This window comes from Mobilibacterium timonense (assembly GCF_900155555.1).
In the GTDB taxonomy this organism is placed as follows: domain Bacteria; phylum Bacillota; class Clostridia; order Peptostreptococcales; family Anaerovoracaceae; genus Allobaileyella; species Allobaileyella timonense.
On record NZ_FUHN01000007.1, the window covers coordinates 133,096 to 181,356 of the forward strand.

The following is a 48,261-nucleotide window of genomic DNA, read 5'->3' on the forward strand; positions in this document are numbered from 1 at the left end:
GGGCGCCGCAAAGATCAGGATCCGTTCCCTCAAGGCGGCCATGATGGAGAGAAAGAAAAACGGCACCCACGCCAAGGGGATCAACGAGCCGTACAAGAGGGTCGAGTTCACAAAGGAGATGAAGAAGGAGGGATACACGCTCCTGATACCTCAGATGTCTCCGATCCACTTCCAGTACTTCGCACCGATCCTCCAGGCGGCCGGATACAACGCTGTACTGCTGCCACCTGTTACTAAGTCTTCGGACGAGGAGGGCCTGAGGTACATCAACAACGATGCGTGCTACCCGACGATCGTCACGCTCGGGCAGATCATCTCCGCGCTGAAGTCGGGAGAGTACGACCTCGACCGCACCGGGGTTTTCATGTCTCAGACCGGAGGCGGATGCAGAGCCAGCAATTACGTTGCCCTGCTGAGAAAAGCTCTTAAGGACCTTGGAATGGAGCAGGTGCCGGTCATTTCGTTCAACATGGCCGGACTGGAGAAGAACTCCGGGTTCAAGATAACCATCAACATGGCACTCAGCCTTGTATACGCCGTGGTCTACGGCGACCTGATCATGAAGTGCCTCTACAGGACGAGGCCTTATGAAAAGGTGAAAGGCAGTGCCAACGCCATCATGGACTCGTGGTACGACAGGATCATCGAGAACGTACTTGATCACAATCTGAGGCGGTTCAAGAGGAACATCAACGACATCGTGGATGCCTACGATAACCTGCCGATATACGAGGACATAAAGAAGCCTAAGATCGGTGTTGTGGGAGAGATACTGGTCAAGTATCATCCGAACGCCAACAACAACCTGGTGGACGTCATCGAGGAAGAGGGAGGCGAGGCAGTCGTTCCGGCCTTCATTGACTTCTTCGAGTATTCAATGCTCAACAAGATCTACGACTACCAGCACCTCTCCGGTACCAGGAGCGAGATGCGGAAGAACCGCTTTTCCCTCAGGTTCGTGGAGCATTTCCGCGAATTCGCCAGGGAGGCCTGCAGGAGGAGCAAGCGGTTCTACACCGACGAGTATATTGAAAACACAGCGGAGAACGCATCCAAGATAATCTCCATCGGCAACCAGTGCGGCGAGGGGTGGCTCCTCACAGGAGAAATGGTGGACCTCATCGATAATGGGGTAAAGAACATCCTCTGCCTTCAGCCATTCGCATGCCTTCCTAACCATGTGGTAGGAAAGGGCATGATCAAGGCTCTCAGGACATACGACGAGGATGCCAACATAGTGGCCATCGACTACGATCCGGGCGCCAGCAACGTCAACCAGATGAACAGGATAAAGATGATGATGGCCACGGCCTTCAAAAATCTGGAAAAGGAGGAGAATTCCTCTGATGTCGATCCCGACGCCGGCCGGGAAAAGAAGATGGCGTAGCTCGAATCACTGCGGCATCGAGGCAAATTACGCAGAGCCGCAGGCTTGTGAGCCGCGACTACTTGCCATATGCGCCTGAGAGGTGTATAATTCATTGGATTTTTGAGGAAAAATAAATTTTTGCTATATAAGGAGGTACCCGGTGGGTAGACACGGCACGATCGCAGGGAGGAAATCTGCACAGGACGCAAAGCGTTCCGCAATGTTCACAAAGTATACGAGACAGATCATAGTTGCGGCAAAGGACGGAGGAGATCCTGAATTCAACTTCACTCTCAGAGCCGCGATCGACAAGGCCAAGTCCATTGGAATGCCGGGAGCCAACATCGAAAGAGCCATCAAGAAGGGAACTGGAGAGCTGGAGGGCGAGTCCTACGAAGAGCTGACATTCGAGGGCTACGGTCCGTCCGGCGTGGCCATCATCGTGGAGGCGCTCACAGACAACAAGAACAGGACGGCTTCCTTTATCAGATCCACCTTTGACAAGAACGGAGGAAACCTTGGAACACCTGGATGCGTTTCCTACATGTTCTCCAGAAAGGGCGTCATTCTGGTGGAAAAGACAGATGATATCGACGAGGACGAGATCATGATGGCTGCTCTGGATGCAGGAGCCGAGGACATGAAGGTCGAGGATGACGCCTTCGAGATCCTCTGTGATCCGGGAGACCTCAAGGCCGTGACCGATGGAGTCAAAGAGGCGGGTTATGAGGTAGCTCAGTCCGAGGTGGAGTTCGTCGCATCAATCGATGCATCTGTCGCTCCTGACGACATGAAGTCACTGAGGAAGCTCATCGACACTCTGGAAGATAATGATGACGTTCAGAAGGTGGCATTCAATTGTGACCTTCCTGAGGAGGAATAAAATCAGATCTGCGACGTTGAAATCCTCGTGGAATGAAACTATAATGAATCAAGGGGTTTCCTGGGGTATGCGTTGGAGGCTTTTAATTGAACCTACACTTCTTCATCGGGATTCTTAGGACTGACTGCCAATGACCTGCCGCCTGCGAGCGGACTTCAGCGGCTGAGGAGAGAAGTACCCACCCTTATCTATTGATAGGGCGTCAATTAATACTCTGACGGTACTTTGGGGCCAACATAAAAATCAGCGCTTTTCGGTTTATCCGAAGGGCGCTTTTTTTCGTGTATCGATATCATGTCCCGAATTTGTCTCATATGGATTTCTATAATGTGATCAGAAACTAAGAAATGAAATGTGAGATGCGGTCCGATCGCCGCAGGTGTGAAGGAGACCAGTATGGAAAAACAGAAAACATCAGTTGGTGAAAGCATTACGGAATGCGATGTTATCTGCGGGCCGTCATGCGGAATTGGGAGCAGGGTCGCATATGGTGTTTACGGCGTGAGGGACAGAAAAGCCGGGCGCATACGCATCCCTCAGGAATACAACGGGCATTTAGTAATAAACATCCGACCTGGAGCGTTCAGGAGCAACAACAGGTTAAAGGAGGTGATCCTGAACAAATACATCAGCGAGATCCCGGAGGATTGCTTCGCGGGATGCACTCACCTGGAGAGGGTCATCATTCCCAGAAAGCTCTATAGTATAGAGGATGGGGCCTTCAGGGGATGCATATCTCTTAAAGAGATATATTTTGGCGGCACATACGACGAATGGAAGGCGATAAAGATAAAGGAGTTCATCCGCTGCGTGGAGACCAGCGGCAGATGCCAGCCTGGCAGACCGGTGGAGGATGTCACGAAGGACGTGCTGATACCAGTCACGGGCAACGAGGCCTTGAGGAGGGCGACGATATACTTCAGGTACAGCATGGAACAGCAGGAATAATTGAAATAACTGAAATACCTGAATTACAGGTGATGAGTAAACCAGGTGAAAGGATGAATGACATGGATATAAGCGGAGCATTGGAGCTGCTCAGGAGAGATGTGAAAGACGTGAACTCCGACATTCACGAATTCGTGATGGACGGAACGAACATGAGTGAAGAGGAATTCTTGTCGACAATGGAAAAGAACATCGAATGGGCGTCGAGGGTCCGGCTGAACGAGTGCGACGGCGAACTGTACGCCGCATATACTTTCGTGGATGGCCGCCAGGTGTATTTCAAGTTTATGGCCTGCGATGATGAGATGGAGGATGCACTGGGGAATTTTACTATCTTCCTGGACCTTTACAGAGGGGGCATCTCGCTCTCTGACCTCGGTGCCGCCGTTCTGGCGGACAGAGCACTGCCTTTTTACTACCTGGAGTTCGGCGTCTTTTCAAAAGAACTCTCGGAGGAACCGTCGGTCAGGAAGTGGGGCGGGTTCAGCGTCTCGAGAGATTGATGAGTACGGGCGCAGAGCGACAGAACTGATAATGAGATCTATAGAGAGGAGAGCCAGATGAGTGCATTTGACAAGGTGATAGGTTACGAGCCCATCAAAGAAGAACTTATACAGATATGCGACATGATACATAACAGGGAGGCATACGAGAGGCTGGGCGCAAGAATGCCTCAGGGTATCCTTCTCCACGGGGCACCGGGCGTAGGAAAAACACTGATGGCAAGATGCTTTGTGGAGGAGGCGGGACTTACTAGCTTCGTGATACGCCGTGACAAAGGGAGCGACGACTTTATTAAACATATTGTGGAGACCTTTGAGGAGGCCGGAAAAAACCAGCCGTGTATCGTGTTCCTGGACGATATGGACAAGTTTGCAAACGAGGACAGGACACACCAGGATGCAGAGGAATATGTCGCCGTCCAGGCATGTATAGACGGGGCCAGAGATTCCGGGGTCACGGTCATCGCCACGGCGAACGACATCGACAAGCTGCCGGGTTCCCTGATACGCACAGGAAGGTTCGACAGGAGAATAATGGTCCATCGCCCCGCAGAGGACGAGGCTGAGGCCATAATCAGTCACTACCTGTCTGATAAACCGGTGGACAGTTCAGTGAACATGGAGGATCTTACAAAAATGATCAGATACAGGTCGTGTGCGGAACTTGAGACGATCCTGAACGAGGCGGCCATCAGCGCAGCTTCGGCGAGAAAGGAACTGATAGAAATGGATGATTTTCTCAAGGCGGTACTCAGGCTGCAGTACGGGACCACCGAGACGGTCAGAGACAGGTCAGAAGAAAAGATGAGAAAAGTGGCTCTTCACGAGGCCGGACACCTTGTGGCGGCAGAGGTGCTCTACAAGGGGAGCATCGGGCTCGCTTCGATAAGACCAGTCGGATATGGAGACGGCTGCGGGTTCGTTAACAGGTGCAGCGTCATATACAGGAGACCGCACATGGTCATGGTGTATCTGGCAGGAAAAGCCGCGGTGGAGATGTACTACTCCGAGGCCGTGGCCAGCGGCTGTGGCGAGGACCTTTCAAATGCCGCAGAAGTCATTGAGGAGGGTATCATTGAAAGCGGTACTCTGGGGCTCCATATGATATCGAGTGGCAGAAGCTCGAGTATGCCCGATGGATACAGGGCTCAAATCAGGGCGGGGGTCGCATCTGAGATGGAAAGACTGATGCTCCAGACGAGGGAGCTCCTGCTGAACAACAGGAAATTCCTGGAAAAGGCGGCAGAGCAGCTGCTAAAAAAAGAGACGCTCCTCTACTCTGAGATAAGGGCGATAAGAGAGAGCTGTGTCACCGGGGACGTTTCTCACTGACACGCATACGCATGGAACAATTGAAAAAGCCGGGGGAACAACATCCTCCGGCTTTTTGTATCAGCGTCTACAGAGCTTGAAGCGCCAGCACTATCGATATGATGACTCCTATTATCGCCTCGCCGCCAAGGCAGCCTGAAGCGATAAGAGTCCCTTTTTCCACGGCCTTGCTCTCCGGAACTTTTTTTACTCTCCTGTTCACGAAGAACCTGATCAGTCCTCCGAGAGAAGCTGTCAGCGAAAGATACGCAGGAAGATAAACTCCGAGTCCAAGAGTCATGACCGGAAGACCCAGGCAGTAGAGGACTGTTGCTGCTACGATGCCGACTATGAACGCCGGCACGTTTGAGATGCCGGATACCATGGAAGCCACGGCCGCCGCCTGTGCGGCAGGAAACTCGGGACCGCCTATGGCCTCCGGGCCGTAGGCCGTGTACACCGCCATCAGCGCTGCCGCTGCGGCGACGGCACCGGCGATTCCGCCTACTGCCTCGGCGATCCACTGGGCCTTCGGGCTCGTGCCAAAGGAATATCCAACCTTAAAATCGTTCATCACGTCGCCGACCAGGCCGGCCGCCACGGCCACGACTGCGGCCACGTAGAACGACTCGACCGAACCGACTGTCGTGATAGCCCGGGCGCAGAGCATCACCAGCATTCCGAAGATCTCCATCGGATTTACGCCCGTGGTGCCCACGCTCTCAGATGACATGTAGACCGCAAGCCAGGCGCCGACTATGGTGATCACCGATGCTCCGATGCCCATGTTGCAGACCGTCGCGAAGACTGCGGCGATCACGATGACCAGAACACCGGTCATCGAAGGTCTGAGGGAGATGTCGTCGCTGCTCTGAGCGGAAAACGATGCTGTGAAAATATCCTTAAGCTTGGGGAGGATACCCTTAATGATTATGCCGAGGCCGCAGCCCACCATCATCCCGATACCGAGAGATGCCTTGAGAGAGACGGCTGCTGGCGTTGTGAGGAATCCTCCTTTTACCCCGAGAAAGAGGATGCCGAAGTCGCCGAGGACTGCGCCAAGGAACCAGATGAAGATGAGCGAAGGTCCAAGCAGAAATCCCACTCCGATCATCATTGGGGAGAACCATATTCCCGCCGACGAACCGTATGCCGCAGCCTTCTTGCTCATCCACGCGGCTGGTATCTTGTGGAGCCAGTCGCGGAAAACGGTGAACACCGCGGTGATACCCATGGCTGTGAAAAGAGTCTTCGCCTTCTGGCCGCCCTCATCTCCTGCGCGCAGGGTGTCCGCCGCCGCCTGACCCATGGGGTATTCAAGTCCCTTTTCTTCTACGAAATACTTGCGGATAAAAACTGTGAAGATCAGCCCCAGCACCGTGCCGCCGACCGAAATGGCGAGGATCACGGGGAAAGAGGGCTTCTCGTCCGGCATAAGCATCCATATGCCTGGGATAGTGAATGCCAGGCCGCCGGACACCATGGCCCCGGCCGACATTGCGGTATGTGTTACGTTGATCTCATTTAGATTGGTATTTCCCATGAGCTTGAGGGAAAACATAGATGCCAGGGCCACGAATACTATCGGCCACGGCAGAGAACTGAGCCTCAATGCGATGAACATCGAGCTCATGGTGATGATAACTGATCCGATGACGCCTATAACAAGGCTTCTTACGGTCAGCTGTCTCTGATCTGAACTATTCATTTGTAAACTCCATTCTGGGGACGCACCCCTTTTTCAAGTACATGTTTCCTTAAAAGGAAATCACATCTTCTCTCCGATGGATTTCGGAGGAGCGCAGAGCACCGTCTGAAATTCTAAAACAAACTGCATGAGATTTCAATAATGTAAACTTTTTCAAACAAAATGACCGACGGTCTTTACTATGTGTGCTCAGTGGAATACCATGTGACAGTATGTGTTTTTTGCGACACGGAACAAGCACGGGGCGACAGCAGACAGAATTTGACAGATCAGAAGAAGCGTGCCGGAAACGGAGATTGGTCATGACGACAGATGGAAAAAACAAAAATAACAGCAAGCTGAGCAATTTCGTGGCGAGCGCCTTCACGGGTTCCGGTGCTCTGGCCTTCATTACGCTCATGGGTATAGTGAGCCTTTTCTCAGACATGACCCACGAGGGAGCAAGGAGCATCCTCGGCGAGTACTTGAGCCTGACAGGCGCTTCTGGTGCCGCCATCGGTTTCGTTTCCGGCCTCGGTGAGCTCCTCGGATACGGCCTCAGGATCGCATCTGGAATGATCGCAGACAGATCGAAGAAGTACTGGACCATGGTCATCCTGGGATACACTATCCAGGTCATGGCCATACCGGCCCTTGCTCTCGTGCCTGACCAGGGGTGGATCATCGCCTGCAGTCTGGTCGTGATGGAGAGAGTGGGAAAAGCTGTAAAAAAGCCGGCAAAAAATACTCTGGTCAGCTTCGCCTCGGCGGAGGTCGGCCAGGGCATGGGCTTTGCGTGGCAGGAGTTTCTGGACCAGCTGGGCGCTTTCCTCGGACCTGTGATACTGTTTGTGATAAGCCGTATCAACGCGGGAGACAGCAGCCTGCACACCTGCAGGATATCCTTCCTTTTCCTGGGCATACCAGGGATCATCACGGTGCTTCTGGTACTGCTTGCCAGACACAAGTACCCTCATCCGGAAGAATTCGACAAGACGCCCGACACAAGAGAGAAGTTCGTGTTCAGGAATGACTTTATTTTCTACATGGTGGCGATCTGCCTCTTCGCCTTCGGATTCATCGATTTCCCTATTATCACACTGCAGGGCTCCAGGAGCGGGGCGTTTCCACTGTATACGCTGAGCCTTCTGTATGCGCTTGCCATGGCTGTGGACGCGGTCGCAGCTCTTTTCTTCGGCTGGCTCTTCGACAAGGCCGGGCTCAAGAGCCTCATGATCTCCACGGCGCTGTCCGCGCTGTTCCCGGTGCTCATCTTTTCCACGAAAGATCCTGCTCTCATCACCGCTGGCATCGTCTTGTGGGGGATAGGCATGGGCGCTCAGGAGAGTATCATGAAGGCCGCCGTCGGAAAGATCATTCCGAAGTCCATGAGGTCCACCGGGTTCGGCATATTCGAGACAGGGTTCGGCATAGCCTGGTTCCTTGGAAGCTGGATCACAGGATATTTCTACGACCACAACGTGACGCTGATGATAGGGATATCCGTTACGGCACAGCTCCTTGCGGTGGTGTTCTACGGAATTACTGCGCACAGATCTTCGGAATTCGCAAAACAGGAGAAAAATTAGTATAATAACCCTGTATACATTCACCGAGACTAGTGAGGTAAGTTTATGGGCTTCAGAAAAATCGACGTAACAGAGATTCCGGGCTTCAGGCTGGGAAATGCCGAGGACCTGGAAGCTGGAACAGGGTGCACTGCCATCATATGTGAAAATGGTGCCGTAGCGGGAGTTGATGTGCGCGGCGGAGGGCCTGCGACCAGGGAGACCGATCTCCTGAGATCCGAAAACTCGGTCCAGACCATCAATTGCGTCATGCTTTCCGGGGGAAGCGCCTTCGGTCTGGAGGCGGGATCCGGCGCCATGAGATTCCTTGAGAAGAAGGGGGCCGGCTTCAGGATGGGTGACATCTGCGTTCCCATCGTTTGCCAGGCTTCTCTCTACGACCTTGATGTAGCATCATCACAGGTGAGACCCGACAGGGAGATGGGAGAGAAAGCCTGTGAGAACGCCTACAGCGGGATATTCAGCGACGGTAACCACGGTGCCGGCACGGGCGCCACGGTCGGAAAGTACTGCGGGATGGAAAGGGCCATGAAAAGCGGCCTCGGTACTTTCGCATGCAGCAACGGCGTGGTCCACGTGGGCGCTGTTGCTGCTGTGAACGCCATAGGAGATGTTTACAACGGAAATGGCAGACTCATCGCCGGCATCCTCAGTCCTGACGGCACACAGATAAGCGGTTCCATAAACTACCTGAAGAACGCCATACTGAAGGATGATGCTCCCGAAGAGGAGCCTGCAGGACTGGAAAAAGAGACTTCTCAACAGGTCCATGCTGGAACGGCGGCTGAAGCCGTTCAGGAGTATGTGCCTGAAGCCAATCAAGAGACGACGGCCGCATCTGGATCAGCAGACGAAGATATTCGTGGGACGGCCACTGAAGATACGACGGAGTCGGCCATCGATCATCGCGACGAGGTGGCTCAGAAAGCAGTGACGGATGCTGATGCATGCTCTGAGGCTACACAAGAGACAGAGGAACCGGCTGAGGAGATCGTCTACGATCACAGGCTGGAGCTGTCAAGCGACGACCTCGGCGAGGACGTCACCTTCAACACCACCATTTCCTGTCTCATAACCAACGCAAAGCTTACCAAGTCCCAGGCCAACAAGCTGGCGTCCACCCTTCATGACGGATACGCCCGGTCCATAAAGCCGGTCCACGGATCACTGGACGGGGACACCATCTTCGTCATGACCACGGGAGAGGTGGATGTGAATTTCGATGCCTTTGCGGCACTGGCCACCGACACGCTGCAGTATAGCGTCATCAACGCCGTGACCTCCGCGGAGGACGCATATGGTTTTCCAAGCGCCAGGACCATGGCAATGAGGATGCAGAAATAGATAAACACCGCTTTTACCAGAACGAAAGAAAAGATACATGGAGAAACTTATAATAATCGACGGAAACAGCCTTCTGTTCAGAGGCTACTTTGCAATGAGACCGATGGTGACAAAGGACGGCGTATACACTCAGGGTGTGTACGCCTTTGTTAACATGCTGAGCCGGATACTCCAGGAGGGCGAGCCCGACTACATCGCCGTGGCATTCGACATGAGGAAGCCGACTTTCAGGCACGAGATCTACAAGGATTACAAGGGCGGACGGCAGAAGACTCCGCCGGAGCTCCTGGCCCAGATCCCGATCATGAAAAGGGTCCTTGAGGCCATGAACATCAAAGTCATGGAGCTGGAGACCTACGAGGCTGACGACATCATCGGCACGGTGACCGCCGACGCCGAGAAGGCCGGGATAGAGTCCCTCATAATCTCAGGAGACAAGGACGAGCTCCAGCTCATAGGCCCGCACACCAGGGTCATGATCAACAAGAAGGGCGTCACTGACTTCGACATATACGACACAGACGCCATGCAGGAGAGGTACGGCCTGACGCCAGAGCGTTTCATCGACCTGAAGGGCCTGATGGGAGATTCCTCAGATAATCTCCCGGGCATCAAAGGGGTAGGTGAAAAAAAGGGGCTGGCGCTCCTCGAAGAGTACGGCACCGTGGAGGGCGTCATTGAGCACAGCGACGAGATCAAGGGCAAGCTCGGGGAAAACGTCCGCGAGCACAAGGAAGACGCCCTGATGACCAAAAAGCTGGCCACCATAAAGAGAGACGTGCCGATCCAGTACGATTTCAGCGAGCTGAAATACACGGATCCGGATTATGAGTCACTGATCAAGATATACCAGGAACTTCAGTTCAACAGCTTCATTTCGAGGCTCAGGAAAAGAGCTGGTGGAGATGCGGAGGAGGCCATCGGCCAGGTGAGCAGCCTGGACAAGATAGAGGACAAGGCGGATTCCCTCAAAGATGTCGAAATGACGGATTTCCTGAAGGAAGTCGGAGACGGCAGCAGGGTGGTGTTCTGGATGGACACCGACGACAGCCACCTGGAAACGCCTTCAGCGCGGAGAGTCGCCGTGCTGGACCCCGAGAAAAAACTTTTTTCCAGGAAAGAACTTACGCCACTCGACCAGGAGACGATCCTCGAACAGATCGCCGGCAAGAGGTACGCGCTCACGGGCTTCGACCTCAAGCCCGCCTGCTACACCATGGCGATGCTCGGCCTCAGCGCACTGGCCCCGGAGTGGGATATCGCTGTTGCCGAATACCTCATCGACCCAAACCAGTCCGGATATACTGTTGAAAAGATGGCAGCAAAGTACCTTGGCGTGATCCCTGAGAAGAAGGACCAGAAGGTCAAGAGCAAAGGCAAAGAGGAGCAGGAGAGGGAGCTCAGCGACGACGAGCTGAAGAAGCTCCTCGTCTCCGTGGAAAACATCCGGAGAGCGCAGGCTCCGGTGATGGAAGAGCTGGGAGTCGACAGGCTCTTCCGCGGGTGCGAGATGCCGCTGATCAACACGTTGGCGGCCATGGAGTGCGCCGGGATGAAGGTGGATGTCTCCGTGCTGGAGCGCTCTGGTCAGGAGATCCAGGGATATGTGGACGATCTGGAGTCGCAGATCATCAAGGAGGCGGGGCAGACCTTCAACGTCAACTCTCCGAAGCAGCTGTCGCAGGTTCTTTTCGAGGACATGGAGATACCGTATCCTGGCAGGAAGAAGACCGGGACTCTGTCCACCAGCGCCGATATTCTGGAGAAGCTCCAGGATGAGTATCCGGTGTGCGGAAAGGTACTTCAGTACAGGAAGTACAAGAAGCTTCTCGGAACGTATGTGGAGGGACTCATCCCTCTCATCTGCTATGACGGAAGGATCAGGCCGCACTTCAACCAGACCGTGGCGGCCACCGGGCGTCTCAGCTGCACTGAACCTAACCTCCAGAACATCCCGGTGAGGGATGACTATGGCCGCGCCCTGAGGAAGGCTTTTGTGGTCTCGGGCGACGACATGCTCTTCGTGGGAGCGGATTACTCTCAGATAGAGCTTCGGATAATGGCCTCTCTCAGCGGCGACGAGAACCTTATCGACGCCTTCAACAAGGGAGAGGATATCCATCGCATCACGGCGTCCAGAGTGTTCAACATTCCGCTGGATCAGGTCACATCGAGGGACAGATCGAGGGCAAAGGCGGTCAACTTTGGGATAATCTACGGTATCAGCGGTTTCGGACTGTCTGAGGACCTTCACATCCCGAGGGGAGAGGCGCAGCAGTACATTGACGAGTATTTCGTCAAGCACCAGGCGGTGAAGGAGTTCCTGGACAGGCAGATCCAGGAGGGAAAAGACACCAGGCTCGTCAGGACGTACTTCGGCAGGGTGCGGCAGATCCCTGAGTTCAGCTCCCGGAAGTACATGGACAGGCAGCTGGCCAACAGACTGGCAATGAACACTCCTATCCAGGGCACCGCGGCTGACATCATCAAGATAGCCATGAACAAGGTGTACGAGGAGCTCACGGAAAGGAAAATGAAGTCCAGGCTCATCCTCCAGATCCACGACGAGCTGATAATAGAGGCCGTGGAGAGCGAGGTGGAGGACGTGAAGGAGCTGCTGGTCAGGAACATGGAGAGCGCCGCGGACCTGGCGGTGGATCTCAAGTGTGATGTGAGTACGGGAAAGACCTGGTACGATCTTAAATAAACTGTCGTGGATCCGGCTGTAGTACACGGCCGGATCCGTTGTCTGAAGAAAGAAGAGCTGATGAAAAAGATCGGAATAACCGGGGGGATCGGTGCGGGGAAGACCGCCGTCACGGATCACCTTCAGGAACGTGGGTACATAGTCATAGATACGGACCAGATGTCGAGAGACATGACGGCGCCGGGAGGAAAGGCCATTCCTTATATTCGGGAAAAATTCGGGGATGATCTCATCGACGAGACCGGTGCCATGAACAGGAAGAAGATGAGGGACATAGTGTTCAGGGACAGCAAAAAGCTGGCGCTCCTGGAACAGGGCACCACCATGGTGCTGATAGAGGACCTGAAGAAACTGTCTCATGAGCTGGAACTGAAGGGAAACAGGGTGGTGTTCTATGCAATTCCGCTGCTGTTCGAGATAGGTTCCTCCATGGAGTACGACGCCACCTGGCTGGTGACCGCGGATGACGAGACCCGGATCCGCAGGGTGATGAAGAGAGATGGCGTTGACAGAGAGAATGTTATCCGCATCATGAAGAAACAGATGCCCGAGGAGGAAAAGAAGAAGCTGGCCTCCGATGTGATAGTGAACGACGGTGACCTGGAGTCCCTCAGGAGGCAGGTGGATGAGCTCCTGTCCAAATACGGTCTGTCGAACTGAAACGCGTATACATCGCACATGCGCAAAAATATAACGAAGTTTGGCCCATTTCAGCCCCTTTGCTCTTATTGTATGAGATTGAATACAATTCTATAATGTAGCTGACGATCAAGCACCTGTTTATTGATTGAAGGAGGCTGACAATGGAAAAAGCTAAATTACAAGATAAGTATCAGCTGTATATCGGCGGAGTCTGGAGAGATGCGTCAGACGGTGCGACATTCGAGACGAAGAACCCGGCCAACGGTGAACACCTGGCATACTGCGCAGAAGCCACGAAGGAAGACGTGGACGATGCGGTAACGGAAGCCTGGAAGGCTTTTTCAAGCTGGAAGAACACTACAGTCAAGGAGCGCGCCGCGATCCTGAACAAGGTGGCGGATATCATCGATGAGAATAAGGAGTTCCTGGCCACAGTCGAGTCGGAGGACAACGGAAAGCCGATCCGCGAGTGCCTCGCCATCGACATACCTATGTCCGCAGACCACTTCAGATATTTTGCCGGATGCATCCTGGCTGAAGAGGGCAGCGCAAACATGCTGGGCAATGACTGCATGAGCCTGATCCTCAGGGAGCCTATCGGCGTCGTAGGGCAGATCGTGCCTTGGAACTTCCCGTTCCTCATGGCCGCGTGGAAGCTGGCGCCTGTGCTGGCGAGCGGATGCTGCACGGTATTCAAATCCTCGAGTTCAACACCGCTGTCGGTACTGGAACTTGCAAAGCTGACTCAGGACGTCATCCCGGCCGGCGTTTTCAACGTGATCTCCGGCAGGGGCAGTAAGTCCGGTCAGTACATGCTGGATCACCCTGGGTTCAGGAAGCTGGCATTCACCGGATCCACAGAGGTAGGCAGAGACGTGGCTCTGGCGGCCGCTCAGAAGCTTATCCCGAGCACACTGGAACTCGGAGGAAAATCGGCGAATATCTTCTTTGACGACTGCAATTGGGACATGGCCATGGACGGCATCCAGCTCGGAATTCTGTTCAACCAGGGACAGGTATGCTGCGCAGGTTCCCGTGTCTTCGTACAGGAAGGCATCTATGATAAGTTCGTAGAAGAGGCTGTGAAGAGATTCAACAAGATCAAGGTCGGCGATCCGCTGGATCCGGAGACTCAGATGGGCTCCCAGATCAATGAGAACCAGCTGAAGAAGATCCTGAACTACGTGGACATCGGCGTCAAGGAAGGAGCCGTCGTAGCATGCGGTGGTGAGAGATACACCGACGGGGATCTGGCAAAAGGAAGCTTCATGAAGCCTACGCTTCTGACCAACGTCACCAACGACATGAGAGTAGCCCAGGAGGAGATCTTCGGACCTGTTGCCGTTGTCATCAAGTTCAAGGATGAGGACGAGGTGATCAGGATGGCAAACGACAGCACATACGGACTCGGAGGCGCTGTATGGACCCGCGACATCAACCGTGCTATGCGGGTCGCAAGGGGCATCGAGACCGGGCGCGTATGGGTCAACACGTACAACTCCATCCCTGAAGGGGCACCGTTCGGCGGATACAAGGAGTCCGGCATAGGAAGGGAGACCCACAAGGTGATCCTGGAGCACTACACCCAGATGAAGAACATTATGATCAATCTGTCAGAGTCCCCATCAGGGTTCTATCCGGAAAAGTAGCATACGGCTGTAGCTGCGGTTTGCGGCAGATCGATAAAGTAATGATCAGGTGAAATGATCGGTGGCTGTCCTGTTCGAAAACCGGATGGTCACCGTGTTTCTGTTGTAAGTTTGTTCATCCAACGGCGACTGGAGAAAATGTAAAACAAAATGGATGCTATCAACAGTGACCCGTAACAGATCCAAAGCACCGGGAAAGAATTTATCTGGCTTATGATCACCTGATAGACGAACAAAAATCCGATACCGTACAGGAATACCGAAGATACCGATTTTTTCATGATGGCAGCAGCGGAGATAAAAAGTACGGCGGCATCTGCTGCAAGCAGATCGATCATCGCGTATTGTAAGAATTCGTTACAGTTACTCTTGGTAAGGACTCCGTTTACCAGAGAAAAACGATCGTCTGCAACGACGACAAAAGCAAAACAGACGACCTGCGACAAGATCTGACAAGAAAGACTGATCACGGAAGTCAAAAGTATTTTTGCCAGGAAAAATCGTGTTCGTTTAATGGAATACGTAAATAAGATCATTATTGTATGATCAACATATTCCTCAACAATGATTTTGTTGATCAAATAGGCGATGTAAAACAGATAGAAATCCCATACTGTGGACGTCATCATTTTAATGATCGCTGCAAAACTGCTGGCATGATCCTGATTCACGCCAAATATGGAAACGAAGGTTGAAAAGAGCAGCGCGATGGTAATTGGAAATGCTAACAGGATCAGCTTATGGATCTTGACTTTACGCGCTTCGAGGCAAACTAATGATGACATTTTCATATGCCGCCTCCGTTCTGTAAAACTTCAAAGAAATAATCTTCTAATGTTCTGTTGTCCTGGAAAAGTTCATAAAGGGAAACACCGCCACTTACCAGTTCCTTTGCGACGATGGACGGATCTGTATCCTGATAGATGCGGATGCTATTGTTCTCCTGTACCGCGAAGTCTTTGATGCCAATGTGTTCCAGGATGACACAGCTTTTCTTTACATCATCGATGCAGATGGTCAAATGGCTACGATTGTTTTTCTTTACTTCGTCCATAGTCTTTTCCTGAACGATTCTGTGCTGATCGATTATTCCTATCCAATCTGCCAGGTGTTCCATTTCAGATAAAATATGACTGGAAATGATGATCGTGGTGCCATAATTCCGGTTGATATCCTTAAACATTGTACGCATATCCTTTATGCCTTCTGGATCAAGCGCATTCGTAGGTTCATCCAGGATCAGCAGCCCAGGATATGTCAGTATTGCCCGGGCGATGGCAAGCCGCTGTCGCATCCCAAGCGAATACGTCATGACCTTTCGGTCAGAAGAGCCAGCCAGGCCGGTCTGTTCCAGGACCTCGGCTATCCGATTTTTGTCATGAAAGCCCATGTATGATGCGTGGAGCTGTAAATTTTCCAGCCCCGTTAAACGCTCGTAAAAATACGGGTATTCAATGATGGATCCGGTCGATTCCAGACCTTCTGATGTGATTCCGGATCTGCCGAAGATACACAAACTGCCACTGTCCATTGCCTCGAGTCCAACAAGTATTTTCATTAGAGTGCTTTTTCCTGCACCGTTCAGACCGATCAGTCCATAGATCGAACCGCGGGGAACGTGAATATCCAGATCCTTTAAGGCAACTGTAGAATCAAAACTTTTTGAGATGTTTTTACCTTCTATGATGTACGCACTCAAATTCAATAAGCTCCTTTTTGTAGATATGTGAAATGGATGTCTTATCGAATGATATGGTATCAGATGATGTTTTCTTTTGCCGTTCGCTTTTCTGACGTTTTTCTTACGATAATGGAAAAGCATGTGTTCCCCGGCTGACTTTTCAATTGGATCGAAAGGTGGCAGCGTGCAGCGATTTTTTCAACGATAGAAAGTCCCAGTCCTCCGCGCCCTTGTGAAGAATGGTCGTGTTTGTTGATCTTATAATTCCTTTGAAATATCTTCTCCTGTTCTGTAAGGGGAATGCCAGGGCCGTGATCTGATATCTCGATGGTTACACTCTGGTCGTTTTGAAACAGGGCGATACCAAGAAACTTGCCAGATCCGCCATGCTTTATGGAATTGTCTATCAGATTCTGCATAATGCAGCGGATCCCATCGGGGCTTGTGGTGGCATAAATTGGAGAGTCATTTAGATCAAGATCTACCTGAAATTCCTGTTCGTGGAAACAGTCGTAATATGAGAGCGCAACTTCCCTGCAAAGTTCTGTAAGATCTATGCGTTTCACAGGAAATTCGGCATCTCCTGAGCAGATCCTGGCAAGATCCAGTTGTTGAAGGATGATATGCTGCATCTCCTGTGATTTTTGTTTTGCCTTTCGCAGAACATGGTTTACTTCAGGAGAATCGTTACCAAATTGCCGGTATTTAAGTGCCGATAGATCTATATAGCCTGAAAGAGTAGTTATCGGTGTCTTCAGGTCATGGGAAATGTCTGCAATACTTGTTCGATATTGCTCCTGAACATCACGGCATTTCTGAAAAAGGCGATATTTTTGAAGCAGCAATGCGTTTATCGAAATAATCATATTCTGGATCGCCAGATCATTCGTACGATGTAAGATAGGATTGAAAGTATCATATTCCTGATCGACGTGTTCCGTTACCACGGATATGCCTTTCAGCAGTTCGCGGTTCCGGCGATATTGAAAAAGGTTCAGACCCGTTAAAACGATGATCAGGGTGGATTCGATTATTAAGATCATGCCAGAATGTCTCCTATGAATCTTCGAAAAAATTTGGCTTTATTTTTTTGAACCAGTATCCTTGATGCGGTAACCAATACCCCACACGGTCTCAATACATTCCTTGGTGGATCCAAGCTTTTTACGAAGACGGGCTATGTGCGTGTTTATGACATCCTCATTGTCGACATAGGAGTCTTCCCACACATGCTGATAAATCTGGCCCTTTGAAAAAACCTGATTTTTATGAGCTGCAAGTAAGTATAATATGTCAAATTCAGTTCGCGTCAGGTCAATATTCTGATCATCTCTATAAACCTCTCTAGCATTGGGGTCGATAAGCAGGTCATTGATCTGTATGGTGCTCTTCTGCACTTTTCCATCATAGATCTCAACTCTCCGTAAATTTGCTTTAATGCGCGATTCCAGTTCTGTAATGGAAAAGGGCTTCACCACATAATCATCTGCCCCGTAAGTGAAGCAGATTGATTTTGCATTATCATTATTTTCACCTGTGATGACAATGATCGGAGACGTGGATACGCTGCGGATGTTCTTGATTGCAGTGATCCCGCTTCCATCAGGGAGTCCGAGGTCGATCAGAAAAATACAGTAATCTGAAATAGATGGAATATCAGCAACAGAATCGAGCCGATGAACAGCAGTGACCTGGTAATCTTTGCATTTCAAGTAGTCAGCGAGCAATTCACACATGGGTAGATCATCTTCAATTAACAATAATTTCTTCATGTTTTCACCATATACATCTAAAATAAAAAAATCAGGTATAGTAGCGATCTCAATTCCCATTTTACTCAGACAAAAGTATTAAGCAACAGGATCCGAACTCTCTAAAAAACTCCTTGCATTGGTCCTGCATTAGTGGTACTATACTTCTTGTGATGTGGCTGTGGCGGAATGGCAGACGCGCATGCTTGAGGGGCATGTGGGAGACCGTGCTGGTTCGAGTCCAGTCAGCCACACCATTTTTTTTACTTAAAATCAGCGTGAGATCGGCGAAAAGAACTGAAAAAGCTTTTCAGCCGGTGTGGCGGAATTGGCAGACGCGCGGGATTCAAAATCCCGTGGTAGCAATATCGTATGGGTTCGACCCCCATCACCGGCACCAGTTAGTTTTTACGAAACATAGAATATAAGTCATTCACTTTTGAAGAATAACAGGAGGCAATTGATCCATGAATGCTCAGTATTTTAATCTGATTCTCTGTGTCGTATTTGTTGCTCTGATATACTTCCTGATGATCCGTCCTCAGAGGAAGAGGGACAAGGAAGTCTCCAACATGAGAAACAGCCTGAAGACGGGAGATGAGATCGTTACCATCGGCGGTATCCTGGGTAAGGTCATCAAGGTGAAGAACGATACGGTGGTCATCGCTGTAGGTACTGACAGAGTTAAGATGGAGATCCTGAAGACTGCGGTAGGAAGCATCAGAAAACAGGCTCCTGGAGATGCTCCGGTTCCTGTTCCTGACGAGAAGGAAGAGGAAGCTCCTAAGAAGCACGCCAGAAAGGTGACTCCTAAGAAGCTGAACGGAAACAACGAGGAGAAGGAGTCAGCTCCTGAAGAGGCCAAGGAAGAGTCTCAGGAGGCTTAACATGAAAATGGAGGCGCATCTCTTTGAGGTGCGCCTTTTGCGTATGAATGCGGCCCTGCGCGATGCGGGGGCGTGTTTTTTATTATCTCTCGATCGTCGATCGTCGCAGGATCGCATGATGATGCGTTAGGCTGTATCCCTTGAAAAACGTGGTTTACACCCTAATTATCCTTGAATGACCATATCTGTTGTTGTACAATAATTTGGATAGTTTCAATTATGGGACAGTCTGTTTATTCCCAGATATCAAATAAAAGAAACGGAAGATAGAACGATTCGAAAGAAGTAAGAAGAAAGGTGATCATATCACGATGAAATCGCACAGCAGGAGAAACAGGATCCTCGGGGTCCTGATCATTGCAATAGTGGTATTTACGGCAGTGATCTCTGTAACGGGCATAGGCTCATTCAAGGGCCTCAAGAAGGAAATGAAGTATGGACTGGACATAAACGGAGGAGTTTATGTCCTGCTTCAGGCCAATACGAAGGAAAAGGGCCAGGACAGGGCTGCTTTGATGGAGCAGACCAAGTCAGTACTTGAGAACAGAGTTAACGCCATGGGCATCTCCGAGGCTACGGTTTCTGTTGAGGGCTCCAACAAGATCAGAGTTGAGATGCCTGGAGTGAGCAACGCCAACCAGGCCATCAAGCAGATAGGTAAGACTGCGCAGCTCAGATTCCTTCTGGCCGACGGGACGCTGGTGATGCAGGGGAACGAGGTGAAGAATGCAGGATTCTCCACTGACTCGTATCACGGCGGATACAAGATCACCATGGACTTTACGTCTAAGGGTACCGATGACTTTGCAAAGGGGACGGAACGTGCTGCTTCTGGAGCGGTCAACCCTGTGCTCAGAGATTCAGACGGGAATCTCGTTCCTGCGACATCGGTAGTTATCATGCTGGATGATGAGATAATCTCGGCACCTAACGTTGATCAGAAGATAGACAGCAGATCATGCGAGATCTACAAGCCTGGCGGGTTTTCCAAGGAGGAGGCTTCCAGCACGGCGGCTCTGATCAAAGGCGGTGCACTTCCGGCCAGTCTCACAGAAGTGAATTCATCGGTCGAGACGGCAACAATTGGAGCTGATGCACTTAATAAGAGCATCAAGGCCGGAGGGATCGGGCTGCTCCTGGTATTTGCGATTATGATCATAGTGTACGGTGCCATGGGCGTTGCAGCTGATATCGCCCTCGCGCTGTATGTGGAGATAGTCCTCTGGGTGATGGCGGCCTTCGGAGCTGTACTCACGCTTCCGGGCATCGCTGGTATCATCCTGGGCATAGGAATGGCGGTGGACTCCAACGTCATAATCTTTACAAGGATCAGAGAAGAGATAGCGAAGGGCAAGTCAGTGAGGGTCAGCGTTGACTCCGGATTCCACTCCGCATTTGCCACGGTCATAGATGCTCAGACTACTACGCTGATCGCCGCATTCGTGCTCTATCTTATCGGTGCCACATCAGTAAAGGGATTCGCCCTCACACTGATGATCGGTACAGTGGCATCTATCTTCACTGCAGTGTTCGTGACTCAGGTGTTCATCAACATCATGGCCGAGAGCAAGACTTTGAGCAAGCTCAAGTTCTTCGGTTTCAAGGAAGACGGCACGAAGAAGGTGAAATTCGAGCCTCACTTCCGGTTTATCAAGAATAGAAAGATCTTCTACTGCATCAGTGCGGCGGTCATCATCTGCGGCATGGTCTTCGCCGGTGTCAGAGGATTCAATTACGGTATCGACTTCACCGGAGGTACCATGATCCAGATGGATATGGGACAGAAGGTAAACATCAATGAAGTCAAGGATACCATCAGCAAATACGACCTTGACCCTACCATAGTTTACGCTGGGAAGGGGAACAAGCAGATCGTAATCAAGACCATAAAGGCTCTGAAGACCAGTGAGAGGACTCAGGTAGTAAAGACGATATCCGACAAGTACGACCTGGGCTCTGATGCGGTACTCTCTTCTGAGGAATTCGGACCGACAGTAGGAAAGCAGCTGCGTCACAACGCCATTGAGTCGGTGCTCATCGCTACGCTCTGCATGCTGGTATACATACGATTCAGGTTCAAGAACTGGGAATACGGAGTTGCTGCGGTCGCCGGGCTGGCGCACGACGTGCTGGTAACACTGTCCCTGTACGCCATTTTCGGGTTCACCATCAATAACCCGTTCATCGCCGGAATACTCACGGTCGTGGGATATTCCATCAACGACACGATAGTAATTTTCGACAGGATCAGAGAGAACACCAGGTTCTACAAGAGGAAGGAGCAGGAGAAACTCATAGACGACAGCATCAACCAGACTCTGTCGAGGTCCATCATGACTTCTCTCACCACGATCATAGTGATGATACCTCTGTTCATACTTGTATCGACAGAGCTGAGAGAGTTCCTCATCCCTCTGATGATCGGTGTTATAAGCGGAACCTATTCGTCCATCTTCCTTTGCAGCCCTCTCTACTATGAGATGACGAAGAAGGGCTCCAAGTCCAGGTACGTTCAGGACAAGGAAAAGAGAGACAGACAGAAGGAAAAGGACAGGGCCAGAGCGAAGGCCAGGCGGGAAAACGAAGGTATCGTAAAGTAGAGACATAAGGATCAGGTTATTTCAGGAGTGCGTATGGGCAGTAATGGGCTGGAGTTGACAACTGAACAGTTCATGAATGATCTCAAGAAGATCAGCTATAAATATGATGACCCAATGATCGTCAAGGCTTTTGAGCTGGCCAGCAAACAGCATGCGGGACAGTTCAGGAAGAGCGGCGAGCCGTACATCATACATCCGATCGCGGTCGCCAGGATACTGGCAGAGCTGGGGATGGACAGCGAGACCATTGTTGGAGGCCTTCTCCACGACGTGGTGGAGGACACGGATTACACCAGGGAACAGCTGGTTGAGGACTTCAACGAGGAAGTCGCCCTGCTGGTGGACGGCGTCACAAAGCTGGGCAACATCAAGTATGATTCCAAGGAGGAACTGCAGGCGGAGAACTTCCGCAAGATGTTCCTGGCGATGTCCAAGGACATAAGAGTCCTCATCATAAAGCTTGCAGACCGTCTTCACAACATGAGGACCCTTGAATATATGGTCCCGAAGAAGAGGGAGGAAAAGTCCCTGGAGACCCTGGAGATCTACGCTCCGCTTGCGGGAAGGCTTGGTATCTACAGCATCAAATCCGAGCTGGAGGATCTGGCTCTGAAATATCTGCATCCGGCAGAATACAAGGATCTGTCCATCAAGGTCTCGGAAAAGGAGAAAGAGCGCGGCGAGGTAGTCGGGCGGCTCATCGAGGAGGTCAAGAAGATCCTGGATAAGACCGACATCGAGTACGATATCATGGGCCGGCGCAAGTCTCTGTACAGCATATACAAGAAGATGGTCATGCAGCATAAGCAGCTGGACGAGATCTTCGACCTCACGGCGGTCAGAGTGATAGTGCCTACGATCAAGGATTGCTATGCGGTCCTGGGCGCCGTACATACCAGATGGATACCTATCCCGGGGCGGTTCAAGGATTACATCGCCATGCCGAAGCCCAACATGTATCAGTCACTCCACACTACGGTGATAGATGACAAGGGCGATCCTTTTGAGATCCAGATCCGGACCTATGAGATGCACCGCATAGCCGAGTACGGAATCGCCGCACACTGGAAGTACAAGGAGGGCAAGACCGGAACAGGCAAATCGGACGACAATGAGGCTAAGCTGGCATGGCTCAGGCAGTCTCTGGAATGGCAGAAGGAGACAGACAACTCCAAAGAGTTCCTGGAGACTCTCAAGATGGATCTGTTCGACAATCAGGTCTTCGTATTCACCCCTAAGGGAGATGTGGTGGACCTTCCTGCCGGATCGACGCCTCTTGACTTCGCCTTCAAGATCCACACAGACGTAGGCCTGAGATGCGTTGGAGCAAAGGTAAATGGTAAGATGGTCACCATCGACCACACCCTCTCCAACGGAGACATCGTCGAGGTCATCACATCAGCGAATTCCAGCGGACCGAGCATAGACTGGCTCAACATAGTAAAGAGCTCACAGGCAAGATCTAAGATCAGGACCTGGCTGAGAAAATCAGACAAGGGAGATTTTGTCGACAAGGGCAAGACGGTGATAGCCAATTACATAAAGAAAAAGGGCTATGACCCTGCGCTCGTTGCCAGGAACTCATATCTGCTGAGGGCGGTCAAAGACCTCAAGCTCAATAATGTAAACGAACTTTATTCCCAGATCGCTGGCGGTGGTTCCGCCCTTTCCAAGATAGGCGGAAAGCTTATCGACTACTATCTGGAGGATAATGAGAAGGCAGAGATCAAGAAGGAAGAGGAGATCCGGGAAAAGAAGCCCGTCCGCAAGGAGCAGGGAAGCGGCCCTGCCATCGTTGTAAAGGGTTCAGAGGACGAGTCCGGCTTCCTGATAAGGACGGCAAGATGCTGTAATCCTGTACCAGGAGACGACATCATAGGCTTCATCACAAAGGGCCGTGGCATCACCGTCCACAGGACGGACTGTACGAATATAGTTCACCTTCCGGAAAACGAAAAGGGACGGCTCATCGACGTAAAATGGGAGACTCCTAAGGAAGGCCAGACGTACTATGCGGACATCGTCATCATGGGCACGGACAGAAAAGGACTTTTCAGTGACATCTCCAAAGTCTGTGAGGACATGGACGTACGTCTCTGCGGTGTTAACATGAATCCGGTCGAAGACGACTACGTAAAGGTCACCATCACCGTTTCCATTTCCGGAACGCACCAGATGAACAGGCTTCTCATCGCCTTCAGGAACATAAGCGGCATAGACAAGGTATTCAGAGCTAAGTCGACTTAAACAGACGAATAATTATTATGAGTCAAATAAGGGGGCAGGGAATATGAGTATAAAAGTTAAGGGCTTCGATGATGGAGTCTTTATGGAAAACACCTATGTGGTAAGCGATCCGGGATCCGGGTTGGTCGCGGTCGTTGACCCGGGGGCGTACACGGACCGCATCAGAGATGCAGTGAAAGAAGGCGGAAAGCTCTCTCTCATTCTCCTTACCCACGGACATGCGGATCACATTTTTGCTCTACCAGAGTTCAGGAGAGACTATCCTGATGCGAAGATAGTCGCCTGCTCGGGTGAACGTCCTATGCTCACCACCGCATCAATGAACAATTCTGAGGAATTCACCGGTAGAAAACTGGAGCAGGAGGCTGACATCTACGTTGAAGACGGTAATCAGATCGAATTCGGTAATGAGACTCTGACGTTTATCCATACGCCGGGGCACACGCCAGGTGGGATGTGCATCTACACCGGAAAAATACTTTTCAGCGGAGATACGCTTTTCTACCGCAGCGTGGGGAGGACAGACCTTCCTGAGAGCAGCACGGTCCAGCTTGTAAGAGCGATAAGGGAAAAGCTTTACGTCCTTCCGGACGACACGGTCGTCTATCCGGGACACGGTCCGGCGACGACCATAGGAGAAGAAAAGAGAGAAAACTTTTTTGTATAGATTCTATATAAACGGCATCGAAAATGAATATCACTTTGGAGAGCTGGCCAGGCTTTTTCTGGATGACGGCGAGTTCGAGGTGATACCTGTTACAGTCTTTCCAGGAATGGCAGCCCTGCTTGGCAGGGACAGCCGCGTTTTAAACGAGGATGGCTCTCTCAGCAGAGAGTCCATAAAGAGACAGCTGTACGGTATACTCGAGGAGATCACCGGCACTACACAACCGTGGGGGACGCTCACGGGGGTCAGGCCACTGAAGCTTGCCTTCCAGGTGTACGACCAGGAGAAGAGCAAAGGCCTCAGTACAGGCGAATGCCTTCGGGAGACCCGCAGGCGCATGGGAGGCGAATACCTTCTTTCCCCGGAAAAGCTTGACCTCCTCATGGACATCCTGAGTTATCAGCTCGAGAACGTGGCACCGCCGGATCCGGCGACCGATTCCCTGTACGTGGGGATCCCATTCTGTCCGACCAGGTGTTCATACTGTGCTTTCGCATCTAACGTTGCCTCTCAGGATGATATCGAAAGGTATCTGGGAGATCTTCTCAAAGAGATAGATTTCATGGGGGACATCTACAGCAGGCAGCACCGAAGGCTGGAATCCGTGTACATCGGGGGAGGAACTCCGACCACGCTGGACCCGGAGCAGCTGACAAGGCTGATCGAGGCAATTTATAGTTCATTTGACATCACGCCGGGATCCATCGAATTTACGGTGGAGGCCGGCAGGCCGGATACCATAACGAAGGAAAAGATCACAGCGCTGAGAGATCTGATGGTGGACAGGATCAGCATCAATCCGCAGACCATGAAAGACCACACGCTGGAACTCATGGGCAGGTCGCATGACGCAGAACAGATACGGGAGGCATTCCGGATCACCGAAGGGAGTGGTTTCACTACCGTGAACTCCGACCTGATAGCGGGTCTGCCTGAGGAAAATGTCTCCGACTTTACGGAGAGCCTCCGTCAGGTCATAGCGCTTGGCGCGGAGAACATAACGGTGCACACGCTCTCGGTAAAGCACGGATCACGGCTCAGAGCCCAGGATCCGGATTATTACAGGAAAAGGGGTGACGTTGCCGGTGAGATGCTCCGGGAGGGCGGAAGGATACTGTATTCCGCAGGATACCGTCCGTATTACATCTACCGCCAGAAGCATCAGATGGGCGGCCTTGAGAACGTGGGCTGGTGCAGGCCGGGACACCATTCCCTGTACAATATAAGGATCATGGAAGAAAAACAGACCGTGATAGCTCTGGGGGCCGGCGCCATTGGAAAGGTGTACTACCCGGAGAGAGACGGTCTTGAGAGGATAGCAAACGTAAGCAATTACAGGATCTACAGCGAAAGGTTCCCGGAGATACTCAGGAGAAAGGAAGAGTATTTCGGGATTGGGTCCGATCCTGAATGAGATAGATTGGAGGAATCATGGCACTGAAAGCACCTAAAGGGACCAGAGACGTTATGCCCGGAGATGCCGGAAAATGGCAGTATATCGAGAAGGAATTCGCCTGCATATGCAGCGAGTACGGCTTCGGCGAGATCAGAACGCCTATGTTCGAGAGCACCGATCTCTTTAACAGAGGAGTTGGAGAGACCACAGATATAGTCCAGAAGGAGATGTACACCTTTGAGGATCTTGGGCACAGAAGCATGACACTCAAGCCGGAGGGAACTTCTCCTGCGGTTCGGGCATTCATCGAGAGCAGAGAATACGCCGAGACCCAGCCTACGAAGTACTGGTACAACACTCCATGCTTCAGATACGAGAAACCTCAGGCGGGACGCATGAGGGAATTCCACCAGTTCGGCGTGGAAATATTCGGCACCCACAGCGTCATGGCCGACGCCGAGATCATCGCTCTTGCTCACGACTTCCTCACCAGGATGGGGATCACGGATCTGGAGTTGAAGATAAACAGCGTAGGATGCAGAGAGTGCAGGCCTGTCTACAAGAAGGCCCTGCAGGATTTTCTGAGGCCTCACCTGGACGAGCTCTGCGACACGTGCAAGTCGAGATTCGAGACCAATCCGATGAGGATCCTGGACTGCAAGTCCCCGGAGGACCAGGAGATAGTAAAGGATGCTCCCGTGATGCTGGACTACCTCTGCGACGACTGCAGAGAGTCCTTCGAAGAGATTAAAAAACTGCTTACGGCCATGGGCATACCTTTCACCGTTGACGAGAGGATCGTTCGAGGTCTCGACTACTATACGAAGACGGCCTTCGAATTCGTGACGAACAAGATCGGTGCACAGGGAACTGTCTGCGGAGGAGGAAGGTACGATCACCTGATTGAAGAGGTAGGCGGACCGGATATGCCTGGAGTTGGATTTGGTCTCGGAAAAGAGCGTCTGCTTCTTCTGATGGAGCAGAACGGCCACCAGTTCGGCGGTAAGGAGACTCCGGAACTCTTCATCGCTTACATCGGTGAAGATGCGAAGATGTACTCCGTCGGGCTCCTCGGAAAGCTCAGAAAGCAGGGCGTGAGGGCATCCATGGACGTACACGGCCGCAACCTGAAGGGCCAGATGAAATATGCCAACAAGCTGGGGGCAGCGTACACGGTGGTGATCGGAGACGACGAGGTGTCTTCGGGCCAGCTCACGCTGAAGAACATGGAGACTGGAGAGCAGATCAATGTCACCCCGGATCAGTTGATAGATAAAATCAGGAGAGAAGGTTAATCGATGTCAGAAATTTTCAAGCGCACTCACATGTGCGGCGAGCTCAGGCTCGAGGACAGTGGAAGTCAGGTAGTGCTTAACGGATGGGTGGCGAAGCAGAGGAGCCTCGGAGCCCTGGTATTTGTGGATATCAGGGACAAGACCGGGATCACACAGGTCACCTTCAACGAGGACTGCAGCCAGGAGATCATGGACAAGGCAAGATCCCTGCGCAGCGAATTCGTCATCGGGATAAAGGGCACGGTCAGAGAGAGGAGCTCCAAAAACCCGAACCTCCCGACCGGCGACATCGAGATCTTTGCAACAGACCTCATCATCTATTCAGAGGCCGACACCCCTCCGATCTACATCAAGGACGACGACAACGTAGATGAGAACCTGCGACTCAAGTACAGGTATCTGGATCTCAGGAAGCACAAGATGCAGAGGAATCTGACATTCCGCCACAGGGTGGCGAAGTGCGCCAGGGATTATTTCGACGAGAACGGTTTCACTGAAGTCGAGACACCGGACCTCATCAAGCCGACACCTGAAGGAGCGAGAGACTACCTCGTGCCTTCCAGAGTCAACCCCGGCTCTTTCTACGCACTTCCTCAATCTCCGCAGATGTTCAAGCAGCTTCTCATGGTAGGCGGCACGGACAGGTACTTCCAGATCGCGAAGTGCTTCAGAGACGAGGATCTGAGGGCCGACAGACAGCCCGAGTTCACCCAGATAGACCTGGAGATGTCCTTCGTTGACACCGACGATGTCATCGCCATCCAGGAGGGATTCCTCAAGAGGCTGATGAAGGAAGTCAAGGGGATAGACATAGAGACTCCGTTCCCGAGGATGAGATACCAGGAGGCCATGGAGAGATACGGCTCGGATAAGCCTGATACGAGATTCGGTTTCGAGCTTGTCGACATCAAGGATCTGGTAGAGGGATCAGAGTTCCCTGTGTTCAGGAACGTAGTTGAAAGCGGGGGAGATATCAGGGCCATCTGCATCACGGGAGGCTCTTCGGTGTATTCCAGGAAAAAGGTAGACAAGCTCACCGAGGAGTGCAAACATTACGGTGCCAAGGGCCTCGTCTGGATCCGCAAGGAAGAGGGAGGTTTCAAGTCCTCTGTAAGCAAGTTCTTCTCCGATGAAGAGCTTGGCAGGATCGCCGACAGGATGGGAGCTGAAAACGGAGACATCATCTTCATCGCCAGCGACCGTCCGAAGGTGGTATTCGCCACGCTGGGCTTCCTGAGGAGGCGCATCGCCGGAGAGATGGGACTGCTGGACGACAACGAGTTCAAGTTCCTCTGGGTGGTGGACTTCCCTATGTTCGAGGAGGACGACGAGGGGAACATCAAGGCTATGCACCATCCTTTCACACAGCCTAAGCTGGACCAGTTACACAAGCTGGACGAGGGAGATATCCTCGGCCTCGAGGCCGACGCCTATGACATCGTGCTCAACGGAGTAGAGCTGGGTGGCGGATCCATCCGTATCCACGACAGAAAGCTCCAGAAAAGGATGTTCGAGACCCTGGGCCTCTCCGACCAGGAGTGCCAGGAAAAGTTCGGATTCCTGATAGAGGCGTTCAAATATGGAGCACCGCCTCACGCTGGACTCGCATACGGTCTTGACAGGCTCGTCATGCTCCTTCTGGGCGAGAGCAGCATAAGAGAGGTCATAGCTTTTCCAAAGAATCAGAACGCAGAGTGTCTCGTCTGCGAGGCGCCTGGCAAGGCAGACGCAGCACAGCTGGATGAGCTGGGACTCTGCCTGAGAGATGGAGACGGTAAGTAAAAGGTGAAGACGGCGATTTTCGGAGGGACCTTCGATCCTGTGCACGAGGGGCACATCAATCTTGCCAGGCAGGCGGCGGAGTGTCTGTCGCTTGATCAGGTGATATTCGTTCCCAATTACATTTCTCCATTTAAACGGGACACAAAGGTCACGCCGGGAGAGATGCGGTGCGAGATGATCCGCCTGATACTTGGCAGACACAGGAGCTTCCGGTTGTCCGACTACGAGATACGTATGGACAGACCATGCTACACCTGGGACACCCTGAACCACTTCGCAGGCATCTGCGGGAAGGATATCTGCTTTATCCTGGGCCTTGATTCTCTCATGACCCTCGACACCTGGTACCACGGGACAGACATCATCAGGAACTATCGCATGATAACCGGTGATCGGCCAGGTACATCAATGGAGAAGGCCAGGGAAAAGGCTTCTGAGTATCATGCGAAGTACGGCGGCCAGGTCGATTTCGTGCCGCTGGATCCTGTGGACGTATCCTCTCATGAGATCAGGAGAGAGATCAGCGCAGGGATGAACGAGGATCTCATTCCCCCCGAGGTGAAGGAATATATTGAGGAAAATGGACTATACAAAGACTGACGAAATTAAAGAATATCTGGAGAAGACCCTGACGCCAAAGAGATACAACCACTCCCTGGGTGTCGCGAAGGAGGCTGTGAAGCTCGCTTCCATTTACGGTGTTGACCAGGAAAAGGCTTATTACGCAGGGCTTGTCCACGATATCGCCAAGTGCTACTCTGTTGAGGAGATGAACAGGCAGATACGTGACTTTGGAATGTCCCTGTGGTACTGGAACAACCAGTCTCTGGCACATTCCAAGATAGGTAAGCGTATCCTTGCCAGAGACTTCGGAGTTGACGATGAGGACATTCTCAATGCGGTCTCGTATCACACCACCGGAAGATACGGTATGTCCATGCTCGAGGAGATAATCTATGTTGCTGACGCAGTTGAGGCGAGCAGGACGTACGAAGGTGTCAGACGATTGAGACACCTGGCCAGGTACAACATAGACGAAGCGTGCCTGGAGATCCTGGATTTCTGTATAGAGAGCATAACCGGCCGCAACAGGGTCCTGGACCCGGATACGCCAGAGGCGAGAAAGTACATCAAAGAGAAGTTACAAAGGAGATAGTTGCTGATGGAGATCAAGGAAGCAGCAGTAAAGATCGCTAAGGAGCTTTCAGACCGCAAGGGGAGGGACATCGTCGTGATCGACATAGGAGAAAAGTCCAGCTTCGCGGATTACATGATAAACGTTACTGCGTCATCTGAGAGGCAGCTTGGGGCGCTGGGCGACAGTGCAGAGGATGCCGCAGTGAAGCTGGGACTGACTGTAAAGGGTATTGAAGGCCGGGGCGGAAGCGGCTGGATGCTCCTGGATCTGGGGGACATCATCATCAACGTGTTCACCGGAGAGACCAGGGAAAAGTATTCGATAGACAAGATCTGGAGCGACTGCCCGTCCGTGGAGATAGAGTAGAGGAGAAACGATGAAGGAAAGATACGATTTCAAGTCCATAGAAGAAAAATGGCAAAAGATCTGGGAGGACGAGAAGGCCTTCGAGACAAGCGAGGATCACACTAAAGAAAAGTTCTATGATCTGGAGATGTTCCCATATCCGTCTGGCAAGCTCCACATGGGCCACGTGAGAAACTACTCCATAGGAGACGTGATAGCCAGGTTCAAGAGGATGAAAGGGTACAACGTTCTCCACGTCATGGGCTGGGATTCCTTCGGTCTCCCTGCAGAAAATGCAGCTATCAAGCACAACATCCCACCGGCAGAGTGGACGGACTCCAATATAGCAGAGATGAGAAGACAGCTGAAATCACTGGGATTCAGCTATGACTGGGACAGAGAGGTGGCCACCTGCAAGGAAGATTATTACAAGTGGATGCAGTGGCTCTTCATCCAGTTCTACAACAAGGGACTGGCAGAGAAGAGAAACAGCTCAGTCAACTGGTGTCCGAGCTGCCAGACCGTTCTGGCAAATGAGCAGGTCGTGGACGGATGCTGTGAGAGATGTCACACTCCTGTAACGAAGAAACATCTTTCTCAGTGGTATCTCAAGATCACAGAGTACGCCGACAGGCTCCTGGAGAACCTGGACGATCTCCCGGGCTGGCCTGACAAGGTAAAGATGATGCAGAAAAACTGGATCGGCAGATCCACCGGTGCAGAGCTGGAGCTTGAGATCAAGAACTTCGACAAGAAGCTTTCTATCTACACTACCAGGCCTGACACCATCTATGGCGTCACCTTCATGGTACTCGCTCCTGAACACCCGTATGTAGAGGAGCTGGTAAAGGGCACAGAATACGAAGCCCCTGCGCGGGCGTACATCGAGGAGTGCGCGCACAAGTCCGAGATCGAGAGGACTTCTCTTTCCAAGGAAAAGACAGGTGTGTTCATCGGCAGCTACTGCGTGAACCCTGTAAACGGAAAAGAGATCCCGATCTTCATTTCAGACTACGTAATGATGGATTACGGAACAGGAGCCATCATGGGCGTGCCTGCCCACGACCAGAGAGACTTCGATTTTGCGAAGAAATTCGATCTGGAGATAATTCCTGTCATCGACACCCACGATCCAGATGTTGACCTCAACAACATGACAGAGGCAACACCTGCAGAGGGTACAATGATCAATTCCGGAAAGTATGACGGAATGAACAACAAGGAGGCCATCAAGGCCATCACAAGAGAGTTCCAGGAAAAAGGGATAGGAGGAGAGCAGGTCAACTACAAGCTGAGAGACTGGCTCATCTCCCGCCAGAGATACTGGGGATGCCCTATTCCTATGGTCTATTGTGAGGAGTGCGGCTGGGTACCTGAGAAGGAGGAAAACCTCCCTATCAGACTTCCTCTGGACGTGGAGTTCACAGGAAAGGGAGATTCACCTCTCACCACCAGCGCAGAGTTCCAGAACACCGTTTGTCCGCACTGCGGAAGACCGGCCAGAAGGGAGATAGACACCATGGACACGTTCCTGGATTCCTCCTGGTACTTCCTGAGATACTGCGATCCTCACAACACGGAGAAGCCTTTTGACAAGGAAAAGGCCGACTACTGGATGAATGTGGACCAGTACATCGGAGGCGTGGAGCATGCGATACTCCACCTGCTGTACTCCAGATTTTTCCAGATGGTGCTCCACGATCTTGGACTCGTGGACGCAGAAGAACCGTTCAGGAACCTGCTCACACAGGGCATGGTCATCAAGGACGGAGCAAAGATGTCTAAGTCCCTTGGCAATGTTGTAAGCCCGGAAGAAATACAGCAGCGCTATGGTTCAGATACAGCAAGACTGTTTATCCTGTTCGCTGCCCCGCCTGAAAAGGAGCTGGACTGGTCCGATTCAGGAGTAGAGGGAAGCTACAGGTTCCTGAACAGGGTGTACAGGCTTGTATATGATTACATCGTAAATATAAGAGGGAATCAGAAGCCTGGTGAGAAGTTCACCATCAACGGAGATAGAGACAAGGCTCTGAACTACGCCCTCAATGGAACGATCAAGAAAGTTACAGAGGATGCGGGCGGACGTTACAGTTTCAACACTGCCATCAGTTCCATCATGGAGCTGGTGAACGAGCTCTACAAGTACAAGCTGTCAGGTGAGATAAACCTGCCTCTCATGGAGCACGCGCTGAACTGCCTTCTCCTGATCCTCAACCCATTCGTACCTCATATCACAGAAGAACTGTGGAGCGAAATGGGGCACAAGGAAAGGATATATCAGACTCCTTGGCCGGACTATGACGAGTCCGCACTGGTGCTGGACGAGATCGAGGTGATAGTCCAGATCAACGGCAAGCTGAAGGACAAGCTGGTAGTTCCTAGAGACACAGATAAGGAGACGTTAGAGGAATTGGCAAAGGCCAGCAGTAAAGTTCAGGCAGGATGCGAAGGCAAGAACATCGTCAAGAGCATCGTTATTCCGGGCAAGCTTGTGAACTTTGTAGTAAAGTAGAGCCTTTGTCCAGTACCCTGAATTTATGGAAAGAGTAAACGACAGAAACAAGACGGGATCCAGGAAGTCAAACGGTCCGGCTCAGGCCGGTACCGGAAAAAATCAGAGAAGATCCCGTTCCTCCGGGAGGAAGAACGCCATCCCGGAAAGAGCCCGAAAGGGTGGAAGTCAGAAAAGCGACTTAAAAGAAACAAAACAGAATATCCTGAACACCGGTGATAAAAGGCAGAACCAGAAGAAGCAGAATCAGGATCAGAACCGGGTCAGGAGCAACAAGCAGAAGCGCAAGGACGACGCTGAGCAGAGGCGGAGAAAGCAGAAGGGGTCGGGAGACCCGCTGAGGATAATCCCTCTTGGCGGGCTGAAGGAGATCGGAAAGAACATAACTCTGATCGAGTTCAGGAACCAGATCGTCATTGTGGATTGTGGTTTCTCGTTCCCTGAGGACGAAATGTTCGGGATCGATGTAGTCATCCCGGATTTCACCTACATCAGGGAGAATGCGAGCAAGATCAAGGGCCTGCTGATAACCCACGGACACGAGGACCATATCGGAGGCGTCCCATATCTCCTGAAGGAGATCAATGTGCCTATCTACGGGTCGGCTCTGGCCTGCGGCCTCATCGAAAACAAGCTGGCCGAGCACAACATGAAGGCGGATCTCCATCCAATACAGGCAGGAGACGTGCTCACGCTAGGATGCTTCACGGTCGAGGCCGTGAGGACGAACCACAGCATCCCTGATTCCATGGCCTTTTCTATAAAATGCGATGGAGGACACGTGCTCCACACGGGAGATTTCAAGGTGGATTACACCCCTCTCGACGGAAAGAGGATAAATCTCAGCAGGCTTGCGGAGCTGGGCGACGAAGGTGTCGACGTGATGCTTTGCGACAGCACCAACGTTCTGAGGAGCGGATACACGCCGTCGGAGAAGATAGTGATCGACTCGATGAACCAGATTTTCGACAGGACGGACAAACGGATAATAATCGCGACGTTCTCTTCGAACATCTACAGGCTCAAATACTTCATGGAGGCGTCCATACAACACGGGAGACAGATCGCCGTGTCCGGGCGTTCCATGGAAAAGTGTGTAAGGCTCGCCAGAGAGCTGGGATATCTGGATGTACCGGAGACGGCATTCGTGGATATCAGGAGGATAAACAACATCCCTGACAGCAGGCTCACCATCGTGACCACAGGAAGCCAGGGAGAGCCGATGTCCGCGCTGACCAGGATGGCCAACGACAACCACAAGGCGGTCAAACTGAAAAAGGGAGACGTCGTGGTCTTTTCCTCCAGCCCTATACCGGGCAACGAGAAGACCATCACCAACGTGGTCAACAAGCTCTTTGAGAAACACGTGCAGGTATTCCAGTCGGATTCCGTGGATATCCACGTTTCCGGACACGCGTGCAAAGAGGAACTCAAGCTCATGCACTCCCTTGTGAGGCCGAAGTATTTCATCCCCGCACACGGAGAGTACAGGCACCTGGTAGAGCATGCGCAGCTCGCAGAGGATCTCGGGATGAACAAGGGTAACGTGTTCATCCTCAGCAACGGAGACTCTCTCGTCATCAGGAACAAGCAGGCAAAAATGGAACCTAAGTACGCGCCTGCAGAGGACGTTCTGGTGGATGGATACGGCATCGGCGATGTGGGAAATGTGGTCCTGAGAGACAGGAAACAGCTGTCGGAGGCTGGACTCATAGTTATCTCAGCCGCTGTGAACAGCAGAACGGGAGAGCTTATGGCACCGCCGGAGCTCATCACGAGAGGCTTCATTTATGTTAAAGAAAACGGCCCTCTTATTGAAGAGGCCACAAAGGTCGTCTATAATGCCATGGACGGACTTAGCAGAAATGAAGCTAAGGATCTTCAGACCCTTAAGGGCGCGCTGAAGGACGCCATGCGTTCCTTCATTTTCAAGAAGACCAGGAGGAATCCTGTGATCCTTCCTGTGATCCTGTATGTATAGGAGGTCCACATGAACGTATACGAGGAAGCTCACGACCTGGCGAGAGCCATAAAGGAAAGCGGAGAATTCAAGGAGTTCGATGAGGCCAGGAAAGGCATCGAAAGCGATCCTCAGCTCGTGGAGATGGTGAAGCAGATGGAGTCTCTCCAGATGCAGATCCAGCTCAGGCAGGCGCAGGGCGGCGAGCTCGATCAGGACATGCTCAGCCAGCTTCAGAGCCTGACTGCCATGATGATGACGAAGCCGCAGGCTGCAGGGTATATACAGTCTCTCACCAGATTTTCTGTGATGATGAAGGACGTTTATGATATACTAGCAGAGGCTGTGGGTAATAAAATGCCAGGCATGTAACGAATGTGCCGCTTTCCGGCGGCATTGACAGAAATATTTGACACGTTATTCCATTAGAAGACGATCGATTAAGGAGAGAGACAGATGATCACAGCAGGAGATTTCAGAAAGGGTATGACCTTTGAGATGAACGGCGAGCCACATGTAGTACTTGACTTCCAGCACGTAAAGCCGGGTAAGGGCGCTGCTTTCGTCAGGACAAAATACAGAAACATCCTCACAGGAGCTACACGCGAGGAGGCATTCAACCCTAACGACAAGTTCGAGACAGCAAGGATCGAGACAAAGCAGATGCAGTATCTCTACAGCGATGGTGAGCTGTATTACTTCATGGATACAGAGACATATGATCAGATCCCTCTGACATATGACCTGGTTGAGAACGCTATCAAGTACATCAGAGAGAACGATACTGCTACCGTAAAGTTCTACAAGGACAACGCCTTTGACGTAGAGGCTCCTAACTTCGTTGACCTGGTCGTTACAGAGACCGAGCCGGGCGTAAAGGGAGATACGGCAACAAACGTTACAAAGGCTGCGACCGTAGAGACCGGAACAGTTATCCAGGTCCCTATTTTCATCGAAGAGGGAGAGAAGATCCAGATCGACACCAGGACAGGTGAGTATCTGGGAAGATCAAAGGAGTAGTCTTTCTGTCTCCCGGGATCATCTGAAACGAAAGGATTTAAATGAACAAAACTGTAAAGAAAACAATTATCGTCCTGGTTGTGCTTCTGGCTATAGTGGTGGCTATCAGTCTCGTGCTTTACGGGCTGAACAGACCGGTCGACAGGAGCGATCAGACGTATAAGAACGTGACTATACAGCAGGGCTCTTCCACAGAGGATATTGCAAAGACTCTCAAGAAGGAGAAGCTTATCAACAGCGTCAGCCAGTACAAGTTCCTCTCCAGGATATGGAGATATGACGGACAGTACAAGGCGGGTATATACTCTCTTTCTCCGAGCATGACCAAGAGTGAGATAGCCGATGTCATTAAAGCCGGACAGAGCCAGGCTCTTACAGTGACCATCCCGGAGGGGTATACCGTCGAGCAGACCGCTCAGCTCCTGGCGGATCAGGGGCTCGTGGACAAGGACAAGTTCCTCGATGTCTGCGCAAACGGGGACTTTTCAAAATTCTCTTTCGTCCCTGCCGATAAGAGCGGAGATGCCCACAGGCTCGAGGGATTCCTGTACCCTGAGACGTATCAGGTGCCGGTCGGTGCTGATGAGGAACAGATCGTGACCATCATGCTGAACCAGTTCCAGACGGTGTACAACACCAGATACCAGAAGAAGGCTGAATCCATGGGCCTGACCACCGAGCAGGTGATCACTATCGCATCCCTCATCGAGAAGGAAGCTGCCGTGGACGAGGACAGGGGAAAAGTGGCCAGCGTCATCTACAACAGGTTGAAAGCTGATATGCCGCTTCAGTTCTGCTCCAGTGTTCAGTATGTGCTGGGATTGCAGGGAATACACAGGGAGATCCTCACGAATGCGGACACCCAGATCGATTCTCCGTATAACACTTACACTCACACTGGCCTGCCTCCTGCGCCGATCTGTTCCCCGGGCAAGGCCTCTATAAGAGCTGCCCTGTGGCCTGATGACACTGACTACATGTACTTTGTCGTCAGCTACAAGCTTGACGGTACCAATGAGTTCACCAGTGACTACGATGAGTTCCAGAAGCTTACTGAGAAGTATGCCAAGGCCATCGAGAAGAGGGACAGCAAGAACAACTAGCTTAAGAACAAGCGCAGAATAAGTGTCTGGCCGTTGTTGCGGTCAGACATTTGGCGTATATACAACCATTCATGAACATAGTCAACGACAAGATAACAGATTATCTGAGATCATTTCACCGGCCAGTGGATGACGACCTGGAAGAGCTCCGGAATAAGTGTGTGGAGGGGAGGATCCCGCTCATCCTGCCGGAGACGGAGGACTTCCTGAGAGTCCTTCTTTCCATCACAAGGCCCAGTGGCATCCTGGAAGTGGGGACAGCATGGGGATATTCCTCTGCGCTGTTCGCGAAGCTTCTACCTGATGCCATGATAACGACCATAGAAAAATCGGAGAGGGTCAGGGAAAAGGCTAGATTCAACCATGAACAGATGGGTGTCGCCTCCCGTATCGATGCCGTGCAGGGAGACGGGGGAGAGGTACTCAAATATATGGCGGACATGAGGGAGGACCGGGAAAAGGTCATTGAAGATCTTCTGCGCAGAGTGCAGGAAGATCCGGAGACAGCCTTCGCCGGTGCTCCGACCGCAGTGGACGAACCGGACTGGGAGCCCGACATCATGACGGAGTCCAGGATCGAGGACATATCCCGTGCATCCGAAGGTACATACGATTTTCTGTTCATAGATGCGGCCAAGAGCCACTACAGGGAATTCCTGGATCAGGGCCTGAGGCTCCTGGAGCCGGGATCGGTGATCTTGTGCGACAATGTTCTCATGAAGGCATCCGTCATCGACGACGGATACGACGGCCACAGAAGACACAGGACGAACGTAAAGAGGATGCACGAGTTTATCGAATACCTGTGTGGCAGGGCTGATCTGGAGACGGTGATCATGAGCTGCGGGGACGGTCTCGCCCTCTCCAGAATGATCTGATAATGTTATCAGATCGATATACGACATAATTACAACACAGGAAAGCACGAATCATATATGAATAACAGTACAAATAAACCTGAAATAGAACTTCTGGCTCCCGCCGGAAATCTTGAAAAACTCAAAACTGCTGTGATCTATGGAGCTGATGCAGTATACTTCGGGGGAGAAATGTTCAGCCTTCGGGCCGGCGCCGGTAACCTTTCTGTCTCCGAGATAAGGGAGGCCATGGACTTCCTGCACGAGAGAGGTGCGAGGGGGTACATGACCATAAACATCTATCCCCACAACCAGCATCTTCCTCAGCTGAGGGAATACATACGCGAGATCAGAGACATTCCGATAGATGCCTTTCTGGTATCAGATCCTGGAGTAATGTCCATGCTCTGGGACGAGATCCCCGGAGCTGAGATACACCTGAGCACCCAGGCTAATACGACCAATTACATGACCGCTAAGTTCTGGGTCGACCAGGGAGTCAGCAGGATAGTTGCTGCGAGGGAGATGAGCCTGGCGGAAATAAGAGTGATGCGGGAAAATCTACCGGAAAACATCGAGATCGAAAGCTTCGTCCACGGTGCGATGTGTATTTCTTATTCCGGAAGATGTCTCATGAGCAGTTTCATGGCCGGCAGAGACGCGAACCTGGGTGCCTGTACTCACCCTTGCAGGTGGAAGTATCACATCGTGGAGGAAAAGCGCCCTGGAGAATATTATCCGGTGGAGGAAGATGACCACGGAACGTATATAATGAACTCGAGAGATCTCTGCATGCTGGACAGCATTCCACAGCTGGCGCAGGCAGGGGTATCGTCCTTCAAGATAGAGGGGAGGATGAAGAGTTTCTACTATGTGGCTACAGTGGTATCTGCATACAGAAGGGCACTGGATGCCTATCTTGCAGACACTGAAAATTACAGGTATGACCCGGAGTGGTTCAATGAGCTGTGCAAGGCCAGCCACAGGGAGTTCACCCACGGCTTTTACTTCAACAGGCCGGGGAGCGACGATCAGAGCTATCAGTCCAGCGAGTACATCAGAGACTATTCTTTTGTGGGAGTCGTGACCGGATACGAAGAGGAGACCGGCCTCACAATAATAGAACAGAGAAACAAGTTCTCTGTTGGTGATGACATCGAGATCTTCGGACCGCGGACCCCGTTCTTTACCCAGCACGTAGAGGAAATGTACGATGAGGAGGGAAATGAGATAGAAAGTGCACCCCATCCTCAACAGATCGTAAAGCTCAGACTGGACAGGCGGGTCGGTGAGGATTTCATACTCAGGAAGAGAAAGTGACCGCAGGCAGGATTTCCACGGCAGTCATTAAATAAATAACAACAGTAAGCACGAAGCATATATCTAGAAGAAGCAGCGATCGAATATCGGGATCGAAAAGCAGAAAGGAACAGTGATGGAAATGTCATCTGACGGGTCTTTTCCCTTGTATGTGACAGTAATAGCAATTATCGTACTGGCTCTGATAAACGGATTCACATCGGCTGCAAAGAGGAGTCTCGACCACCTGGACAGGAATGCAATAAAAGAAAAGCTCGAAGAGGACGAGGAGAACAGAAAGCTGAGCCTTATCCTGTCCTTTATCGACAAGCCGTCGAAGTATCACTACGCTGATATAGGAGTGTGTAACCTGGCGCTCATCGGGAGCATGTGGCTGTTTACGATCGCCCTTTTTTCCAGAGTAGACGTCTGGTGGCACAGGCTGATTTGGGAACTGGTGTTTTTCCTGGTCTACCTGGCACTTGCAGACCTTCTGCCGAAGAAGCTTGCCGCCCAGAACACCGAGAACTACGCCAGGGCGCTTGTGGGGTACCAGCGCATCCTGTACTACGTGACTCTTCCCCTCGTAAAACTCACGGTAGCCGTGACGAACTTTTTCCTGGTTATCATGAGGAAAAAGACAGATGTGGACGATGCCTACTTCTCCGAGGCGCGCATCATGTCCATGCTGGACAAGGGTCAGGAGAGCGGCGAGATAAAGGAAGAGGGCCGGAAGATGATAGACAGCATCTTCCAGTTTGACGATCTGCTGGCCTATGAGATAATGACCCCGAGGACCGATGTTTTCATGATCGACCTCCAGGACGACAAGGACGAGTATTTTGACCAGCTCATGGAGCTCAGGTATTCCAGGATCCCGATCTGCGACAACGACGCGGACAACATCGTTGGTATCCTTCACATCAAGGACTACCTTCTGAAGGGAGGTCTCGAGGGATTTGACAACGTGAACATACGTGATATCATGCGCGAGCCGTACCTGGTGCCTGAGACAAAGAACATAGATTCGCTTTTCGTGGAGCTTCAGCGGACGAAGCAGCACATAGCCATACTCATAGATGAATACGGCGGCTTCAGCGGCATCGTGTCCGTCGAGGACATCATCGAGCAGATCGTGGGTGACATCGACGACGAGTTCGACCAGGAGGAGAGGATCATCACGAAGGTCGATGACGACACATACATTGTTGATGGCGATGTCTATCTGGACGACCTGGACGAGGAGACCGGCATAGAGCTGGAGTCTGAGAACAACGAGACGATCGGAGGATTCCTGATCGAACTCATGGGAGAGATCCCGAAGGAGCGAAGGAAATATCCTGCGGTGAGATATGAACAGTATCTTTTTGAGATCCTCCACGTGAGAGACAGGCGCATAGACAGCCTGAAGATCACCATCGACAGGGACTATCAGCCAGAGGATCAGGAAAAGAAAGAAAAGAAGGAGAAATAAGATGGATGAAGAGAAGATTATTGGAGAGAACGGAACGGTCAGCGTAGAAGACCAGGTCATCTTCCAGTATGTATCCGACGAGGTCCTGAAATTCGACGGGGTGAGCCGCCTTGTAGGTGGTATCACAGAGAGCTTTGCCAAGAACATTTTTGGCAGAGACACGGATGTCCAGGGGATCAAGGTGAACAGAGACGGCAACGAGATCAGCATCGACATCCATCTTATCGCCTACTACGGAGTCAACATTCCTCAGATGGCATTTGACATCCAGAACAGCGTCAAGGAAGTCGTTGAAGCGTATACGGGACTTTCGGTCTCGGCAATAAACATAGGCGTCGAGGGAATAGACAAGAGGAAACAGCAGTAAATGAAGATCGAAGAGGCAAGAGAAAAGACCATGCAGCTGGTTTTCCAGATGGGCGTGAACGGCGATTTCGACTATGAAAACCAGCAGATAATCGAGGAAGACAGGGACATACTGAGATCCCGACAGGCAGTCAGGGTGCTGAAGGCCATAAGAGAGAACATTGATGAGATAGACAGGACTATCGAAGCTCATCTGGACAAGTGGAAGATAGACAGGATAGGAAAAGCAGATCTCGCCGTGCTCAGGGTCGCGGTAGCCGAGATGGTGTACGTTGACGAGGTGCCGGAGGCAGTCGCCATAAACGAGGCGGTGGAGCTTTCGAAGAAATACGGGGACAGCAAGTCCCCGGCCTTTGTAAACGGCGTGCTGGGCAGGATCAGCAAAGAGCGTCAGGTCAGCGCCGAAGCCGATGAAGGCAAGGAGTGCCGATAAGCTGTGAACTGCATTCTCGGTATCGATACGTCAAATTACAAGACATCTGTGGCGGTCCTTCGAGAGGACGGCCAACTGGTGTTTCAGCGGTCAGAGCTGCTGGAGGTGGAAAAGGGAAAGTGCGGTCTGCGGCAGTCTCAGGCGTATTTTCTCCACGGACAGAGGCTTCCTGAGTACATGAAGGATGCTTTCGGTTCGCTGGCAAATGAAGACGATGTGGCCGGAGTGGCGGTCTCATTCAGACCAAGAGATCTTGAGGAAAGCTACATGCCTGTGTTCCTGGCGGGACTGCAGGCCGGGCTCAACGTTTCCACAGCCCTTGGAATACCGGTATACGGCTTTTCCCATCAGGAAGGACATATCCATGCCGCGATGAAGGATATAGGCTGTGCCGGAGACAGTGGTGCTCTGTGGGGGCCTGAAGAAGGAAAGAGATTCCTGTTTTTTCACCTGTCGGGAGGGACTACAGAGGTCCTGCTCTGCAGGAGAACGGGCTGCCACTACTCTGCCGGGATCGTCGGCGGTACAAAGGACATCAGCGTAGGCCAGCTCCTTGACAGGGCAGGTGTCCAGGCGGGATTTTCGTTTCCCGCAGGAAGGTATCTGGATGATCTGGCGCTCAGCGAGTCAGTAAAGGAAATGCCATCCAGGGTCAAAACGGATGACGGTTGGTTCAACCTTTCAGGGCAGGAGACCCAGATCAGAAAAATGATAACCCCGGATGATGTGTCGATCGTGCCGGGGATGTTTTGCATGCTGTCAGAACTCCTGAAAGAAGAGTCACTGTATCTTTCGGGTAAATACGGCACCGATATGACAGTGATGGCAGGAGGGGTCGCCGCCAGTCTTTATCTGAGAAAGAATGTCTTAGTTGAAGGCCACGAGATTTCATGGGGATCTCCACAGCTGTCCGGTGATAACGCTGTTGGCATTGCAGGGCTTGGAATGAGGGCGTTTCAGTCCGGTCGACCATCCGAGGCGGGCAGTCTCCTGGAGTTCATGAGGCACTGAACAGACATGACCTCAGGAGGGTGCGATCCTCCGGGCGGCAGACAGAATATTAAATGGAGCAGACAATGGATCCGATAACGGTTTCACAGGTAAACAATTACATAGCAAACAAGCTTCGGACTGACTACAACCTCCGGAACATGCCGGTGGAGGGGGAGATATCCGGGCTGAGCCAGGGGGGAGGACACATATACTTTTCCCTCAAGGACAGCGAGAGCATCATCCGCTGCGCCATCTGGAGGAGCCAGCGGGCGAAGATCGACGAGACTCTGCTGGAAAACGGGCGCAAGGTCGTAGTAATCGCCGACATCAGTCCATATGCTAAGGGAGGCAGCTATTCCCTCAGTGTCAGAAGGGTGGAGGCCAGAGGCGAAGGGGCGCTGATGGCCGAGTTCAACAGGGTCAGGAGGCTCCTCGAATCGGAAGGCCTTTTCGACGAAGCCCACAAGAGACCGCTGCCTTTTTTTCCCAGGCGCATAGGCATCATCACTTCAGATACGGGGATGGCCATAGACGACATACGCAAGACCATCCTCCAGAGAAACGACTATGTGGATCTGCTGATCTTTCCAACTATAGTCCAGGGCCCGAAGGCACCGGCTTCCATCATCAGGAACATAGAGGCGGCCAACGAGCTGAACAGAAATGGAAAAGTCATAGATATACTCATCGTTGGACGAGGTGGCGGTTCTCCCGAAGACCTTGCTGCCTTCAGCGACGAGAACGTAGCCAGGGCTGTCTACGACTCGCAGATACCTGTGATATCCGCTGTGGGACACACCGAAGACGTTTCCATATGCGATTTTACGGCAGACGTCTGCGCGAAGACACCGACGGAGGCCGGCAAGCTGATCACAGATACTTTTGAACTCAGGGAAGAGATAATGGACAGGACCCGAATTCTTGGGGACACCATACGAAACCGGATGGGAGTTGAAAAAAGATCCCTGGAGGACAGCACCAGGCTCCTTAGGTCGGGAATGGAGTCACGGCTGAGGGAGCTTCGCCTAGAGGTAGAAAAGTCCGTGCTCCTGCTCAGGGAGAACGATCCACGGAACATAATGAAAAAAGGATACGCCGCCGTGAAGGATGGCGATGGCAAAGTGATAACACACGTATCTCAGGTGAATTCCGGAAGAGAATATGAGATAATCATGAGCGGAGGCTGGATGACAGCCACAGCCGGATCTGTACACGAACAGGAAGGTGAACAGGAGGAGACAGATGGATCAGAACGGTAGTAACGGCAGCGGAGAGAAGACATTCACTCAGGCGCTCACGGGACTCAGACAGGCCGCAGCAGAGATAAGCAGACCGTCTGTAACTCTGGAGGAGGCCATGGAGCTGTACAGAAAGGGAATGAAGGAGGCCGAATTCTGCTCCACCATGCTGGACAAGGCGGAGCAGCAAATAGAAGTATTTGATGAGGGGATGAGAAATGACAAGAACATATGAAGAATACAGAGAGCTCCTGGAGAGCCATCTCCTGGATTACTTTCCTACCATGGATCCGAGAGTCGGGGTGCTCAGAGAGGCCATGGCCTATAGCCTGGAGGCGGGCGGAAAGAGGATAAGACCTGTCATGCTGCTGGCGGCATGTGAGTTTGGTGGTGCAGACTACAGGGAGGCTCTTCCGTATGCTGTTGCCATCGAGTACATTCACACTTATTCACTTATTCACGACGATCTTCCTGCCATGGACAACGACGATCTGCGCCGTGGCAAGCCGACCAATCACAAGGCCTTTGGTGAAGACATGGCCATCCTGGCGGGAGACGCTCTTCTCAATACGGCCATGGAAGTCATGATGCGCAACTTAACGCTCCACTTTGACGACCACGAAAAGCTGATGAACTGCGTCAGAGCGGCACTAACCATCTGTAAGGCCGCAGGAGTCACCGGCATGATCGCCGGCCAGGTGGCTGATGTGAAGAGCCTCTCCGATGACGCGGACTCTCACATCATAGATTTCATCGAGGCGAACAAGACGGGAGCGCTTCTCAGGGCGCCTGTCATCGCCGGCCTTCGCATAGCCGGAGTCGGAAAGAACGTGATCATGGATTTCGACAGATACGCTGAAAATCTGGGCAAGGCGTTCCAGATATCGGATGACATCCTGGATATCGAAAGCGATCCTGAGACTCTGGGGAAATCCATTGGAAAGGACGTTGAAGAAGGAAAGTGCAACTACGCATTGGTCAACGGCCTGGATGCAGCCAGAGCAGAGCTGGATGCCCTCACCGAGGATTCGGTGAAGGCTTTGGAAAAATACGGAGAAGACGCAGATTTCTTCACCCGGCTGGCGGAGATGCTGAGAGACAGAGATCACTAGCAGACACTATATTACGGAGGTTTTTATGGTCCATGATATTGAGCACGACGATCTGCTGAAGGCGGTAAAAGAGGAGGACTACGACGACCTTGAAGACCTGTGCCAGCAGATAAGAGATTTCATGATCGACAAGGTCTCCAGGACGGGAGGTCACCTTGCTTCCAATCTGGGAGCAGTGGAACTCACAGTAGCACTTCACAGAGTATATAACAGCCCTGAGGACAAGATCATCTTCGATGTTGGCCATCAGGCTTACGTTCATAAGATAATAACGGGAAGGGCCGACAGGTTCGATACCCTGAGACAGTACAAGGGCCTCAGCGGCTTCCCGAAATCCTATGAAAGCGAACACGACGCCTATGATACAGGGCACAGCTCCACATCCATAGGTGCAGCCGCAGGATACGCAGTCGCCAGGGATCTTCGTGGTGGTCACGAGCAGGTCGTGGCCGTCATAGGGGATGGTTCCATGACTGGCGGACTTGTCTACGAGGCACTGAACAACATCGGGAGCAGACATCTGAATGTAAAGATCGTCCTCAACGACAATGAGATGTCCATTGCGAAGAACGTGGGTGCACTCAGCTCACACCTGACCAAGCTCAGGATATCCGACAATTATCTGAAGGCTAAGAACGCCGTGAAGGCTACACTTCATACCATACCGGTCCTGGGGAACAGGATAAGCGGCAACATCAGTAACACCAAGGAGAGGATAAAGTTTTCCATCCTGGGCGACCAGGCGGTGTTTTTCGAGGAACTGGGGATAAAGTACATAGGACCTATCGATGGAAGTGATCTGGAGATGCTCACAGAGGCTTTCACTGCGGCCAATTCCATTGACGGGCCAACTATCGTCCACGTGACCACGAGAAAGGGGATGGGATATCCATTTGCTGAAAAATATCCGAGGAAATTCCACGGAGTCGGTCCATTCGACAAGATTACAGGAGAGGTGCTGGCGAAGTCCGATGCTCCTTCTTTTTCAAAGGTCTTCGGTACGAAGCTGAACGAAATGGCAAGGGACGACGACAGCATCGTGGCGATAACCGCCGCCATGGGCACCGCCACAGGCCTGGGGGCCTTTTACAAGGAACACACCGACAGGTTCTTCGATGTCGGCATCGCCGAGCAGGTGGCAGTGGTCTTTGCCGCAGGACTGGCAAAGGGCGGCATGACCCCCGTGTGTGCCATCTATTCCTCCTTCCTTCAGAGGGCGTACGACCAGATCGTGGAGGATGTATGCCTCCAGGGACTCCACGTGATTTTTGCGGTGGATCGCGCTGGCCTGGTGGGAGCAGATGGTGAGACACATCACGGTGTGTTCGACCTGTCTTATCTCGGTTCAGTTCCCGGCATGGAGATCCTTTGTCCGGCGGACGGCAACCAGCTGGAGGAGATGCTGGAATACGCTGTCCACAAGTGTTCAGGCCCTGTGGCCATAAGGTATCCGAGGGGTTCTTCCGAGGGAGACCACCTGAGGATCAAGGCCTTTACCGGAAACAACATCCAGCTCACCACTGGAAAAGACGTGACTCTGCTGGCTGTAGGTGCCATGCTCGATCCATGTCTAGAGGCCGCAAGCCTCCTGAGAGGCCGCGGCATAGACGTTGGCGTCTGGAACGTGGGAAGAGTGAAGCCTTTTGTCAATTCGTGGAAAGATCTAGATACCAGGCTGGTGGTCACCGCCGAGGACAATGTATACAGCGGAGGCTTTGGCGAGAGGTTCACTGCGGAGAACTACCAGGAAAAATACGACATCATGTGCGTTTCTGTTCCCGATGAATTCGTGGAGCAGGGTACGATAGCTCAGCTGAGGGCCCAGTGCGGCATGGACGCGGAGCACATAGCAGAAGGAGTGATGAAGAGACTTGAAGGAAAGGCTTGATGTGATCCTGGTGAACAGGGGTCTGTCTCCTTCGAGAGATAAGGCGAAAAGAACTATCATGGCCGGGCTGGTCACAGTAGATGGAATGGTAGAGGATAAGGCCGGACAGAAATTCGACAAGGATGCGGATGTACAGGTAAAGGGAAAGCTGTGTCCGTATGTGAGCCGTGGTGGCCTGAAGCTGGAAAAGGCAATAGAGGTCTTCGGGATCGACCCATCCGGCTGCGTATGTGTGGACATGGGCGCCTCCACCGGAGGGTTTACAGACTGCATGCTCCAGAACGGGGCAACGAAAGTTTATGCCGTTGACGTTGGATACGGTCAGCTTGATTACAGCCTGAGGGTGGATCCCAGAGTGGTCTGCATGGAAAAGACCAACATAAGATATATGGATACATCTCTTATCCAGGATCCTGTACAGCTGATATCGATCGATGTTTCTTTCATTTCAGTGAAGCACATGCTGCCTGTGGCCGCGAAGCTGCTGAACGGAAAGGGCACGGTCCTGTGTCTGGTGAAACCACAGTTTGAAGCAGGGCGCGAACAGGTCGGAAAGAACGGCATCGTCAGAGACCCGGCCGTTCACCGCCAGGTCGTAGAAAAAGTGATCGGTTATGCAAAAGAAAACGGCTTTGCTCCAGTTGGGGTGACGTATTCACCGGTGAAGGGCACTAAGGGCAACATCGAGTACCTGCTGTGCCTGAAGGCCGGCGGTGATCCAGCGCTCAGCGATATCCGGGAGGATGATATCCTCAGGGCGGTAAAAGAAGCCCACGGGGATCTGGATGAATGACAAAGTAAAAGGCAGCTGCCTGGCGGCTGCCTTTTTTGTTGTGATCTTTAGTGTAAAAAAACCACCGGCTAAGCCGGTGGAGTAAGAAGCTTTAGCTTCAAGAAAAAACCTCCTGTGATATCATGAATGAGGCTTCCAACCGCACTCATGTAACAAAGGAGGAATAAATCGATGGGTAATATTACCAAAACCGACATCAATAGTTTAACACATTCGAAGTGGCGGTGTCAGTATCACGTAGTGTTTGCGCCGAAGTACAGGAGACAAATTATCTACGGAAAAATAAAAGAGGATATTGGCAAGATACTTAGGCAGTTGTGTGATCAGAAAGGCATAGAAATAATAGAAGCGGAGTTGTGCCCTGATCATGTACACATGCTGATATCAATTCCGCCAAAATACAGCGTATCGCAAGTGATGGGATATCTGAAGGGAAAAAGCTCACTGATGATATTCGACAGACATGCGAATATGAAATATCGGTATGGGAACAGGCATTTCTGGTGCCGTGGCTATTATGTCGATACAGTTGGCAGAAACAAAAAGGCAATCGCAGAATACATACGAAACCAACTGCAAGAAGATATCGCAAATGATCAATTAACATTGAAGGAGTACATAGACCCGTTCACGGGTAGCAAGAATACGAAGGCATAATAAAAAGCGCCCTTAGGCGCAGCCGGAAAATAGAGATGCGGTTGGCAGTCTATTTCGGTGCGTCTTAAGACGCCTGCAAGTAACAGGCCCTTTTAGGGCAAGGACAAACCACCAGTTCAACTGGTGGTTATGATT

The 48,261-nt window shown here is 51.8% G+C and carries 43 protein-coding genes and 2 tRNA genes (1 of these 45 only partly in view); 40 read left to right on the top strand and 5 right to left on the bottom strand.

Annotation, left to right across the window (positions count from 1 at the left end):
* From BQ7382_RS03590 to BQ7382_RS03610, 5 genes are all read left to right on the top strand, one after another.
* On the top strand, positions 1 to 1,387 hold the end of the coding sequence (locus tag BQ7382_RS03590; protein ID WP_077390778.1) for a 2-hydroxyacyl-CoA dehydratase. Its footprint begins 2,987 nt before the window's first position; the window shows 1,387 of its 4,374 coding nt (coding positions 2,988-4,374); the start codon falls outside the window, past its left edge; its stop codon occupies positions 1,385 to 1,387.
* 142 nt (positions 1,388 to 1,529) lie between these two features.
* The gene (locus BQ7382_RS03595) at positions 1,530 to 2,252 is read left to right on the top strand and encodes a YebC/PmpR family DNA-binding transcriptional regulator (protein WP_077390779.1); all 723 of its coding nucleotides are present in this window, start codon (positions 1,530 to 1,532) and stop codon (positions 2,250 to 2,252) included.
* Between the two features lie 396 nt (positions 2,253 to 2,648).
* Positions 2,649 to 3,200 (top strand): leucine-rich repeat domain-containing protein, encoded by a 552-nt coding sequence (locus BQ7382_RS03600; RefSeq protein WP_077390780.1) that lies wholly within the window; start codon positions 2,649 to 2,651, stop codon positions 3,198 to 3,200.
* Between the two features lie 62 nt (positions 3,201 to 3,262).
* On the top strand, positions 3,263 to 3,703 hold the full coding sequence (locus BQ7382_RS03605; protein ID WP_077390781.1) for a hypothetical protein: 441 nt from the start codon (positions 3,263 to 3,265) through the stop codon (positions 3,701 to 3,703).
* A 57-nt stretch (positions 3,704 to 3,760) separates the two neighbouring features.
* Positions 3,761 to 5,035, top strand: a complete 1,275-nt coding sequence (locus BQ7382_RS03610; RefSeq protein ID WP_077390782.1) for an AAA family ATPase — start codon at positions 3,761 to 3,763, stop codon at positions 5,033 to 5,035.
* A gap of 67 nt (positions 5,036 to 5,102) precedes the next feature.
* Here the strand turns inward: BQ7382_RS03610 and BQ7382_RS03615 are convergent, their stop codons facing one another.
* A complete protein-coding gene (locus tag BQ7382_RS03615) occupies positions 5,103 to 6,722 on the bottom strand; it encodes an OPT/YSL family transporter (RefSeq protein WP_077390783.1) in 1,620 nt (539 codons plus the stop codon).
* A gap of 302 nt (positions 6,723 to 7,024) precedes the next feature.
* Between BQ7382_RS03615 and BQ7382_RS03620 the strand changes: the two genes are divergently transcribed.
* From BQ7382_RS03620 to BQ7382_RS03640, 5 genes are all read left to right on the top strand, one after another.
* Positions 7,025 to 8,290, top strand: coding sequence for an MFS transporter (locus BQ7382_RS03620; protein WP_077390784.1), 1,266 nt, complete (start codon positions 7,025 to 7,027; stop codon positions 8,288 to 8,290).
* Positions 8,291 to 8,335: 45 nt separating this feature from the next.
* The gene (locus BQ7382_RS03625; protein ID WP_077390785.1) at positions 8,336 to 9,634 is read left to right on the top strand and encodes a P1 family peptidase; all 1,299 of its coding nucleotides are present in this window, start codon (positions 8,336 to 8,338) and stop codon (positions 9,632 to 9,634) included.
* A 37-nt stretch (positions 9,635 to 9,671) separates the two neighbouring features.
* On the top strand, positions 9,672 to 12,341 hold the full coding sequence (gene polA, locus BQ7382_RS03630) for a DNA polymerase I (protein ID WP_077390786.1): 2,670 nt from the start codon (positions 9,672 to 9,674) through the stop codon (positions 12,339 to 12,341).
* Positions 12,342 to 12,401: 60 nt separating this feature from the next.
* Positions 12,402 to 13,001, top strand: coding sequence for a dephospho-CoA kinase (coaE, locus tag BQ7382_RS03635; protein WP_077390787.1), 600 nt, complete (start codon positions 12,402 to 12,404; stop codon positions 12,999 to 13,001).
* A gap of 143 nt (positions 13,002 to 13,144) precedes the next feature.
* Positions 13,145 to 14,632: an aldehyde dehydrogenase family protein gene (locus tag BQ7382_RS03640; protein ID WP_077390788.1), complete on the top strand. Its 1,488-nt coding sequence runs from the start codon at positions 13,145 to 13,147 to the stop codon at positions 14,630 to 14,632.
* A gap of 89 nt (positions 14,633 to 14,721) precedes the next feature.
* On the opposite strand, the gene BQ7382_RS03645 is transcribed toward BQ7382_RS03640, so the two are convergent.
* The 4 genes from BQ7382_RS03645 to BQ7382_RS03660 are packed head-to-tail and all read right to left on the bottom strand — an operon-like array spanning position 14,722 to position 18,145.
* A complete protein-coding gene (locus tag BQ7382_RS03645) occupies positions 14,722 to 15,423 on the bottom strand; it encodes an ABC transporter permease (RefSeq protein ID WP_077390789.1) in 702 nt (233 codons plus the stop codon).
* Entirely contained in the window at positions 15,420 to 16,331 is a 912-nt protein-coding gene (locus BQ7382_RS03650) for an ABC transporter ATP-binding protein (protein WP_235847931.1), read from the bottom strand. Before BQ7382_RS03650 ends, BQ7382_RS03645 begins: the two co-directional genes overlap by 4 nt.
* A gap of 59 nt (positions 16,332 to 16,390) precedes the next feature.
* Positions 16,391 to 17,356, bottom strand: coding sequence for a sensor histidine kinase (locus BQ7382_RS03655; RefSeq protein WP_077390791.1), 966 nt, complete (start codon positions 17,354 to 17,356; stop codon positions 16,391 to 16,393).
* A 39-nt stretch (positions 17,357 to 17,395) separates the two neighbouring features.
* Positions 17,396 to 18,145, bottom strand: a complete 750-nt coding sequence (locus BQ7382_RS03660; protein WP_235847932.1) for a response regulator transcription factor — start codon at positions 18,143 to 18,145, stop codon at positions 17,396 to 17,398.
* Between the two features lie 94 nt (positions 18,146 to 18,239).
* Here BQ7382_RS03660 and BQ7382_RS03665 point away from each other — a divergent pair.
* The 30 genes from BQ7382_RS03665 (at position 18,240) to tnpA (ending at position 48,126) form a co-directional block, all read left to right on the top strand.
* A tRNA-Leu gene (locus BQ7382_RS03665) sits at positions 18,240 to 18,321 on the top strand.
* Positions 18,322 to 18,377: 56 nt separating this feature from the next.
* A tRNA-Leu gene (locus tag BQ7382_RS03670) sits at positions 18,378 to 18,464 on the top strand.
* A gap of 67 nt (positions 18,465 to 18,531) precedes the next feature.
* A complete protein-coding gene (gene yajC / locus BQ7382_RS03675; RefSeq protein WP_077390792.1) occupies positions 18,532 to 18,951 on the top strand; it encodes a preprotein translocase subunit YajC in 420 nt (139 codons plus the stop codon).
* Between the two features lies 1 nt (position 18,952).
* A complete protein-coding gene (locus tag BQ7382_RS09720) occupies positions 18,953 to 19,081 on the top strand; it encodes a hypothetical protein (protein ID WP_268874716.1) in 129 nt (42 codons plus the stop codon).
* Positions 19,082 to 19,262: 181 nt separating this feature from the next.
* Entirely contained in the window at positions 19,263 to 21,551 is a 2,289-nt protein-coding gene (gene secD / locus BQ7382_RS03680; RefSeq protein WP_077390793.1) for a protein translocase subunit SecD, read from the top strand.
* Positions 21,552 to 21,584: 33 nt separating this feature from the next.
* Complete coding sequence (locus BQ7382_RS03685; protein ID WP_077390794.1) at positions 21,585 to 23,798, top strand: RelA/SpoT family protein; 2,214 nt, start codon at positions 21,585 to 21,587, stop codon at positions 23,796 to 23,798.
* Between the two features lie 43 nt (positions 23,799 to 23,841).
* Positions 23,842 to 24,465 (top strand): MBL fold metallo-hydrolase, encoded by a 624-nt coding sequence (locus tag BQ7382_RS03690; RefSeq protein WP_235847933.1) that lies wholly within the window; start codon positions 23,842 to 23,844, stop codon positions 24,463 to 24,465.
* On the top strand, positions 24,458 to 25,879 hold the full coding sequence (gene hemZ, locus BQ7382_RS03695) for a coproporphyrinogen dehydrogenase HemZ (protein ID WP_077390795.1): 1,422 nt from the start codon (positions 24,458 to 24,460) through the stop codon (positions 25,877 to 25,879). Before BQ7382_RS03690 ends, hemZ begins: the two co-directional genes overlap by 8 nt.
* Before the next feature lie 17 nt (positions 25,880 to 25,896).
* Positions 25,897 to 27,156, top strand: coding sequence for a histidine--tRNA ligase (gene hisS / locus BQ7382_RS03700; RefSeq protein ID WP_077390796.1), 1,260 nt, complete (start codon positions 25,897 to 25,899; stop codon positions 27,154 to 27,156).
* A gap of 3 nt (positions 27,157 to 27,159) precedes the next feature.
* Positions 27,160 to 28,938 (top strand): aspartate--tRNA ligase, encoded by a 1,779-nt coding sequence (gene aspS / locus BQ7382_RS03705; protein ID WP_077390797.1) that lies wholly within the window; start codon positions 27,160 to 27,162, stop codon positions 28,936 to 28,938.
* Positions 28,939 to 28,941: 3 nt separating this feature from the next.
* Positions 28,942 to 29,538 (top strand): nicotinate (nicotinamide) nucleotide adenylyltransferase, encoded by a 597-nt coding sequence (nadD, locus tag BQ7382_RS03710; protein ID WP_077390798.1) that lies wholly within the window; start codon positions 28,942 to 28,944, stop codon positions 29,536 to 29,538.
* Entirely contained in the window at positions 29,519 to 30,094 is a 576-nt protein-coding gene (yqeK, locus tag BQ7382_RS03715; protein ID WP_077390799.1) for a bis(5'-nucleosyl)-tetraphosphatase (symmetrical) YqeK, read from the top strand. Before nadD ends, yqeK begins: the two co-directional genes overlap by 20 nt.
* Before the next feature lie 6 nt (positions 30,095 to 30,100).
* On the top strand, positions 30,101 to 30,442 hold the full coding sequence (gene rsfS, locus BQ7382_RS03720) for a ribosome silencing factor (RefSeq protein WP_077390800.1): 342 nt from the start codon (positions 30,101 to 30,103) through the stop codon (positions 30,440 to 30,442).
* 10 nt (positions 30,443 to 30,452) lie between these two features.
* Positions 30,453 to 32,933, top strand: coding sequence for a leucine--tRNA ligase (gene leuS / locus BQ7382_RS03725; RefSeq protein ID WP_077390801.1), 2,481 nt, complete (start codon positions 30,453 to 30,455; stop codon positions 32,931 to 32,933).
* A 25-nt stretch (positions 32,934 to 32,958) separates the two neighbouring features.
* A complete protein-coding gene (locus BQ7382_RS03730) occupies positions 32,959 to 34,914 on the top strand; it encodes a ribonuclease J (RefSeq protein WP_077390802.1) in 1,956 nt (651 codons plus the stop codon).
* 9 nt (positions 34,915 to 34,923) lie between these two features.
* Positions 34,924 to 35,265: a YlbF family regulator gene (locus tag BQ7382_RS03735; RefSeq protein ID WP_077390803.1), complete on the top strand. Its 342-nt coding sequence runs from the start codon at positions 34,924 to 34,926 to the stop codon at positions 35,263 to 35,265.
* An 84-nt stretch (positions 35,266 to 35,349) separates the two neighbouring features.
* Complete coding sequence (efp, locus tag BQ7382_RS03740; protein WP_077390804.1) at positions 35,350 to 35,913, top strand: elongation factor P; 564 nt, start codon at positions 35,350 to 35,352, stop codon at positions 35,911 to 35,913.
* Positions 35,914 to 35,954: 41 nt separating this feature from the next.
* Positions 35,955 to 37,016 (top strand): endolytic transglycosylase MltG, encoded by a 1,062-nt coding sequence (gene mltG, locus BQ7382_RS03745; RefSeq protein WP_077390805.1) that lies wholly within the window; start codon positions 35,955 to 35,957, stop codon positions 37,014 to 37,016.
* Positions 37,017 to 37,087: 71 nt separating this feature from the next.
* Positions 37,088 to 37,894: an O-methyltransferase gene (locus BQ7382_RS03750; RefSeq protein ID WP_077390806.1), complete on the top strand. Its 807-nt coding sequence runs from the start codon at positions 37,088 to 37,090 to the stop codon at positions 37,892 to 37,894.
* Between the two features lie 57 nt (positions 37,895 to 37,951).
* Complete coding sequence (locus tag BQ7382_RS03755) at positions 37,952 to 39,193, top strand: peptidase U32 family protein (RefSeq protein ID WP_077390807.1); 1,242 nt, start codon at positions 37,952 to 37,954, stop codon at positions 39,191 to 39,193.
* A 151-nt stretch (positions 39,194 to 39,344) separates the two neighbouring features.
* A complete protein-coding gene (locus tag BQ7382_RS03760; RefSeq protein WP_235847934.1) occupies positions 39,345 to 40,646 on the top strand; it encodes a hemolysin family protein in 1,302 nt (433 codons plus the stop codon).
* A 1-nt stretch (position 40,647) separates the two neighbouring features.
* Positions 40,648 to 41,013, top strand: coding sequence for an Asp23/Gls24 family envelope stress response protein (locus BQ7382_RS03765; protein WP_077390808.1), 366 nt, complete (start codon positions 40,648 to 40,650; stop codon positions 41,011 to 41,013).
* Entirely contained in the window at positions 41,014 to 41,445 is a 432-nt protein-coding gene (nusB, locus tag BQ7382_RS03770) for a transcription antitermination factor NusB (protein ID WP_077390809.1), read from the top strand.
* Between the two features lie 3 nt (positions 41,446 to 41,448).
* A complete protein-coding gene (locus tag BQ7382_RS03775) occupies positions 41,449 to 42,456 on the top strand; it encodes a tRNA (adenosine(37)-N6)-threonylcarbamoyltransferase complex transferase subunit TsaD (protein WP_077390810.1) in 1,008 nt (335 codons plus the stop codon).
* 53 nt (positions 42,457 to 42,509) lie between these two features.
* Complete coding sequence (xseA, locus tag BQ7382_RS03780) at positions 42,510 to 43,697, top strand: exodeoxyribonuclease VII large subunit (protein WP_077390811.1); 1,188 nt, start codon at positions 42,510 to 42,512, stop codon at positions 43,695 to 43,697.
* Positions 43,681 to 43,911 carry an exodeoxyribonuclease VII small subunit gene (xseB, locus tag BQ7382_RS03785; protein ID WP_077390812.1) on the top strand — a complete coding sequence of 77 codons (231 nt, stop codon included), beginning with the start codon at positions 43,681 to 43,683 and terminating at the stop codon, positions 43,909 to 43,911. Before xseA ends, xseB begins: the two co-directional genes overlap by 17 nt.
* Complete coding sequence (locus tag BQ7382_RS03790; RefSeq protein WP_077390813.1) at positions 43,895 to 44,788, top strand: polyprenyl synthetase family protein; 894 nt, start codon at positions 43,895 to 43,897, stop codon at positions 44,786 to 44,788. The genes xseB and BQ7382_RS03790 overlap by 17 nt, the downstream gene beginning before the upstream one ends.
* A 25-nt stretch (positions 44,789 to 44,813) precedes the next feature.
* Complete coding sequence (gene dxs / locus BQ7382_RS03795) at positions 44,814 to 46,676, top strand: 1-deoxy-D-xylulose-5-phosphate synthase (RefSeq protein ID WP_077390814.1); 1,863 nt, start codon at positions 44,814 to 44,816, stop codon at positions 46,674 to 46,676.
* Positions 46,660 to 47,469: a TlyA family RNA methyltransferase gene (locus BQ7382_RS03800; protein ID WP_077390815.1), complete on the top strand. Its 810-nt coding sequence runs from the start codon at positions 46,660 to 46,662 to the stop codon at positions 47,467 to 47,469. Before dxs ends, BQ7382_RS03800 begins: the two co-directional genes overlap by 17 nt.
* Before the next feature lie 171 nt (positions 47,470 to 47,640).
* Positions 47,641 to 48,126, top strand: coding sequence for an IS200/IS605 family transposase (tnpA, locus tag BQ7382_RS03805; protein ID WP_077390623.1), 486 nt, complete (start codon positions 47,641 to 47,643; stop codon positions 48,124 to 48,126).
* Positions 48,127 to 48,261 lie beyond the last annotated feature (135 nt).

Coding starts and splice junctions, on each gene's coding strand:
- BQ7382_RS03600 (WP_077390780.1), top strand. CDS start 2,649: ATGGAAAAACAGAAAACATCAGTTGGTGAAAGCATTACGGAATGCGAT.
- BQ7382_RS03605 (WP_077390781.1), top strand. CDS start 3,263: ATGGATATAAGCGGAGCATTGGAGCTGCTCAGGAGAGATGTGAAAGAC.
- BQ7382_RS03610 (WP_077390782.1), top strand. CDS start 3,761: ATGAGTGCATTTGACAAGGTGATAGGTTACGAGCCCATCAAAGAAGAA.
- BQ7382_RS03615 (WP_077390783.1), bottom strand. CDS start 6,722: ATGAATAGTTCAGATCAGAGACAGCTGACCGTAAGAAGCCTTGTTATA.
- BQ7382_RS03620 (WP_077390784.1), top strand. CDS start 7,025: ATGACGACAGATGGAAAAAACAAAAATAACAGCAAGCTGAGCAATTTC.
- BQ7382_RS03625 (WP_077390785.1), top strand. CDS start 8,336: ATGGGCTTCAGAAAAATCGACGTAACAGAGATTCCGGGCTTCAGGCTG.
- polA (WP_077390786.1), top strand. CDS start 9,672: ATGGAGAAACTTATAATAATCGACGGAAACAGCCTTCTGTTCAGAGGC.
- coaE (WP_077390787.1), top strand. CDS start 12,402: ATGAAAAAGATCGGAATAACCGGGGGGATCGGTGCGGGGAAGACCGCC.
- BQ7382_RS03640 (WP_077390788.1), top strand. CDS start 13,145: ATGGAAAAAGCTAAATTACAAGATAAGTATCAGCTGTATATCGGCGGA.
- BQ7382_RS03645 (WP_077390789.1), bottom strand. CDS start 15,423: ATGAAAATGTCATCATTAGTTTGCCTCGAAGCGCGTAAAGTCAAGATC.
- BQ7382_RS03655 (WP_077390791.1), bottom strand. CDS start 17,356: ATGATCTTAATAATCGAATCCACCCTGATCATCGTTTTAACGGGTCTG.
- BQ7382_RS03660 (WP_235847932.1), bottom strand. CDS start 18,145: ATGGGAATTGAGATCGCTACTATACCTGATTTTTTTATTTTAGATGTA.
- yajC (WP_077390792.1), top strand. CDS start 18,532: ATGAATGCTCAGTATTTTAATCTGATTCTCTGTGTCGTATTTGTTGCT.
- BQ7382_RS09720 (WP_268874716.1), top strand. CDS start 18,953: ATGAAAATGGAGGCGCATCTCTTTGAGGTGCGCCTTTTGCGTATGAAT.
- secD (WP_077390793.1), top strand. CDS start 19,263: ATGAAATCGCACAGCAGGAGAAACAGGATCCTCGGGGTCCTGATCATT.
- BQ7382_RS03685 (WP_077390794.1), top strand. CDS start 21,585: ATGGGCAGTAATGGGCTGGAGTTGACAACTGAACAGTTCATGAATGAT.
- BQ7382_RS03690 (WP_235847933.1), top strand. CDS start 23,842: ATGAGTATAAAAGTTAAGGGCTTCGATGATGGAGTCTTTATGGAAAAC.
- hisS (WP_077390796.1), top strand. CDS start 25,897: ATGGCACTGAAAGCACCTAAAGGGACCAGAGACGTTATGCCCGGAGAT.
- aspS (WP_077390797.1), top strand. CDS start 27,160: ATGTCAGAAATTTTCAAGCGCACTCACATGTGCGGCGAGCTCAGGCTC.
- yqeK (WP_077390799.1), top strand. CDS start 29,519: ATGGACTATACAAAGACTGACGAAATTAAAGAATATCTGGAGAAGACC.
- rsfS (WP_077390800.1), top strand. CDS start 30,101: ATGGAGATCAAGGAAGCAGCAGTAAAGATCGCTAAGGAGCTTTCAGAC.
- leuS (WP_077390801.1), top strand. CDS start 30,453: ATGAAGGAAAGATACGATTTCAAGTCCATAGAAGAAAAATGGCAAAAG.
- BQ7382_RS03730 (WP_077390802.1), top strand. CDS start 32,959: ATGGAAAGAGTAAACGACAGAAACAAGACGGGATCCAGGAAGTCAAAC.
- BQ7382_RS03735 (WP_077390803.1), top strand. CDS start 34,924: ATGAACGTATACGAGGAAGCTCACGACCTGGCGAGAGCCATAAAGGAA.
- efp (WP_077390804.1), top strand. CDS start 35,350: ATGATCACAGCAGGAGATTTCAGAAAGGGTATGACCTTTGAGATGAAC.
- mltG (WP_077390805.1), top strand. CDS start 35,955: ATGAACAAAACTGTAAAGAAAACAATTATCGTCCTGGTTGTGCTTCTG.
- BQ7382_RS03750 (WP_077390806.1), top strand. CDS start 37,088: ATGAACATAGTCAACGACAAGATAACAGATTATCTGAGATCATTTCAC.
- BQ7382_RS03755 (WP_077390807.1), top strand. CDS start 37,952: ATGAATAACAGTACAAATAAACCTGAAATAGAACTTCTGGCTCCCGCC.
- BQ7382_RS03765 (WP_077390808.1), top strand. CDS start 40,648: ATGGATGAAGAGAAGATTATTGGAGAGAACGGAACGGTCAGCGTAGAA.
- nusB (WP_077390809.1), top strand. CDS start 41,014: ATGAAGATCGAAGAGGCAAGAGAAAAGACCATGCAGCTGGTTTTCCAG.
- xseA (WP_077390811.1), top strand. CDS start 42,510: ATGGAGCAGACAATGGATCCGATAACGGTTTCACAGGTAAACAATTAC.
- xseB (WP_077390812.1), top strand. CDS start 43,681: ATGGATCAGAACGGTAGTAACGGCAGCGGAGAGAAGACATTCACTCAG.
- BQ7382_RS03790 (WP_077390813.1), top strand. CDS start 43,895: ATGACAAGAACATATGAAGAATACAGAGAGCTCCTGGAGAGCCATCTC.
- dxs (WP_077390814.1), top strand. CDS start 44,814: ATGGTCCATGATATTGAGCACGACGATCTGCTGAAGGCGGTAAAAGAG.
- tnpA (WP_077390623.1), top strand. CDS start 47,641: ATGGGTAATATTACCAAAACCGACATCAATAGTTTAACACATTCGAAG.